Below are 44656 nucleotides of genomic sequence, written 5' to 3'. Positions count from 1 at the left end.
CCCCGCCGGACTTCGCCCAGGGCGGCGGTCCCGACGGTGACAAACTCGACGACGCACTCGACGACGCGCCGGACGTCCTCCAGCAGGTCCAGAACGCGTAGTCCGACGCATCTTCTTTCTGCGGTCCGATCCGCCCGGCAGGCCGGGTGGCGCGACATGTGTCGCCACAGTAACCTTTTTGCCGACGGATTCGAGACGGAGAAAACGAACCGCAGTACTGCCGCATCGGTTGGACGGGGCCGCCGACACCGGCGACTACGGGGGAGCGGGTATGGACACGAGGGGACTGTCGACGCACGTGCGAGCGCGGCTGACCGCCCAGCCGCCGGTGTTGTATTTCGTCGTGGCGCTCGGGGCAGCGCTGCGGCTGTACGGGCTCGGCGCCGAGAGTTTCTGGATCGACGAGTACAGTTCGCTGGCGTACGTCACCTCGCGGACGACGTTCGAAGTCGCCCGGGAAGTGCCGCTCGTCGATCCGCATCCGCCGCTGTACTACCTGCTGTTGGACATCTGGACGAGCCTCGTCGGCGTCTCCGAACCGGCGGTCCGGCTGCTCTCCGCCCTGTTCGGCATCGCGGCCATTCCGCTGCTGTACGCGCTCGGCGCCGAACTGTACGACCGGCAGGTGGGCGTCTTCGCCGCCGGCGTGCTGGCGTTCTCGCGGTTTCACGTCTCTCACTCCCAGAACGTCCGCATGTACAGCCTGCTCGTGTTCGCTACGGTCTGTTCGATGCTGTTCCTCGTCCGTCTCCGCACTGCACCGACGCGCCGTGCCGCCGTCGGCTACGTCGCGGCGTCGGTGGCCCTGTTGTACACCCACGCGTTCGGCGCGCTGGTGCTCGTCGCCCAGCACTGCTACGTCCTGGGGAGTCGGTTCGTCCGGACCGGTGGGACGTGGGCCGTCGACCCCCGCCGCTGGCTCGGCGTCCAACTCGCCGTGGCCGTCCTCGCCGTGCCGTGGGCGATCGACATGGGGCGGCAGGCGCTGGCGCTGCTCACTCCCGGCGGCGGGAGTGGAGCCGTCGCGTGGGGGTGGATACCCGAGCCGACGCCGATCCGACTCGTCTCGGCGGTCGGAGCGTACGTCACGCCCTCCTTCGAGGACGGGTTCGGCGGCTTCCTCGTGCTGGTCGTGATCGGTCTCCTCGCGCTGGGAAGTCAGCGGCGCGTCTCGCTCGACCGCGAGCGAACGCTGTTGCTGGCCTGCTGGATCGGGATCCCCGTCGTCGCGCTCTTCGTCGTCTCCTCCCTGGTCGTGCCGCTGTTCATCCCGCGATACACGATCGCGGCCATGCCCGCCGTCGCGCTCTTCGTGGCCAAGGAGATCCGGCGCGTGGGCACGGTGGAAATACGCTACATCAGCGTCGTGCTGTTGGTCGTCGCGCTCGTCGCCGGCCTCCCCGGCTACTACCAGACCTCGCAAAACACCGAGTGGGACGACGCGGCGGCCGTCGTCACCGACGGGGCCGACGGGGACGACGTCGTGCTCGTCCACCGGGGGTACTTCGCCGGGCTGGTCGCACAGTACGTCCATCGAGATCGTCCGACGGTCCCCGTCGAGCGGGTGTCGGTCGCGACGCCGGTGGAGTCAGTGCGACAGACGGTCCGCTCACACGACGGCGACGTGTGGCTCGCGATGTCGTCGTCGACCGCCAGGAACCGAACGGAGATCCGAGCCGTCCTCGCTCGCTCGGGCCGCCACGTCCGCACTGAGCGGGCGTTCGACGACGTGACCGTCACACACTACGTGACGAACGACACCGGAGGGACACAATGACGACGAGTGACATCAGTCGTGACGTTCGCACCGCCCTGTCGAACTACCCCGCGGGACTGTACGTCGCCCTGGCGGTCGGGGCGCTCCTCCGTCTGTACGGGCTCGGCGCCGAGGACTACTGGATCGACGAGTTCCGGTCGCTGCAGTACGTCGCGACCCGGTCGCCGATCGAGGTCGCCCTCGAAATCCCGTTTTTCGACCCGCACCCGCCGCTGTACTACGTCGTCCTCGACCTCTGGACGAGTCTCGTCGGCGTCTCCGAGCCGGCGGTCCGACTGCTGTCGGCGATCTTCGGGATCGCCGCCATTCCGCTCGTCTACCTCGTCGGCGCGCAGCTGTACGACCAGCGCGTCGGCGTGCTGAGCGCGGGCATTCTCGCCCTGTCGCAGTTCCACGTTCGGTTCTCCCAGACGGCGCGGATGTACAGCCTGCTCGTGTTCGCGACGCTGCTCTCGATGGACGCGCTGCTCAGACTACGGGCGAACCCGACGCGGCGGACGACTGGCTGGTATCTCCTCGCGACGGTCGTCCTGGTCTACTCGCACGTCTTCGGCGTGCTCGTCGTCGCCGCCCAGCACTGCTACGTACTGGGGAGCCGGTTCGTCCGCGCCGACGGAACGTGGGCCGTCGACCCCCGCCGCTGGCTCGCGGTCCACCTGGCGGTCGCTGCCCTCGCGATCCCGTGGGGAGTCGGCATCGGCCAGCAGGCGATGACGCTGGTCACGAGCGGTGGCAGCGGCGGGTCCGGGTTAGCCTGGATTCCCGACCCGACGCCGATGCGACTGGTTTCGGCGGTCGGCGGGTACCTCACGCCGTCCATCCAGAACGGGTTCGCCGGCCTGCTCGTGCTCATCGTCGTCGGCCTCCTCGCGCTCGGGAGCCAGAGCCGCGTGCCGCTGGACCGCGAGCGCACGCTGCTGCTGGGCTGCTGGCTCGCCGTTCCCGTCCTCGGCCTGTTCGTCGCCTCCTACCTCCTGGTCCCGCTGTTCGTCGCCCGCTACACGAGCGCGGCGCTGCCCGCGGTGGCGCTCCTCCTCGCCAAGGAGATCAGACGGATCGGCTCGGTCGAGTTCCGCTACATCGCGGTCGGACTGGTCGTCCTGTCGCTCGTTGCCGGGTTCCCCGGCTACTACCAGCAGCCCCAGTACACCGAGTGGGACGAGGCAGCCGGGACGATCGCCGGCAACGCCAGCGAGAGCGACCTCGTACTCGTCTACTACGGCCACGCCACCGAGACGTTCGGGCACTACCTCGACGGCCGGCAGTCGAATCTTACCGTCGAAGGCATCAACGGGACGGAGCTGGACGCGATCGAAACGGGTGAGACGCCGCCGGCGACCCGCGACGCGATCGCCGACCACGACGACGTCTGGGTGACGCTCACTGACGTCGGGCCCACGCGCCGCCAGCACGTCCTGGACCTGCTGGAGCGGACCGGCTACGGCGCGCGCAACTCGTACGAGTTCAACCGCGTGAGAGTCTACCACTACGTCGCAAACGGGAGCGAGGGGTGACAGCATGGGGTCGACGACACACCAGGAGACCGACGCGACCGAGAACGTCGACGGCCGTGAACGACTGACCGACTACCCGGCGTGGCTGTACGTCGTAGTGGTCCTCGGCGCTGCGCTCCGACTCGCGGGGCTCGGCGCCGAAGACTACTGGCTCGACGAGATCACCTCGCTGCAGTACGTCCTCTCGCGCTCGCTCGGCGAGGTGATCGTCGAACTCCCCCTCGTCGACCGACACCCGCCGCTGTACTACGCGCTGCTGGACGGGTGGGTCGGACTCCTCGGGACCGGAGAAGCGTCCGTCCGGTTGCTGTCGGCCGGCTTCGGCATCGCGTCACTCCCGCTGTTGTACGCTCTCGGGAAGCGCCTCTACGACGAGCAGGTCGGCGTGCTGGCCGCGGGACTGCTGGCCGTCTCCGGGATGCACCTCCAGCAGTCACAGAACGCCCGCATGTACAGTCTGCTCGTGCTGGCGGCGCTGGCCTCGATGTACTGGCTCGTCCGCCTCCGCGAGGCCCCTGACCGTCGGGCCGCCACCGGATACCTTCTCTCGACCGTCGTCCTGGGGTACACGCACGTCTTCGGGCTGTTCGTCGTCGCCGCGCAGAACGGCTATCTACTGACCTCGCGGCTCGGACCCGACCGGGACTGGCCCGTCCCGCTCCGTCGGTGGCTGGGCCTGCAGGTCGGGGTCGGCATCGCAGTGCTTCCGTACCTCGCCGTCCTCTCGCGGCAGGTGCTGGCCCTCGGCGACGGTGGCGGCGTCGCGCTCGGTTGGATTCCCGACCCGACCGTCTCGCGGCTCGTGTTCGCCATCGGCCAGTATCTCCACCCCCGGAACCCGATGCTCGGACTGGCTGCAGTCGTGCTGGTCGGCGTGTTCGCCGCTGCCGGCAGGACCCGAGCGCCGCTGCATCGCGAGAACACGGCCCTCCTCGCCTGGTGGCTCCTGGTCCCGCTGCTCGTGCCCTTCGCCCTCTCGTATCTCGTCGCCCCGCTGTTCGTCGCTCGCTACACCATCGCCGCGCTGCCCGCGCTCTTGCTCCTCGTCGCCGCGGAGATCCGCCGGCTCGGCGCCGTCGAGTTCCGCTACATCGGCGTCGCGCTGCTCGTCGGTGCGGCGGTTGCGGGACTGCCGGGTTACTACGGACAGCCACAGAACGGCGAGTGGGAGGCCGCGACGGGCCTCGTCGCGGGGAACGCCAGCCAGGACGACCTCGTGGTGGTCAGCGACCGCGCGGCCAACGACACGTTCGCGTTCTACTACGACGGGGCGGCCCCGGTCCGCGGCGTCCAGGAGGACGCCAACGACAGCACGATCAACGAAACGATACGGGGGCACGACACCGTCTGGCTGGTGTTCTCGCGGATGGACCCGACGCAGGAATCGCAGTTCACCCGACTGCTGGACCGTGAAGGGTACGACGTGCGGACGACGCGCGAGTTCAACGCCGTCGACGTCCGCCAGTACGTCCGCAACGGGACGGCGGACTGAGTCGCGAAAGCGAGGTTCTTGTCGCTGGACCCGGTAGGACGAGCCACGATGGCGACGGCGACCAACGACGGCGTGGAGTTGTACTACGACACAGCAGGCGAAGGACCGACCGTCGCGTTCGTCAACCCGGTGGGGTACGGCGCGTGGTGCTGGAGCTGGCTCGCGGACGCCCTCGCCGGCCCGGTCGAGACGCTCGTCTGGGACCTCCGCGGGACCGGGCGCTCGGACGCGCCCGCCGGACCCTACGACGTGCCGACGCTCGCCGACGATCTGGACGCCGTCTTGGCCGACAACGGCTCGCGGACCGCCCACCTCGTCGGGGCGGGGCTGGGCGGGATGGTCGCGCTCGAACACGCTCGCGAGTACGCCCGGGCGGGCACGCTGACGCTGCTCGGGACGACGGCCGACGGGAGCCGAGTCGACCGGGACGCACTGGACGCGCTCGCGGCCCCGCGCGACGATCCCGACGCACTCCGGGACTCCCTTCGCGGTGCGTTCGCGCCCGGCGTCGTCGACGACCACCCCGAGATCGTCGACCGCATCGTCGCGTGGCGAGGGGAGGACGACGCCGACCGCGACGGGTGGGACGCCCAGACCGGCGCGATGACGGGCTTCGACGCCGGCCCGCTCTACGAGGTGACGACGCCGGCGCTGGTCTGTCACGGTCGCGCGGACGGGGTGGTTCCGTTCGAGGCTGGCCAGGCGCTCGCCGACGAGCTCCCGCGCGGCGAGTTCGAGGCGATCGACGCGGGGCATCTCCTGGCGGCCGAGGAGCCGGCGGCGGTCGAGGACGCGCTGACGGCGTTCCTGGCCGACCAGCTCGACACGCCGCTGTAGCGGCAAGCCCTGCCGAACCGAGAGCCATTTGAGGCGAGAGATGCTGTACTAGAGTGATGACGCGGCCACGCATCGCTCTGCTGAACGCAGCCCACGACGGCGCAGACACCCGACGGAACTTCCGTCGCGAACTCGACGCGGACCTCGTCGAGTACCACTGTCCATCCGGCGAGGTCCCCCAGTCGTTCGCGTTCGACGGCTGTCTCGTCACGGGCTCGCGCGCCTCGGTCTACTGGGACCGCGAGTGGATCGACCAGGTCCAGTCCTGGGTCGGCGAGGCGATCGACGCCGGGCTGCCGTTCCTGGGCGTGTGTTGGGGCCACCAGTTGCTCGCCGACGTGCTCGGCGGCACGGTCGAGGACATGGGCGAGTACGAGATCGGCTATCGGACCGTCGAGCACGACGACACGGCGCCGCTCCTGGCCGGCGTCGACGACGAGTTCACCGTCTTCACGACCCACTCGGATCGAGTGGTCGAAGCCCCGCCGGGTGCGCGAGTGTTCGCCGAGAACGACTACGGGATTCACGGCTTCCGGAAAGACCACGTGTTCGGCGTCCAGTTCCACCCCGAATACGACACGGCGACCGCCGCCGACGTGACGAAGGGCAAAGACGACCAGCTCTCGGCGGACCGCATCGAACGAGTCCTGGACGGCATCACCGCAGAGAACTACACCGCCGCCTGCGAGGCCAAGCGCCTGTTCGACAACTACACCGAGTACGTCCGGCAGGTCAGCCGCGACGGCACTGCGAACGGACCACCGAGCGCCGCGGACGACTGAGGTCGGTCAGTCGCTGCCTGTTTCGTCCGGACAGCCGACCGACGCTGCCACTTCTATCAGCTGTTCTTTCGAGAGTGCCACGTCGACCGGCGCCGAGACGAAGTACTCGTCGTCGCCACAGCGCCAGCGGACGCGTCCGTGACCGTAGTGGACGTACTGGCGCTCGAACTCGGCGGGCCGGCCCGCGACGGTCGTGTTCGGGTCGACGGCGTCGTCCGTGATCTGCGGGTCGGTCCGGATGACGCCCAGCCGCGAGATGCCGTCGCTGTACACCTGTGAGACCGTCGTGCCGTTGGCCTCGTGGACGCGGAGACCGTAGCTGAACTCGAAAGAGTCGGGCACCGCCGCCGTCACCAGCGACCCGCTCGCGTTCCGGGCGAGGGCGGCCCGCGTGTGGTACCGCGTGACGTCCGGGTGCTGTTCGGTGACGATCGGGACGCCCTCGACCGGCGGCGCCGCGAACCGCTCGTCGGGCACGTCGACGCCGAGGGAGACGTTCGTCAGCCGGACGGTCCGCACGACGGTCTCGTTCCCGTGGGTCGCCGTCGTGCGGGCCCGCACGGGAAGCCGTCGCTGGGCGTCGATCCAGATGCGCGTCGACGCGTTGCCGATCTCGCTGTCGGGAGCCGTCAGCAGCGACGCCTCCTTGCCGCCGACCGCGAGCGAGATCGTCCGATCGTACTGACTGTAGGAGAGCTGGACCGTCTCGGTCCCCTCGATCGTCTCGCTGCCGTCGTACGTGACGTTCCGGTGGTCGAACAGCGACTCGGTGATCCTGACGAGGAGGTTCGTCGACCGCGACTGGTTGCGGGGCCGACGACGGACGACGTCCTCGCCGGTGTCGTAGTACCACTGAGTCGTCTGGTTGGCCAGGAATATCGGCTGCCTGCCGGCCGGCGTCTCCAGGTAGGTGAGGTTGTATCGACCCGATTCGTAAGCGAGGCGCATACGGACTCGCTGGGTCGTGTCGCCGTACGTGACGGACTGAACCATCGTGACGCGGTAGCTCTCCAGGTTCGCGACGCGGTCCGAGACCGTCTGCTGGATCGCCGTCGAGTTGTTGGGCAACTCGCTGCCGTCGTCACTGCCGAGGAAGGCGACGGCACCGGCCAGGACGAGGGCAACCACCAACACCGTGGCGAGGACCCGGCGGTCGGGCGCGGTCATTGTTTGCAGCGTACTGTGCCGAGTGGTTTGAATCATCCGCTTCGCCGACATAAGGCGCTGCCGCCCGGGACGCCCACCAGGCGGGAACGGTACCACCGGTGCGTCGCTCCCGTCCACAGACGCCGCGACGGCGCGTCCGCGGGTCACGCCCCGACGCGCGCGCCGAGCTGAACCGCCAGGAGACCGACGACCGAAAGGGCCGCAACGAACGCGAAGACCTGGCCGAGGAACAGCGGGTCCGCCCGGCGGAGGTGGATCGCGATCAGTGCCGTGGACGACAGCGAGAAGACCACGACCTTTCCGAGCTGTTTCCGCATCGGCGTGGAACCGGCGTCGCGTTCCGCCGTCGCCGCGTCCCGAGCACCAGGCGCCATGTACGCATCATGCCAGCGCCGGCAAAGATAAACCCGAGTAAGTTTGAGAACGTTGTCTACGGACGACACCGGTGTGCTATGTGGACGTACAGAGACAGCGGAACGCTCGATCGATCCGATCGAAACGAAGCAGGCAGACGGCGGACCGACGGCGGCCGTCCCAGCGGAGAGCGACCACGCTACTGGAAGCGGCCGGTCTCGGCGCCGCACTCGGCGCAGATCGTCAGGATCGCGTCGCGGTCGTCGGTGAGTTCCAGTTCCTGTTCGGTCCGGCCACCGCAGTCCGAACACGCCCGGAGCATCTCGGTCTCGCCCATCTCTGCGGGCGCGCCCATCGCGAGGGCGATCACGCGCTCGTCGTCCTCGTTGGTGCCGAGTTGCCACTCGCCCGGTTCGAAGCGAACGGCCTCGCCCTCGGTGGCGGTCACGTCGCCGTCCTCCGTCTCGAACGTGACGGTCCCCTGGGCGATGTAGAACACTTCCTCCTGGTCGGCGTGGCGGTGATAGCCGAAGCCGAAGCTGTCGCCCGGCGCGAGTTCGTAGTAGTTCAGTACCATGTCGGTCGCCCCCAGCGCGTCGGAGACGGGCCGTTTCACGTCGGCCGGCCCCATCCGGTCCTCGACGTCGTCGACGTTCGTCCGTTCCATGCCAGCGTGTTTACCTGCCCGCACCAAAAGTCACTCGGCGTAACACCTCGTCGGTGACCGACGCGGCGCCACGGCTGGCGGGTCGAAACACCACGGCGACGAATCAAAGAGAGGGCTCGCGGCGCGAGAGCGCCGGCTAGTCAGCCGGTCGGCCAGACGCGGAACTCACTCCGGACCGTCGATGTCGAGTTCCTCTTCGAGATTGGCGAGGGCGTCGCTATCCGCGAGCTGCTCCATCTGTTCGCGAAAGTGCCGCTGGCAGACACCGACTTTGACGCCGTCTTTTTCGACCGCGACTTCGGCGTTGCGGTCGCAGTAGTGACACCGCATACCCTACCGTTGAACCTCCGGTGCTTTGAACCCTACGGCGGCGTCTGACAAGTGGCTCACATCTGGCAGACGGCATGATTTCGCTTCCCTGACCCCCTGAACCAATAGCTGTCGGACGAGAACGGAAGCGGCGAACGTCACCGCGACCCGGATGGGTAAAACGGCTCTTTGAGTCTCCGTCGACTACATTTAAGTGTGGGCTGTAGCAGTGAGTGTCCCCGCACGCTTCGGCCCTCCACGACGACCCCGCTGGCGGCTCTCCGCGACCCGTGCTGTCCTGGGACGTGCGTTCGCTACTTCTTTATCTCGAACTCCTCGAAGACGGTCCCGTCGGGTTCGACCAGGCGGCCGCTGATCCGACCGTCTCGCCGTTCGAGTTCGGCGTGCGCCGGCCGGTAGCGACGCGGCTGGGCGTGGCTCCCGGGATTGAGTAGCGTCACGTCCCCCGCCTCGTGAACGCCGGGGCGGTGGGAGTGGCCGAACACGACGAGGTCGGCGGCCTCCTGACGACCGAGCATGGCCAGTGCCGTCTCGGAGTGTTCGTGACCGTGTACGACGACCAGTCGGATGCCCTCGCTCTCGACGACGCGCTGGTCGGGCAGGCGCTCCCGAACGGCGGGCGTGTCGTTGTTGCCGACGACGCCGGCGACCGTACCGGCTTCCGCGACGAAGGCGTCGAGGACGGACTCGGTCGTGAAATCGCCGGCGTGGACGACGAAGTCGGCTTCGCGGACGGCCTCCAGCGTGCGACCCTCCAGACGATGTGCGTCCTGGCTGTGCGTGTCGGAGACGACGGTGAGCATGGCAGCGGCTACGGGGCAGGAGGCAAAAGGGAGCGTGACTCGGCGTCGGCGAACTGGTCGACGAACCAATCGAACAGAACACCTTTTGGGCTGCCGGGGGAGCGGTGACGTAATGGCAGGCAACAGCAAAGGGGTCGTCATCGCGGCACTCGTCGCGAACGGCGCGATTGCGATACTGAAGTTCGTGGGGTTCCTGCTGACACAGAGTCCGTCGATGCTCTCGGAGACGTATCACTCGATCTCAGACACCGGCAACCAGGTGTTCCTGCTGATCGGCATCCGGTACGGCGCTCAGGAGGCCGACCAGCGCCACCCGTTCGGCTACGGGAAAGCGCAGTTCTTCTACAGCTTTCTCGTCTCCGTCCTGCTCTTCGGGATCGCCGGGTGGGAGTCGGCGAAACACGGCTACGAAGCGCTCACCCACCTCGGTGAGGGACACCACGCGAGCACGGCGACGCTCCCGATCCTCGACATCACGTTCGACGCCGTGTTCGTCAACTACGCCGTCCTCATTGGGGCGATCGTCTTCGAGACCTACGCGTTCGTCAAGGCGCGCAAGGAACTGAAACGCCAGATCGACGTCCACGACTGGAGCGGCTACCGCGAGGCGTTCAGCAAAACGTCCGACGTGACGACGCTGACGGCGTTCACCGAGGACTTCATCGCCCTGGCCGGTGCCGGCATCGCACTCGTTGGCATCTACCTCTCGCGGACGACTGGGAACCCCGTCTTCGACGCGGCGACGGCGCTGCTCATCGGACTGATGCTCATGGGCTTTGCCATCGCGCTCGCCTGGGAGAACAAGCGGCTCCTGCTGGGCGAGAGTCTGCCCAGCATGCGTGAGCAGAAGCTCCGTGACATCGTCACCGACAGCGAGGGCGTCAGCGACATCGTGGACTTCCGGACGGTGTACTTCGGTCCGGGGAAGATCTTCGTCGCCGCCGACGTCGCCTTCGAGAACGGCTACTCCACCGACGAGATCGACGAGCGCATCACCGCCATCGAGGACGCGCTCAAGGCCGCGGAATCGCACGTCCACAAGGTGTACATCGAACCCGAGATCTAACCCGCGTTCTGCCAGGCCTGGTAGTACGTCGGCGCGTGCAACACGACCACCACGGGGCGACCCTGGGGATGGTTGATCGTCGGGCGGATCGTCTGTTCTGGGCCGCCATCGGTCGAGTAGGTGACGTTGTACGCCCGGGTCGCCGTCGCCGTATCGGCGTCGGCGTCCACCGTCGTGTTCATCTGAACGTACGTCCCGACGGTTTCGTTGTAGAGGAACAGCGAGACGTTCCGCTCGTTCGCCCCAGCGGGGAGTTGCGACTCGTCGTACCCCACCGTGATGGTCGCGTTCGCCGACCGGTCACGGACGACGGGATCGACGACGGGAGAGACGGCAGCGTCCGCGACGAATCCCTCCGCGAGCCAGTCGTTCTCGTTTTCTCGCAGGGCGACGTGTCTGCGGTCGGTCGCGTCGGTCACCCGCAACCGGGCGTCCAGTTCGGGATGTTCGACGACGACGGTCCCGGTAGCCTCGGCCACCGGAGCATCGCGGATCAGGGACACCCAGCGGGGTGGCTCGACGGTCGTCTCGCCGACATCGGTGACGGTGAACGATTCGACGACGTCGATGCCGCGGTCCGGAGAGAACGTCCCGCTGGTGTAGTTCGTGACGAGTCCCGACTCCGTGGCGACGGCTTTGCGGTACGGGCGTGGCCCCGAGGCGTTCGTGTAGTCGATTCCCGGCGTCAGGACGTATCGCGTCTCACCCTCGACAGTCGTGGTGTTCGTCACGACGAGTCCACCGCTGGTAGCCGCGAGCAGGTCCGCCCCGGTCGAGCGGTTCAGCGTCGCTGGCCGCGCGACGTACCGGTGCGTCCCGTCCTCGGTCCGGTTGCGAAACGCCGCTTCGTCCGTCTGGAAGAACGTGTCTCTGAACGTGTCGTCGATGCGGGCGAGACCGCTCCCGTCGACGCTCGTGACCCGCGGACCGCCCCGCCGGTCGACCCTGAGCGTGTAGCTCCGGTTCTCGAGCAGTTTCGCGTGCGCACGAGCCAGCGTTTCCAGTTCGACAGTCGCACCGACGGCGAGCGTGAGACCGGACTCCTCGGAGGCGGGTGCGGTCGACGTCGGCGATTCGGGCGATGGGTGCGTCGTCTCGGCCGTCTCGGTGGTCGGTCCACCGCCGGCACACCCCGCGAGCGCCACCAGCACGGCGCAGCAAATGACAGCGAGCGGACGAGACATAGTTCGTAGACGTGACCGTTCGACGATAATTGTATCGGCTACGTATGGGGGACAGTTCGAGCCGATTCGGTTGCCAGTTCGACGCCGCATCTTTTTGTTCGAGAGCGAACAACGAGTGCGTGTGGCGACAGACGGCGCGGACTACACGCGGTTTTTCCCCTACGATGAGCCGTACGACCACCAGCGCGAGGCGATGGCCCAGATCCACGAGGCGCTCACCGACGGCGACGACGTCCTCTTCGAGGGCGCGACCGGGACCGGCAAGACGCTGGCGTCGCTCGTACCGGCGCTCGACTACGCCCGCGAGCACTCGAAGACGGTGGTCATCACGACCAACGTCCACCAGCAGATGCGCCAGTTCATCCAGGACGCCCGCGCCATCACGAAGCAGGAACCCATCCGCGCCGTCGTGTTCCGCGGGAAAGGGTCGATGTGTCACATCGACGTGGGCTACGACGAGTGTCAGGCCCTCCGCGACACCACTCGCGACCTCGTCGACACGGAACAGGACAGAGCGGAACTGAAAGAGCGCGAGCAGGCGCTCTTAGAAGACAGTCAGGCCGGCAGCGAGGAGGCGGCGGAAGCTCGCCAGTCCGTGATGAACGAACTCGACGCGGTCGAGGACGACCTCGAAGACCTTCGTGAGACCGAGAACACCTGCGAGTACTACTACCAGAACCTCACCGGGAACACCGACGAGTTCTACGAGTGGCTGTTCGCGGACGTGCGCGACCCGGACGACATCTACGAGTACGCCGAGATGGAGGGCTTTTGCGGCTACGAACTCCTCAAAGAGGGGATGGAGGGCGTCGACCTGGTGGTGTGTAACTACCACCACCTGCTCGATCCGACGATCCGCCAGCACTTCTTCCGGTGGCTCGGCCGGGACCCCGAGGACGTCATCGCCGTCTTCGACGAGGCGCACAACGTCGAGAACGCGGCCCGCGACCACGCGACGCGCACGCTCACCGAGAACACGCTCGACAGCGCGCTGGACGAACTCGCCGAACGCGACGACCTGCGGGCCGAAGCGGCCGCGAACGTCATCCGGGCGTTCCGCATCGCGCTGGCGGACACCTACGAGGACGCCCTGGAGTTCGGCGAACGCGAGAAAGTCGGCGAGAACTGGTACGACCTGTCGATCACCAACGAGACCGGCCGGGACGACCTGACGCTGGCCTTCCTCAAGCAGTACACCGGCCCGGGCATCGAGCAGGATCTGGAGGACGCCCTCACCTACGGGCGCATCCTGGACGAGGAGTACGAGGACGCCTACAAGAACGGCGACGCCAGCACGCGCCAGGAGTGCCAGACGCTCCAGGCCGCCCAGTTCATCGCGACCTGGATGGACGAGAGCGCCCAGGAGGGCCAGTACCCGGTCGTGAGCCTCCGCCGGGAGGACGGAGACGGGGAGATCTACGGCCGGGCAGAGCTGTACCGGTGTATCCCCCAGCACGTCACGCGCTCGCTGTTCGACGAACTCCACGCGAGCGTCCTGATGAGCGCGACTCTGCGCCCCTTCGAGGTGGCCGAGGACGTGCTCGGCCTGGACGAGCCTGCAACGCTGGCCTACGGCGCGCAGTTCCCCGAGGAGCGCCGTCGGACGTACACGGTGGAAGCGCCCGCACTGTTCGCCAGCAAGCGCGACGACCCCGGCGTGCAGGACACGATCGCCGGGATCCTGGAGGACGCCATTCGGTTCACGCCGGGCAACACGCTGGCTTTCTTCCCCAGTTACGGCGAGGCCGAACGCTATCACGAGCGAGTCAGGTCGAACTCGACACTCATGCTGGACAAGCCAGCGACGCGCGCCGAGGACCTCCGCGAGCGGTTCACCGACAGCGACGACGCGGCGCTGTTCACGTCGCTGTGGGGCACGCTCGCCGAGGGGGTGAGTTTCGACGACGACGACGCCAGAACGGTGGTGGTCGTCGGCGTCCCCTACCCGCACTTAGACGACCGGATGGAAGCCGTCCAGGCGGCCTACGATCAGGCGTTCGGCGACGGCGGCAACGAGTGGATGGGCACCGAGGACGCTGGCTGGGCCTATGCCGTCGAGATTCCGACGGTACGCAAAACCCGCCAGGCGCTCGGCCGCGTCGTGCGCTCGCCCGAGGACTTCGGGGCGCGCATCCTCGTCGACAAGCGCTACACCCTCGAAGGCGAGCGCGAGATGGGCAACTACACGGTCAGGGAGACGTTCCCGGCCGAGCAGCGCCGAGAGATGATCGACATCGCCCCCGAGAAGCTCAAGTTCGCGATGCTGAACTTCTACACCGACATGGACGCCTGGGACGGCGACCCGCCGAAACCCTAGCGTCGCGGTCAGTTGCCCCACGGTTGCGAGGAAATAGCGGAGACGTCTCGCTTACATACCAGATCCGAGTAGGCAAGCGACGACACTGTCCGACGACCGCAAGGGCGAGATGTTCGGGAAAGGCCACGACAGCGATGGGACCGGTATCGGACTGTCCCTCGTCTACCGGTTAGTCGACCAGTACGGCGGGTCGGTGTGGGGAGACGGCGCAGTGGCGCGGGGAGCGATCGTCGGCATCGAACTTGAAACCCAGCTACCAGATGATCGAGTGACATAAGCGGGAAGTGAGACGGTGACAAGCGAGGTATGTATATGGCCGGAGTCAAATTTGAGAGCGAGCAGAATGTCAACTGACGGGGCACCAAGGGAGATTCGCGTGCTGGCAGTCACTGCTGACGACGAGTACGCGACGCAGATCGAAGCGCGGCTTCCTGCTGACGGTGACATCGAAGTCACGACCGTTGCGACCGTCGAGGAGGCACTGGACCGCCTCGCCGACGGCACGAGAATCGACTGTATCGTCAGCGATCACGACCTCCCGGACACCGACGGGGTCGCGTTCCTGGAAGCCGTCCGCGCCCAGACGCCCAACCGTCCCTTTATTTTGTTCACCAGCAAGGGGAGCGAATCGCTGGCCAGTCAGGCGATCTCGGCCGACGTGACCGACTACCTCGTCAAGGAGCGCCACGGCGACCAGTGGGAGCGGTTGGCCGACCTCGTCCGTGACGCCGTCTCCTACTCGCGGTCACACGGCGACCTCATCGAGCCCCACGAACGGGCGAAAGACGTTCTCAACGCGGCACACGATACGATCGCGATCGTCCGCGACGGACGCTACGAGTTCGTCAACGACGCCGGTCTCGAACTGCTGGGTGCCTCGACCAGGGCAGCTCTCATCGGAACGCCCGTGGCAGCCACCATCGCAGGCGACGAGCATCCGTTCTCGGTCGACAACATGGCGGAGATTCAGCGCAGAGACCGGAGCGTCAACCGGAGTGAAGCACGGCTCCTCGGCCTGGACGGGACGGAGACGCCGGTCGATATCACCGGCACCGGCATCGAGTGGGCGGGAGACCCGGCGATCATTCTGGTCGTCCGGGACATCTCGGAGCTCAAAGAACGCAAACAGGAACTCGCGCTGAAAGACCGGGTGATGGACGACGCCCCGGTCGGCATCACGATCGCCGACGCCACGCAGGACGATCATCCCCTGCTGTACGCCAACGAGCGGTTTCAAGAACTGACGGGCTACAGTGAGGGCGAGCTACTCGGGCGGAACCCGCGCTTTCTCCAGGGCGAGAAGACGAAGCCGGAGCCGGTCGCGGCGCTGCGGCAGGCGATCGACGACGACGAGTCCGTCACGGCCGAACTCACGAACTACCGGAAAGACGGGTCCGAGTTCTGGAATCGCGTCACCGTCGCGCCGGTCGAAAACCGCGACGGGGACGTGACACAGTACGTCGGGTTCCAGGAGGACATCACCGAGCGTCGGGAGTCCGAACGGAGCCTCCGCCAGTTCCGGCGCGCCGTCGAAGCCGCCGGGAACGTCATCCTCATCACCGACACCGACGGCACGATCGAGTACGTCAATCCCGCCTTCGAGTCGGTCACGGGCTACAGCAGCGAGGAAGCCCTCGGCGAGACGCCGCGCCTGTTTAGCTCCGGCAAGATGTCGGACGAGTACTACGAGAACCTCTGGGAAACCGTCCTCGCGGGCGACGTCTGGAAAGACGAAATCGTCAACCGCCGCAAGTCGGGTGAGCTGTACCACGCCCGCGAGACGATCGCGCCACTGACCGACGACGACGGGGACGTCACGGCCTTCGTCGCCATCCAGACCGACATCACCGAGCAGAAAGAGCGCGAAGGCCAGCTCCAGCAGTACGAACGGGCCATCGAAGGCGCGAACGACCTCATCTGCGCGACGGACACGAACCACAACTACCTGTTCGCCAATCGGGGCTACCGGGAGTACCACGACATCGAGCAGGACGACATCAGCGACCTGACGCCCGAGGAGGTGCTGGGATCGGACGTCTGGGAGACGGTCGAACCGCACATCGACCGGACGCTCGCCGGCAACTCCGTCCACTACCGGATGGAACGGTCGCGCCCGAACCGCTCCGATCGGACCTTCGACGTCCGGTACTATCCGCTCGAAGACGGCGAAACCGGCGAGGTCGAGGGCGTCGTCGCAACCCTGCGGGACGTCACGCCACAGAAAGACCGGGAACGCCAACTCCACGTGCTCGACCGCGTGTTGCGACACAACCTCCGGAACGCGATGAGCGTCATCACCGGGAACGCGGAACTGATCGCCGCCGAAACGGAGACCGAGATGCAGGGACTCGCCGAGAACATCATCGAGACCGCCGACCAGTTGCTCGGGGTGACGGAACGCGAACGCAAGATCGTCGAGGTGCTCTCGGAGGCGCGGCTCGTCCACCCGCTCGAAATCTCGGCGCACATCAGGCGGCCAGTCGCGGATCTCCGCCAGCGCCACCCGAACGCGACGATCGACCTGACGATGCCCGAGGAGGTCCACGCCGCCACGATCCCCCAGATCGAGCAGGCGATCAGTGAACTCCTCGATAACGCCGTCGAGCACAGCGACCGCGACGAACCAGCGGTCTCGGTGACTGTCGAGTCTCATCCCGAAACGGTCGAGGTCCACATCGCGGACGACGGCCCGGGCATCCCCGAACAGGAGCAGACGATCCTGACCGGCGAGGACGAGATCGACCCCCTGTATCACGGCAGCGGCCTGGGGCTCTGGCTGGTCAACTGGATCGTCACGCACTCCGACGGAACGCTCGGCTTCGAGGAGAACGACCCCCGGGGCAGCGTCGTCCAGCTCACGCTGCCGAAAACCCACACGGACCAGCCGATCGCAGTCGCCGGCCGACCGACAGAGACGTCCGGCGAGTGATCACAGCGGCAGCGAGACGCGACTCGCTGGCTGTTCGCGCGTGGCGTCCCAGAAGACGAGTTCGTCGACGACCCACTCGATCGGGTCGATCTCCGTCTCGGCGAGGCGACGTGCAGCCGCGGCCTGGCCCCCACGGGCGACGGTGACGTGTGGAACGTACGCCGCTCCCTCGATTTCGGAGACTGGATCGAACGTTTCGCAGAGTCGGTCGTGCAGGGCCTCGAGCCCTGGGCTCTCGACCCGGAGGTAGACGACCGGCGCTGGACCGGACGGCACCGTCTCGAAGAGTTCGACGTCGGCGACGCGGGCTTCACAGGCGGGCGTACCGGCCAGGGCGTCGCGAGCGCGGGCCTCCAGATGGGCGTAGCCGAGATCGTCGTCGGTCAGGCGCTTGACGACGAGCGTGTGCGACCCGCGAACGCGGGACTGGGCGTCGAGGAGGTCACGCGCCAGGTCGTCGGCGAGGGCTGCGACGGCGGACGGGACGGGCGCGTTCAGGCTGTACACGATAGGCACTGCTGGGAGCGGGACGACCGAAAAGGGTGCTGGTCCCGGTCAGAACGTCGCGATGAAGATCAGCCCGGCCGAGACGAACCCGAGCAGAATGAACTGCAAGGGGAACAGCGGGATCGTGATGCTGTAGTAGTGCGCCAGTCCCTCCAGGATCACCATGATCTGCAGCAGTCCCAACCCCAAGAAAGTGAAGAGGTTTCTGACCTTCGCCGCCGTAACTTCCCCCATTGCTACCGATAAATTCGACTGGTTTCAGTATAAAACCAAGGGTCTCGACAGAACTACCGGCCGAGCCTCGTATTCTTGGTAGGTTGTACTTGAAGGGTCGGGGTCCCGGCGGGGACGGCGAGTGGCTAGATGCGGTCGGTCAGATAGAGGGCGATGAGGACGACCATGAGAAGGCCAAAGAGCGGGCGGAAGGGGCCGAACACGACGCTGATGAACTCGGAGATGATTTCCAGGAGAATCCAGACGATAGCGAGCACGAGGAGGATCTTCAGGAGGTCCTCGACGTCGACCGCTGCGCGGGGCGTCATTGGCGGATGTCGTCGCGACGGAGGGATAGGCGTTGTGGCCGACGGCGAGCAAGAAAGGATTTCAGGACGCCACGAATACGGGGCAGCGATGACACGCGCCGGCACGGTCGTCCTCATGCTGGTACTCGGGATGGTGAGCCTCGGAGCGGTCGGGGTGACCGTCGCAGCAGCGGACGCGTCGACGCACACCCACGCCGTGACGCCCGAGGCAGTGACGGGAACCCAGACGGACGTCGATCCGGACAGGGTCCTGTTACGGGCCGCCGTTCAGACTGACGGCACGGCCACGTGGACCATCGAGTACCGGGTGCGGCTCGACGACGAGAACGCCACCGACGCCTTCGAGTCCGTCGCCGCGGAGATCCGGAACGACTCCTCGCCGTACACCGAGCGGTTCACCGACCGCATGCAGGGGACGGTCTCGGGCGCGGCGGACGCGACCGGGCGCGAGATGGCGCTCCGGAACGTCAGCGTCGAAACCGACCGGCAGAACATCGGCCAGCCCTACGGGATCATCCGGTATCGGTTCACCTGGACCGGGTTCGCCGTGACCAACGAGACGCACATCGAGGCAGGCGACGCCCTCGCCGGGTTCTACCTCGACGGCGAGTCCCAGTTACGCGTCGACTGGCCCAGCGAGTACCGGACCGTCTCCGTCTCGCCGAACGCGACCGAACGCCTCGACAACGGCGTCGTCTGGGATGGCCGTCGCGACTTCGGCAGCGACGGCCCGCGCGTCGTGGTCACCACCGAGCCAGCGCCCAGTTCCGGGAGCGGCGTCAGCGGGACCACGCTCGTCGGTGCCGCCGTCGTCGCCGTGCTCCTCGGGGCCGGCGGCTACCTCTGGGCGCGCCGCCGGGGCCTGATCGGCGGCCAGGACCGCGGCCGACCCGCCGAAGCCGGGACCACCGCTGGAACGCAGTCGACGGAGCCAGCCAGCGAACAGTCGGCCGACGGTCAGGACGACGACCCGGCCGAGGAACTCCTGAGCAACGAGGAGCGAGTACTCAAGCTCGTAGAGGAGGAGGGCGGCCGCATCAAACAACAGCAGGTCGCCCAGCGGCTCGACTGGACGGACGCGAAGACCAGCCAGGTCGTCACGAAGCTCCGGGAGAACGACGAGATCGAGGTGTTCCGCCTCGGCCGCGAGAACGTCCTCACGCACCCGGACGACGACAGTATTTAATCCTGGCGACGGTTCAGCGGACCGTTCACGATATCGGCTCCGAAAACCACCCGACTACAGCAGGTTTGAATCTGGCTTAATCCGGCTTAAGCGTCGTTGATTCGGGACAGCGATCGACCATTTATATGCTCGTAGAGTGCCAAGCAGGAGACACAATGCGACGCACACTGTCCCTCCTCGCGGCTGTGCTCGTCGTCGTCGGCACGCTGGGTGCCGGGACGGCACTGGGTGCAGTCCACTCGCCACTCAGCGAGACGAACGACCCGGCGGCCGTCGCCGCGAACGAATCGAACGCGACCGTCGCGCCCGGCGAACGCCTGGCAGGCGTCGTCGGCGCCCAGGAAGCCGAACTGGACGGCGAGATCGACTCCCGGAGCTTCGGGCTGGCGGTCGCCGGTGCGTCCAGCGACGAGGCCAAGGCCGCGCTGATCGCCGAGAAGGTCAACGAGACCCAACGGGAACTCGGGAACCTCACGCAGCAGCGCGAGCAGTTGCGCGAGGCCCGCCAGAACGGTAGTATCAGCCAGGGCGAGTACCGCGCTCGCATCACAGAACTCGCTTCCCGAACGGAGAACGTCGAACGCGCGGCGAACGACACCGCCAACGCCTCGCAGGGACTCCCGGCTGACCTGCTCGAATCCAAGGGCGTCAACGTGACGGCGATCCAGACGCTCGGCGACCAGGCGAAGAACCTGAGCGGCGGCGAAGTCGCCGACATCGCACGGTCCATCGCCGGGCCGCAGGCGGCTGACAGGGGTCAGCCCGACGACCGCGGGGCCGACAAGCGGCCGGACGAGCGCGAGCGGGGCAACGCCAGTGATAGCGGCCAGGCCGGACAGTCGGGCGGACCGAACGCCCCGACGGCGTCGGGCCAGAACGGTGCGGGACAGCCCGACGGCACTGCCACCGACCAGAGCGAGCCGAGGGCCACGGCGACCGACGACAGCGGGTCGAGCGATCGCGACCGCGGTGGCAACGCCGGTGGGTCGAGTGGCAGCAGCGACAGCGCAGGGGCCCGCTAACCGCACTGGCCACGGTTTTTATCACTTCGCCGATGAATGTTCCTGACATGAACCGCAGCTACGTCGTCACGATGGCGGTCGTCGCACTCACGGTTTTCAGCGCAGTGACGCCGGCGGCCGGAGCGACGGCCGCGGAGTCCCCCGAGCGGTCGTTCGTCGTGGACGTCCACGAGGACGGTTCGGCGACGGTGACGATGACGACGACGTTCGATCTGGCGAGCCAGAACGAGAGCGACGCCTTCGAGCAACTCAAAAACGACCAGCAGGCGCGCGAGCGCTTCCGCGTTCGGTTCCGCGACCGGATGCAACGCGTCGCCGCGGACGCGGCCAACGCGACGGGGCGCGAGATGTCGATCACCGACGCGACCGTCGACCTGCGAACGGTCGGAGCGACCGGCGTCGTCGAACTCTCGGTAACCTGGGACGGCCTGGCTGCCGTCGAGGGCGATACGCTCACGATCACAGAGCCGTTCGCCAGCGGCTTCACGCCGGACCGACCGCTCAAACTGATCGTCCCCGACGAGTACGCCGTGACGAGCATGGCCCCAGCCGCGGATAGCAGTCTCGACGGAACCGCCACCTGGAAGGCGGGATCGCCCCTCGACGGGTTCGCGGTGACGGTCGAACCGATCGACGCCGGCGAGTCGGGGACGACGGCAGCAAGCGGGACGGAGACGTCCAGCGGAGACGGCCCCGGGTTCGGGACGGGGCTCGCAATTACCGCGATCCTTGGTACCGGATACCTCGCTCTGCGACGCTTCTAGCGGGCGATTTCCATCTCGGAACTTTTTAATACGCGTCTGTGAATAGATTCGAGTACATGACACGGACCCGCCGGAATGGCTCGCAAGCGGTTGCGAGTGGCGAGTCCGTCCGCCTTTTCCGACGACGACGACCGGGCCGTTAGGCCCACCTCTACTCCACTTCATTCCACGGTTGTTCTCACTCACCGCACACCGGCTGGTTCCGGAGCGGTCTTGAACCACTGATACATCACCCACACCACACACATGCCAGAACCAAACGACACCGAAGGAACGGTCGCGCTCGCCTTCTCCGGCGGGCTCGACACCACAGTCTGCGTCCCGCTGCTGAAAGAAGAGTACGGCTACGACGACGTCATCGGCGTCACCGTCGACGTCGGTCAGCCCGAAGAAGAGTTCGAGGAAGCCGAAGAGACCGCCGAGGCGCTCGGCCTCGACAACTACGTGGTCGACGCCAAAGACGAGTTCGCGGACCTCTGTCTCGACGCCGTCAAGGCCAACGCCACCTACCAGGGCTATCCGCTGGGGACCGCGCTCGCGCGCCCGGTCATCGCCGAGGCCATCCTCGAAGTCGCCGAAGAGCAGGGCTGTACCGCCCTCGCCCACGGCTGTACGGGGAAAGGCAACGACCAGCTCCGCTTCGAGACGGTCTGGCGCGACTCCGAGCTGAACGTTCACGCGCCCGTCCGCGAACTCGGGCTCACGCGCGAGTGGGAACAGGAGTACGCCGACGAGAAGGACCTGCCCGTCGAGGGCGGCGACGGCGGCCGCTGGAGCATCGACACGAACCTCTGGAGCCGCTCGGTCGAAGGGTCGGAGCTGGAAGACCCCGCACACGTTCCCGGTGAGGAGATTTACGACTGGACCGAGACGCCCGGCGGCAAGGACGCCGAACTCGTCGAGATCGAGTTCGAGCAGGGCGAGGCCGTGGCCGTCGACGGCGAGGAGATGGACGCCGTGTCCCTCATCGGTCACCTCAACGACCTCGCTGGCGCCCACGGCGTCGGCCGCACGGACACGATGGAAGACCGCATGCTCGGGCTCAAGGTACGCGAGAACTACGAGCACCCGGCAGCGACGGTCCTGCTGGCCGCCCACGAGGCGCTCGAAGGGCTCGTCCTCACGAAGGAGGAGCGCAGCTTCAAGCAGGGCATCGACCAGGAGTGGGCCGAGAAGGGCTACCAGGGCCTCGTCAACGCCCCGCTGTTCCGCGCGCTCGAAGGGTTCATCGACGAGACCCAGACGCGCGTGACCGGCACCGTGACCGTGAAACTGCAGGGCGGCCAGGCTCGCCCGGTCGGTCGCGAGAGCCCGTACGCCTGCTACGCCGAGGGCCACGCCTCGTTCAACACCGAGGACGTCACAGACGACATCGAACAGGGCGACGCGACGGGCGTCGCGAAGTACCACGGCTTCCAGGAGCGCCTGGCGAACAAGGTCAGCGAGGCCGCCGACGCCGAGACAGCGAACAAAGCAGTTTCAGACGACGACTAAATCCATGAGCGAGGAACCCACAGACGATAGCAGCACGGATGCCAGTGGTGACGTGGTCCGCCGGGACCGCTTCAGCGGCGGCCCCGCGCGTGGGTTCCTCTCGTCGCTCGCCGCCGACGAACGCATCTTCGAGGCTGACCTCGCCGTGGACCGCGCCCACGTCGTGATGCTCGCCGAGCAGGGGATCGTCGACGAGGACGACGCCGGGGCCATTTTCGACGCGCTCGACGAGATCGAGGACGCCGGCCACGGCGACCTCCCCGACGGCGAGGACGTCCACGCCGCCATCGAGACCGCAGTGATCCAGCGCGTCGGACAGAAGGGCGGCCGGATGCACACCGCCCGCTCGCGCAACGACGAGGTGGCGACCTGCATCCGCTATCGCCTGCGCGCGGACCTGCTCGACGCAGTGGAAACGGTGGTCGGCGCACGCGAGCAACTGCTGGAGACGGCTCGCGAGCACACCGAGACGGTGATGCCCGGCTTCACGCACCTCCAGTACGCCCAGCCGACGACGGTGGCGCACTACCTGCTCTCCTACGAGCGGGCGCTGGCCCGTGATACGGAGCGTCTCGTGGACGCCTACGACCGGACGAACCGCTCGCCCCTGGGCGGCGCGGCCTTCGCGGGCACGCCGTTCGACGTCGACCGCGAGCGCACCGCCGAGTTGCTCGGCTTCGATTCGGTACTGGTGAACTCGATGGACGCCTCTTCGGCGCGCGATTTCCTGCTGGAGGCGACGACGGCGCTGGCCAACCTGGCGACGACGCTGTCGGGGCTCGCCGAGGACGTCGTGATCTTCGCCAACGACGGGTACGTCGACCTCTCGGACGACTACTCCTCGACGTCGTCGATCATGCCCCAGAAGAAAAATCCCGACACGCTCGAACTCGTCCGGTCGCGGGCGGGCGACGCCCACGCGGCCGTGTCGGGACTGCTGACCACGCTGAAAGGGCTACCCCGTGCGTACAACCGCGACCTCCAGCGAGCGACAGGGCACGGCTGGGAAGCCGTCGACGCCGTGATCGACGCCACGGAGGTCGCCGCCGGCGCTGTGGCCACTGCCGAGTGGAACGAGGACGTGCTCGCCGCGGAGGCGGGCGATGGGTTCTCGACGGCGACGGGCGTCGCCGACCTGCTGGCGATGTCCGGCGTTCCCTTCCGGACGGCCCACGAGATGGTCGCGCTGGCGGCCGAGCAGTCGGCCGATCCCGACTACGAGACGCTCGAATCGGCGGCCCAGGAGGTCCTGGGCGAGTCGCTGTCGGCACACGTCGACCGCGACGCCGTCGAAGCGGCGCTCGATCCCGCCGAGAGCGTGGCGAGTCGTGACTCGGCCGGCGGCCCGGCTCCCACGGCAGTCGAGGGACAGCTCGACGCTGCCGAGGACGACCTGGCAGCCGACGAGGCGGCGCTGGCCGACGAGCGCGAAGCGCTGTCGGGTGCCGAGAACATGCTCCGCGAGGAGGTGGCCGAGTATGTCTGAGAGCCTCGTCCGCTGCCGACACCCGCGACGACCGACCTTCCCATCCCCGCGAGGGGATAATATACCAAATTCATGATACTGAAATCGTGAAACACCGTATTGCCCGCTTTTGCACCGTTAGACGGTAGTTTGTGACTTTCATTTTCGCCGACAAGTCCGAAGGGTTTAAGTACATCCGAAGGGGAGATAGAGGTACCAATGACGGAATGCATCGAGTGCGGGGCGGAAGTGTCCCTGCACGACGACCTGGAAGTTGGAGAGATCGTTGACTGCTCGACCTGCGGTGCGGAACTGGAGGTCGTGGACACGGATCCCGTCGAGCTCGACTCGGCGCCCGAGCTCGAAGAGGACTGGGGTGAATAAGCGGTGACAGCGGTCGGAGCGGCTTCCACAACGACCACCCTCGCGTTCGTGCGCGCGGGCGCTGAGACCTCGGCCGGAGAGGGAGCGCTCCGTCCCGCCTGCACGACCCAGTGGAGGTAACAATGAATGTAGGAATTCTCTACTCGCGCATCCGCAAAGACGAGAAGCTCTTGCTCTCGGAACTGCGCGATCGCGACCACGACGTCACGAAGATCGACGTACGCAAACAGCAGTTCGGACTCACGGAGGCGCCGGCGGACTTCGAGGACGTCGACGTCGTCGTCGACCGGTGTCTGGCGACCAGTCGGAGCGTCTACGCCACTCGCTTCATCGAGTCCTACGACATCCCGGTCGTCAACCACCCCGACACCGCCGAGGTCTGCGCCGACAAGGCGAAAAACAGCCTCGCGCTGGTCGAAGGCGAAGTGCCGACGCCCGAAACGACGGTGGCGTTCACGAAGGACGCGGCCATGGAGGCCATCGAGGACTTTGGCTACCCCTGCGTCATCAAGCCCGTCGTGGGCTCGTGGGGTCGGCTGATGGCGAAGATCGACAGTCGGACCGCTGCCGAAGCCATCCTCGAACACAAGGCGACCCTGGGCCACTACGAGCACAAGGTGTTCTACGTCCAGGAGTACGTCGAGAAGGGCGGCGAGGACATCCGCGTGCTGGCGACCGACGGCGAACCCGTCGCCGCGATGGTCCGCTCGTCGGACCACTGGATCACGAACGCCGCCAAAGGCGCCGACACCGACGAGTTCGGCCTCGACGACGAAGCGCTCGATCTCGTCGAACGCGCCTCCGAAGCGGTCGGCGGCGGTCTGCTCGGGATCGACCTCATGGGCACCGAGAACGGCTACACCGTCCACGAGGTCAACCACAACGTCGAGTTCAAAGCGCTGAACGACACGACCGACGTCGACGTGCCCGCCAAGGTCGTCGACTGGCTCGAAACCAAAGTCGAGCAGGAGGTGACCGCCTGATGTCCGCGAACGGCGAACCGTCACTGACGGCCTCGGTCGTCGGCGGCTCCGGCTTTACTGGTGGGGAGCTCCTGCGGTTGCTGTACCAGCACCCCGAGTTCGAGGTGACCCAGGCGACGAGTCGCTCGTACGCGAACAAGACCGTCGGCCACCAGCACCCCAACCTCCGCGGGATGGACCTGCGTTTCTCCAGCCCCGAGGACCTCGAATCGGTGGACGTGCTGTTCGCCGCGACGCCCCACGGCGTCTCGATGGAACACATCGACGAGTTCCAGGACGCCGCCGGAACAGTGGTAGACCTCTCGGCTGACTTCCGCCTCGACACGGAAGAGCAGTACGACGAGTGGTACGACGGCCACGACCGCCCCGAACTGCTCGAAAAGAGCGAGTACGCTCTGCCCGAACTGAACCGGGAGAACCTGGAGGGCGCGGACCTCATCGCGTCGGGCGGCTGTAACGCCACGGCGACCATCATGGGGCTGCTCCCCCTGTTCGAGCAGGACGTGCTCTCGGGCGACGAGCAGATCGTCGTCGACGTGAAGGTCGGTTCCTCCGAGGGCGGCGCTGGCGGCGGCGAAGCCTCCAGCCACCCCGAGCGCTCGGGCGTCGTCCGCCCGTACGCGCCCACGGGCCACCGTCACGAGGCCGAGATCCAGCAGTTCCTCGGCGTCGACGTCTCCTTTACCGTTCACGCGGTGGAGATGACGCGCGGTGCCTCGGCGACGTGTCACGTCTTCCCCAACGGCCCCGTCTCGAAGGGCGACCTCTGGGGCGCGTATCGGGGAGCGTACGAGGACGAACCGTTCGTCGAGCTCGTCGCGGGCGGCGGCGGGGTGTATCGCTACCCCGAACCCAAGGCCGTCGCCGGGACGAACAAGGCAGAAGTCGGCTTCGAACTCGACCCCGCGAACAAGCGCGTCGTCGTGTTCTCGGCCATCGACAACATGATGAAAGGCTCGGCCGGCCAGGCCGTCCACGCGGCCAACGTCGCGCTCGGCTTAGAGGAGACTGCTGGCTTGGACTTCGCGGGCCTGCATCCCGTCGGCTCCCCATAGCCAGAGGTGATTTTTATATGACAATCGTAATCAAAGTCGGAGGTGCCCGTGCCGTTGACCCGGCGGGTGCCCTTTCGGACGTCGCATCGCTTTACGAAGACGGCGAGTCGGTTGCCGTGGTTCACGGCGGCTCGACCGCCGTCGACGACACGCTGGAACGCCTCGGGATGGAGCCGGAGTACGTCGAGACGCCGTCGGGCGTCGTCGGTCGCTTCACCGACGAAGACACGATGGAAGTGTTCGAGATGGTGTTCGGCCACCTCAACACGCAGCTCGTCGCTGGCCTCCAGAGCCTCGACGTGGACGCCGTCGGTCTCAACGGCGTCGACGGGAAGCTGCTGCACGGCCCGCGGAAGTCGGCCGTGCGCGTCAAAGAGGACGGCAAGAAGAAGATCAAGCGGGGCGACCACTCCGGGACCATCAAGGAGGTCAACACTGACCTGCTGGAGTCGCTACTAGACGGGAGCTACGTCCCCGTCGCCAGTCCGCCCATGGCGGGTGCCGACGACGGCGAGATCACCCCCGTGAACACGGACGCCGACCGCTCGGCCGCCGCCATCGCCGGCGCGCTCGACGGCACGCTCGTCCTGCTGACGGACGTCGAGGGCGTCTACGAGGACCCCGACGATCCCTCGACGCTCATCGAGTCCGTCGAGACCGCCGAGGAGTGGGCGGAACTGGAAGCAGCAGCCGAGGGCTTCATGAGCCGCAAGATCATGGCCGCAGAGGAAGCGCTGGACAACGGCGCCGAAGAAGTCGTCATCGCCGACGCCAACGCCGAGGACCCCATCCTCTCGGCGCTCGACGGCAGCGGGACGCACCTGTATCAGGAAGCTTTGGAGGACACACAATGAGTTCTGAAATACGCAAGGCGCATTTCAACGTCACAGGTCTCACCGGAGGTGAGACGCTGTGACCGGATTCGTCTTCAACGAGAAACCCATTCAGATCGAGTCCGGCGACGGACCGTATCTGTACGACGACAGCGGCACCGAGTACCTGGACATGGGCGCGAGCTACGCCTGCGTCCCGCTCGGCCACAGCCACGAGGCCGTCGACGAGGCCGTCCGGGACCAGCTCGACGACCTGACCTACGTCCAAGCCTCGTACCCCAACGCGGCCCGGACCGAATTGTACGAGAAACTGGCCGCCACCGCCCCGGACCCCATCGACAAGACGTGGCTCTGTAACTCCGGGACCGAGGCCAACGAGGCCGCGCTGAAGTTCGCCCGGAGCGCCACGGGCAACTCGAAGCTCATCGCGACGATGCAGGGGTTCCACGGCCGGACGATGGGCGCGCTCGCCACCACGTGGAAGAACAAGTACAAGAAGATGTACGAGCCGCTCATCGGCGACGTGGAGTTCGTCCCCTACGACGACCCCGAGGAACTCGCCGCGGCCGTCGACGACGAGACCGCGGGCGTCATCGTCGAACCCGTCCAGGGCGAGGGTGGCATCAACCCCGCCTCCACCGAGTTCCTCGAAACCGCCCGCGAGGCGACCGCGGACGTCGGTGCGGCGCTCATCTTCGACGAGGTCCAGACTGGGATGGGTCGGACGGGATCGCTGTGGGCCTGCGAGCAGGCTGGCGTCGTCCCGGACATGATCACGAGCGCGAAGGGGCTGGGCAACGGCTTCCCCGTCGGCGCGACGCTGTGTCGCGACTGGATCGCCGAGAACTACGGCTCGCACGCCTCGACGTTCTCCGGCGGCCCGGTCGTGTCGGCGGCCGCCAACGCCACCGTCTCGACCATCGTCGAGGAGGACCTGCCCGGCCACGCCGCCGAGATGGGCGACTACATCCTGACGGAACTGGAGTCGGCCATCGGTGACGACGTGCGCGAGATCCGCGGCGAGGGCCTGATGATCGGCGTCGAGGTCGGTCGCGGCGCCAACAAGGCGCTGAAGGAACTGGCGCTGAACCACGGCGTGCTGGCGCTGCCTGCCGGCCGAACCGTGGTGCGGCTGCTCCCGCCGCTAACCATCGAACAGGAGCAGGCTGACGCCGTGGTCGCGGCCCTGACCGACGTGCTGGCGGAGGACGACGACGCATGAGCGAGACGCAGTTCACCAGTACGAGCACGATCGACGTGGAAGGCGAGGCGCGGCAACTGCTGGTCGACCTCGTCGACACGCCGTCGGTCACCCGCGAGGAGCGAGAGTGTGCGGACGTCCTCAAGTCCTTCTTCGAGAGCCACGACCGCGAGGTGTGGATCGACGACGTCGGCAACGTCCGCGCCCCCGCCGACGACGGCTGCCTGCTGACCTCCCACATCGACACCGTTCCCGGGAACATCCCGGTCGAGATCAGAGAGGCCGAGGACAGCGACGAGCCGGCGCTCTGGGGTCGCGGCTCCGTCGACGCGAAAGGCCCCCTGGCGGCGATGGCCGTCGCCGCCGTGCGGACGGGTGCCTCGTTCGTCGGCGTCGTCGGCGAGGAAGTCGACTCGAAGGGCGGTCGCTACCTGGTCGAGGACCGCGAGAACGCGCCCGACGCCGTCGTCAACGGCGAGCCCTCCGGCTGGGAGGGCATCACGCTGGGCTACCGCGGCCTGGTCGCCGGGACGTACGTCGCGACGAGCGAGTCCGGCCACAGCTCTCGCCCGGAGAACAACGCCATCCAGGACGCCATCGCCTGGTGGTCGGCCGTCGAAGAGGAGTTCACCAACGACGAGTGGGAGGCCGTCTTCGAGCGCGTCACGCCCAAACCGACCATGATCGAGGGCGGACTGACGGAGGACGGCCTCTCGGTCGAGGCGACGATGGAAGTCCAACTGCGCGTCCCGCCCAGCATGAACACGGAGGAAGTCATCGAGATCACCGAGGGCCACCTCGACGTGGCCGACCGCGTCCACTGGAAAGACAGGGTCGAGCCCGTCATGCAGAGCCCCCGCACTGACGTGGCGCGAGCCTTCCGCGTCGCCATCCGCCAGGAAGGCGGCGACCCCCGACTGCTCCGGAAGACGGGGACGAGCGACATGAACGTCTACGCGCAGGAGTGGGACTGTCCCATGGTGACGTACGGACCCGGCGATTCGGACCTCGACCACGCGCCCAACGAACACCTTCCCCTCTCGGAGTACGACCGCTCGGTCGCCGTGCTGGAGGAGGTCGCGACGCGGCTGCTGGAGGCCTAACATGCCACGGTCACTACTGGACATCGACGACCTGACGACCGACGAACTCGACACCGTGCTCTCTCGTGCGGCCGACCTGAAAGCCCACGGCGACGGCGAACCCCTGCACAACCAGACGCTGGGAATGGTCTTCGAGAAACCCTCGACGCGCACCCGCGTCTCCTTCGAGACCGGGATGACACAGCTCGGTGGCCACGCCGTCTTCCTCGGCCCCGACGACATCCACCTCGGGCACGGGGAACCGGTCAAGGACACCGCCCGCGCGGTCGCCCGCTACGTGGATTTCATCATGGCGCGCGTGTTCGACCACGCCGACGTGGAGGAACTCGCCGAGTACGCCACCGTCCCGGTCATCAACGGGCTCACCGACGACGCACACCCCTGCCAGACGCTGGCGGATCTGCTGACGATCCGCGAGCAGTTCGGCGGGTTCGACGACGTCTCCGTGGCGTGGGTCGGCGACGGCAACAACGTCTGCCAGTCGTTCGTCATCGGCGCGGCCATGGCCGGGATCGACCTGACCGTCGCCACGCCCGAAGGCTACGGGATCGACGACGACGTGCGCGAACGCGCCGCCGACCTCGGCAACGAACCGGAGACGACCAACGATCCGGAGGCGGCCGTCGAGGACGCGGACGTCATCTACACGGACGTCTGGGTCAGCATGGGCCAGGAAGACCAGCGCGAGCAGAAACTCGCCGACTTCGAGGGCTTCCAGGTCGATTCTGCCCTCGTGGGAGATCGGACGGTGATGCACTGTCTGCCCGCCCACCGCGGCGAGGAGATCACCGACGAGGTCTTAGAGAGCGACAACGCCATCGTCTGGGACCAGGCCGAGAACCGGATGCACGCCCAGAACGGGCTGTTGACCTGGCTGGCTGAGCAGGAGTAGTCTCCGGCGAGCGACGTGAGCTGCTTTTTGGTCCAGATTTTTCAAGGACAGGGGCGCGACCGCAGGGAGCGACCCCGACGCAGAAAAAGGTGGCTTGGAACGGGCTGTCGACGTGGCTGGCTGAGTAGGCGTAAGGACCGAGCGCGAACGGAGTTCGACTTCACACGGACTGTTGCCCAGGCTATCCGAGCAAGCGTAGTGATTAGTCGATTGTCATAGAACGAAGGTAGAGAGTGAACAGACTCCGGGCACAGAGCAGGAAGCCGACGAGGCCGGCGATACCCACGAACGGCGTCAAGAAGACGCCACTGAGTCCGGGAGTGCGCTTGTTCGTGGCGAGCAAGTAGTTCCGTCCGTCGTGTCGGACGACGTACCAGCCAGACCCGAGGTTGTTGTAATCCGTCGGATACATGAACGCAGACACCGTCTGGTCTTCGGTCTCGACGACGTGCTTCCCACGATCTATCGTGTGGTCGACGACCTGCTGGCCGCGGGTAGAGAGGTTCGTGTAGCGGACGTGACCTTCGTGTGAAGCGTTGAACGTCCCCTCCTCTTCCGATTCTAATCTGTGGACGTAATCCGTGTTCAAGGTAGTCTGACCGGTCCAGATTGAACCGATCAGCAAAACTCCGCCAACAATAAGATAGAACCAGTTCCTGTCAGCCCACATTACTGTCGGATCTTCAGTCAGCTATTAAGTGTCTTCTGTTCAGCAAGTAAGCGACGGAGTTGGAATAGCGGTGTGGATGCAGCCAGCACCTGCATCCGCGCGAGCGAATGCGAGCGCGGTTCACGGGAGCGAGCGGAGCGAGGTCCCGACTTTTTCGCCCACGTTTTTCGAGGAGCGGGTCGCGAGCGACTGAGAGCGACCCCGACGAACAAAAAGGTGGAGTTGCATCACCGAAAGAGGACGCCGAGGATACAGAGAAGGAGCCCGACCAATCCGAAGGCGGACAGGAATGGGATGACGAGAATACTAACGAGCCCTGAGACCTCGTAAAGCCCCCACGTGGAACCAACCAACAGGAGGGTCCCGAGCAGCAGAAAGACCTGGCTCTTGTCGAGGTCCATTACGGTCCGGTCCTCGCGCCGGCACAAAGTGTTTTCTGGGCGTCACATGAGAGAATAGTGCTTATCGAGCCGTGAGCAGTCCGTCGTTCACCTTGCATCCGCGCGCCTGTGGCGCGCGGTTCACTGCCGGTGAATCGCGTAGCGACGAACCGGCAGCCTTTTTTGGTCCAGATTTTTTGGCCGGGGTCGAGCGCAGCGAGGCCCCGGTGAAAAAAGGTGGGGTTATTGGGAAAGGTGACTGGTGATGTCGGTCGAGGAGACCATCCCGATGTAGTCGTCCTCGACGACCGGCAGGTGGCTGATGCCGAAGGTGGTCATCATCTGGGCGGCTTCGTTGATCGGGAGGCCCGGCGGGACGGTCTCGACGGATTCGGTCATCACGTCGGTGACGTCGAGTTCCGACGTGTCCTTCCCCTCGGCGACGGCGTCGAGAATGTCCGTGCTGGTGATGATCGACGGCGGGGCAGAGGTGACGAGGAGCGCGCTCATTCCTTTCTCTCGCATTTCGGTCGCGGCCTGGACGAGGGTCACGTCCTCGGAAATCGTCTCGATCGGCGTCGTCATGAGATCTTCGACGCGGATCTGTTCGGTTGAGTTCATATGTCACATACCAACGGCCGGGGTTAATGGTCTTTCCAATACCGATGAGAGCACGGCCCGTGGCTGTTGGTAGCAATCCAGGAGGTCGTTCGACGCGACAGACTGTCAAGAGCGGGCGTCAGAGCTCCGGTGAACGAGTTGTGACGGTCGTCGCGGCGAGCTGGCAGGCGTTCGGTGGCGGGGCGGTAGGGAGCATCACCAACGACCGCGGATTCGCCGGGACCGCCGCCCTGAAACCAGTGGTCATCGTTAGTGAGACTACATGAGCGAGACCCCGTCGAGTCAGGCGGCGAGTGAGTCGCGCTGGCTCCCGGTGCGGCTCTGGGCCGACTACTGGCGCTACGTCGCCCTCTCCGGTGCGCTGTTCGCCGTCGGCATCGTCGTCGGTGCCCTCCTCGTGGATCTGGTCAGCTTGAGCGTGCTGTTCGGTGGCCGGGAACTCGAAGGCGCGTTTCCGGAGCCGACCGTCGGGCTCCTGGTCGTCAACAACGCCATCGTCATCCTGTTGCTCGTCGCCAGCAGCCTGACGCTCGGGCTCGTCACCGCCGCGGTTCTGCTGTACAACGGCGTCATCGTCGGATACGTCGCGACGGAGGTCGCCCGCGAAGGCGGACTCGCGGTGGTCCTGGTCGGCCTGTTGCCCCACGGCGTCCTCGAGATTCCCGCCTTCCTCTTTGCGAGTGCCGTCGCGTTCCGGTTCACGCATCAGGTGCTCGGGGCCGCTCTGGGTCGACGCGAGGACGTGATGACCCAGCGCGAACTCCGGGAAGCCGCCGTGATGGTCGTCGTCGCACTGGTGCTCATCCCCATCGCAGCGTTCGTCGAAGCCGAGATCACGACGGCGCTGCTCGATGGCATGCGAACCGGATAACGGGCAGCCACCGGCGCTTTTCTTTCGCGCTAGCGTACAGCGCGTATGCTCGAACTCGACGGGTCTGACGCGGGCGGACAGTTCCTCCGGCGGGCGCTGGCGCTGTCGATCCTGACCGACACGCCGGTGACCGTCGAGCACGTCCGGGGCTCGCGACCCGAACCGGGACTGAAGCCACAGCACCTCGCCGCCGTCCAGGCCGCAGCGGACGCCTGCGACGGCACCGTCGAGGGCGCACGACTGGGCGCCGAGACCGTCAGTCTCGATCCCGGCCGGCTGTCCGGCGGCACCGTAACTGCCGACATCCAGACGGCAGGCAGCGTCACACTGGTGTTCGATACGCTGCTCCCGCTCGCGCTCCGCATCGACGACCCGCTGACAGTGCGGGCGACGGGGGGCACCGACGTGGCGTGGTCACCGCCGATGACCTGGTACCGCCACGTGAAGCTCCCACTGCTCCGGGACCTGGGCGTCGAGGTCGCCGTCGACGTCGACCGGACCGGCTTCTATCCGGTCGGTGGCGGTGCGGCGACGCTCTCCCTCAACCCCTCCGATCCGGCACCCCTGGCACTGAGCGACCGCGGTTCCCTCGAAGGCATCCGCGTCTACTCGAAAGCCGCAAACGGCCTGGCCGACGCCGAAGTTGCCGAACGCCAGGCCGAGGCAGTGCTCGAACAGTTCGACGACGACGTCACCGTCCTCGAACGAACGATAAGTTACGTCGACACCGACTCCCCCGGGACGGCGTGCTGTGTCCGGGCCGACTACGAGAACGGCGTGGCCGGCGCCAGCGCGCTGGGCGAAAAAGGGAAGCCGGCGGAAGAAGTCGGCCGCGAGGCAGCGAGCGACGTTCATTCCTTTGAGGGCACAAACGCGGCAGTGGACCGCTACCTGGCCGATCAGCTGCTCGTCGTCCTCGTTGCCGCCGGTGGCGAGCTGACGATTCCGACGATGACCAATCACGTCGAGACGAGTCTGGCGTTGTTCGAGGCGTTCGGCGAGTCGGTCGACGTCAGTGAGAAAGACGAGAGAGTCGTCCTCCGGGCCGGCTAAGTACCGGGAAACACCCAGCACACGGGGTGAGCCTGCGGTAACGGCCCCCTTTATCCGGTTCGCACCGTTACCAGAAGCTATGGCAGAGGTCGATCCACAGCCTGATCGGTTCCGGGACCTCATGGTAGACGACGAGCCGGGGTTCGAGGAGGTGCTAACCTGTGTGTTCGGCGTCCAGCGCCACGAAGCCCGAACGTATCTGACGCTGCTGGACCAGCCGGGCAGCACCGTCGCCGAACTGGCAACGACGCTCGACCGCGACCGCAGCAACGTCAACCGATCACTCTCCACGCTCCGCGAGAAAGGACTCGCCACTCGCGAGCGACGCCTCCTCGACGGCGGGGGCCACGTCTACCAGTACACCGCGACGCCGCTCGACGACGCCCGCGAGTTGATGCACAACACGCTCGACGAGTGGGCCGCCTACGTCCACGAACGGATCGACGAGTTCGGTCTCGATCCCTAGGGGCTCTCAGTCCGACCCACCGACGGCACCGTTTTCCACCAGTGTGTGGTACGACCCCACATGCCACTCACGCTCGGCCTGACCGGCGACGTCATGCTCGGTCGAAAGGTAGACGAGTTCCAGCAGCGTCGGGCGGTCGACGCGGTGTGGGGCGAGGTGCTGGGGCACCTGCAGGCGCTCGACGGGCTGCTCATCAACCTGGAGTGTTGTCTCTCGACGCGCGGCCAGCCCTGGCGACGGACGTATCGACCGTTTCACTTCCGGGCCGATCCGGACTGGGCGCTACCGGCGCTCCAGGCCGCCGGCGTCAACTACGCCAGCCTGGCGAACAACCACCTGCTGGATTTCGAGGTGCCGGCGCTCCTCGACACCGTGGACGCGCTCACGGAAACCGGGATCGCTCACGCCGGCGCCGGGCGGACTGTCGAGGCCGCCCGTGAGCCAGCCATCGTCTCGTTCGACGGGCTCGACGTGGCGGTCGTCTCGCTGACCGACAACACGCCGGAATTCGCGGCAGGCCCCACCGAACCCGGCGTCGCCCACGTCCCGATGGAACTGGACCGAGAAGAGCGCGAGACGGTGCGGACGATCCTCGCCCGTGCCCGCCGACACGACCCAGACCTGCTCGTCGCGTCGCTGCACTGGGGACCGAACATGGTCGCAGAGCCGGCTGCCAACTATCGGGAGTTCGGCCACTTTCTCGTCGACGAGGGCGTCGATCTGATCCACGGGCACAGCGCCCACGTCTTCCAGGGGATCGAGGTGTACGAGGGCGTCCCCATCCTGTACGACTGCGGGGACTTCGTCGACGACTACCGCATTAACCGGGACCTCCGCAACGACCGGAGCTTCCTGTTCGAGGTAACGGTCGAGGACGGACGGGTGACCCGTCTGCGACTCCGACCGACCGAGATCGCGGACTATGCCGTTCACTGGGCCGACGGCGACGTGGCCCGGTGGTGTCGCGAGCGAATGCGCGAGCGGTCCAGTCCATTCGGGACGGCCGACGCGTTCGAACGGCTCGGACGAGGGCTGGAACTGACGGTCGCGTGAAAACCGCCCTCTTTTTGCGGCGTGCGGCCCTCGACACGCGCAATGACAGATCTCGGACTCTCCGGTCTGAAAGGAGACACCGTGCCCGACGTCGCCGACGACGGCGTCTGGCTCACCTGTATCGAGTGCGGACACGTTCACCCGCCGTTCGACGACGTCATCTACACCTGCGAGGAGTGCGACGGCCTGCTCGAAGCACGCTACGCAGACGCGCCGACGTTCGACGACTTCGAGGGCCGCGGCGTCTGGCGTCACAGTTCCGCGCTCCCCTTTGAGGAGGGCGTCACGCTTCCCGAGGGCGACACGCCGCTGCACTACGTTCCTCGACTGGAGGAAGACGTCGGCGTCCGGAACCTCCGGATCAAACACGAGGGGATGAATCCCACCGGCTCGTTCAAGGACCGTGGCATGACCGTCGGCGTCCGCGTCGCCGAGGAGGTCGGCGTCGACCGTCTCGCCTGCGCGTCGACCGGGAACACGAGCGCTGCACTCGCAGCCTACGGCGCTCGCGCCGGCCTCGAAACGCTCGTCTTGCTCCCCGCCGGGAAGGTCGCAGCCGGAAAGGTCGCCCAGGCCAGCCTCCACGGCGCGCGCATCCTCGAGGTCGACGGCAACTTCGACTCCTGTCTCGACATCGTCCAGGACCTCGCCGACCGCGGCGAGGCCTACCTGCTCAACTCGCTCAACCCCTTCCGCCTCGAAGGCCAGAAGACCATCGGCTTCGAGATCCTCGAACGCTTCCACGACGACGAGGGTCGCTTCCCCGACCGCATCGTCCTCCCCGTCGGCAACGCCGGCAACACCTCCGCGCTGTACAAGGCGTTCCGCGAACTCGTCGCCAGCGGCGAACTCGACGAAGATCAGGTACCCAAACTGACCGGCGTCCAGGCCGAGGGTGCGGCCCCGATGGTCGAAGCCATCGAGCACGGGTGGGACGACACCGAACGCTGGGACGAGGTCGAAACTCGCGCGACCGCCATCCGCATCGGCAACCCGGTCAACGCCCCGAAGGCGCTCCCCGGCATCCGGAACACCGACGGCACCGCCGTCGCCGTCTCCGACGAGCAGATCACCGCCGCCCAGCGCGACCTCGCGGAAGAGGGTATCGGCGTCGAACCGGCCTCCGCCGCCTCCGTCGCCGGCCTCCGCAAACTCCGCGACCAGGGCGAGATTGGCGCGGACGAAGACGTGGTCTGTCTCACCACCGGCCACCTCCTCAAGGACCCCGACGCGGCCGCCGAGGCCGGCGCTGACCCCGAACCAGTCCCCAACGACACGGACGAAGTCCTCGCTCACCTGCAGGACTGACGATACCCTCGACGGAACTTTTTGCGAGTCGCGACTGAACAGCAATTGAGACGGTCGTCTCGGTCGCTGGCGATGCGGCGAGGTCGACGAGGGTACCCGGACCCCCTGGCGCCACCATACCACCTGTTCCCCACTTCGCGTCGACTACAAAAATTCAGCTACCAGGTAGAAATATATACGTACAGTTTGAATAAAATACAGTGCAAATCACCTACCAGAAACATCCCAGAGAGGCGCGGAAACCGCCAGACTGCAGGGCGTCGGCCGGGCGTGTGACCCCTGTCTGACGGAACTTTTTGAGACTGTGGCACATATTGGTACTCCCGCGACGATGGTACCCGAAACCACCCACAGCCAGCCCGGGGGGGCACCCGAAACGCAGGTCGACACGGCACCAGGCGTGCCACTCGATGCGACTGCGGTCGAGACCGAGGCGAACTCGCTGGCCGCTGAGACACGGCCGGTCTCTGCGGCGACGCGTCTCAGACTCGACAGGATGGAACGAACGATTCTCCACACGCGGATCGCCGCCCTCGAGCGAGCGCTCGAAGCCAAGGATCGACAGCGAACCGCGATCGTCGACCGGTACGAGACGATCGTCGCCGACCTCGAACGGCGAACCGACGACGACGCAGTGGCGATCGAGTTCGACGGCGACGCGACGGCCAGCCAGGACGGCCTCCTAGGGAGTCTCCACTCGCTTCTCGAACGCCGCTAGTCCCCCGACTCAGGACCGTTTTCCCGGAATGCCGATCGTCTGTGCGTCACCAGCCGACGCCGTGTCGGCCGCAACCGTCGCCCGGCGCTGTTCGGCCGCGGCGCGGAAGAACTGCGAGAGATACCAGACGGTCTCCGTCGAGTACGTCTCGAACGACGGCGGCGACGAGCCGTCGGTCGTCGCGTCGTTCGACCCGAAACGTACGAGCAGCGCCGTGACGACCGCGGCGAGCGACCGCCACAGCCGAGACAGTCCAGCCCCGACTGTCGGCGACTGGTCGACGGCTGCTCCCCGGGTTCGATCCTCGACTCGCTTTCGCCGTGCGACCAGTCCTTCGAGTCGTGCGGCGATCGTCATCAGCGCCTGCAGGTCGAGCGGGCCGGTCGGATCGACGCCGGCTACATCTGAAATCAGGTCCCGGTAGGGTTCCACTGACAGCCGCCACACGTCGCCATCTCGTTCGAGTCCGGGGACCGGTGGCTCCCGGTGAACGGTCGGCGGACACGGCGTGACAAGTTCGTCGACACTCATTCGGACGTTCGGATTGAAATGAGCGAGTGTGTATTAAATACACTCATCTCTTGAACGCCATACGCTATATTTTTCCATCGGTTCTATATACTCGTGTGAGATTCTGCCATTCGTCGGTGGATTCGGATACACAGCGCAGCCGCTGACCGGCGCACCGAAAGCAGAAAAATCAGCGACCGGGTGAGCGGTCAGTCGTCGCTCGTGTCGGCGTCGACGGTACCGTTCAGCGAGATGTGACTGACGTTGATGATCCGCTCGTCTTCGAGGATGCTCTCGAGGACCTCCTCGGATGGCGCTTCGTCGAGGTTGTACACCGAGAGCGCTTCGCCGCCGATGGTCTCGCGGGCGTTGAACATGGCCGCGATGTTGACGTCGTGGTCGCCGAGCGTCGAGCCGATGAAGCCGATGACGCCGGGGACGTCCTCGTTGCGCGCGACCAGCATGTGGCCGTGCGGGATGGCGTCGACGCGGTAGCCGTCGATGCGGACGATGCGCGGGTCCTCGCCGGCGAACTGGGTGCCGCAGACGCTGACCTCTTCGTCGCCGTTCTTGACGGTGACCGTCACGAGGCTCTGGAAGTCCTCGGAGGAACGGCTCTTCGATTCGACGACGTCGATGCCGCGCTCTTCGGCGATGCGCGGGGCGTTGACGGCGTTGACCTGCCACTCCAGGGGCTCGAAGACGCCCTTGAGCGCGCTCGCGGTGACGAGATCGAGGTCTTCCTCGGCGATGTCGCCGGCGTAGGAGACGTCGACCTCCTCGACGCGATCGTCGAACAGCTGGACGGCGATCTTGCCGGCCGTCTCCGCGAGGTCGATGTACGGGCGCACGCGGGGGAACGCCGACTCGTCCATCGACGGGGCGTTCAGCGCGTTCATGACCGGCTCGCCGCGGAACGCGGCCATGACCTGGTCGGCGGCGCTCGTCGCGACGTTCTCCTGTGCTGCGGAGGTGCTCGCGCCGAGGTGCGGCGTCACGATGACGTCCTCGACGTCGAGCAGCGGGTTGTCCGGGTCGACGGGCTCTTCGGCGAACACGTCGATCGCCGCGCCGGCGAGCTGGTCGTTCTCGACGGCCTCCGCCAGGGCCGGCTCGTCGATGATGCCACCGCGGGCGCAGTTGACGACGTAGCCGCCGTCGAGCTTGGCAAGTTCCTCTTCGCCGATCATGTTCTCGGTCTCGGGCGTCAGCGGCGTGTGGATCGTGATGAAGTCCGCTTCCTCGAGACATGCGTCGAGGTCGTCAGCCAACTCCGCACCGAGCTGCTCGGCGCGTTCCTCCGAGATGTACGGGTCGAACGCGACGAGGTTCATGCCGAGCGAACCCAGGCGCTTGGCGACCTCCTGCCCGACGCGGCCGAGGCCGACGATGCCCAGCGTCTTCCCGTTGAGTTCCGTCCCGAGGAAGTCGCTTTTCGCCCACTCGCCGTTCTGGAGGCGCTCGTGGGCCTGTGGGATCGAACGCGCCGTCGCGAACGCCATCGCGACCGTGTGCTCGGCGGCCGCCCGGACGTTGCCCTCCGGAGCGTTGGCGACGATGACGCCGTGTTCGGTGGCCGCCTCGATGTCGATGTTGTCGACGCCGATGCCGGCCCGGCCGACGATGACCAGATCGTCGGCAGCGTCGAGCACCTCGTCGGTGACTTCCGTGCCCGAGCGGACGATGAGTCCGTTGGCGTCCTTGACTGCGTCGAGCAATTCCTCGCCCTCGATGTCGTAGGCCGTCTCCACGTCGTGGCCCGCCGCGCGGAGTCGTTGAATGCCCGCGTCAGCGATAGGGTCCGTGACGAGTACCTTCATGCGCGAACCATTCCAGTCGGCAGCCATAACCCTTTCTTCATCGACCCGCGCAGCCGTGATGGAGACGGCGGTAACCGGGAGCTTTGAAACCCCTGCCTGCGAACGGGGGAACATGACACTCGTAGCCTTCGACTTCGACGGGACGCTCTCTGACTCGGAGATGACAGTGTTGCTCGGCGAGCAGTGCGGCGTCGCGGGCGACATGGAGACGATCACCGAACGGGCGATGAACGACGAGATCGAGTACGCCGAAAGCCTCCGCCAGCGCTGTGGCCTGCTGGAAGGGCTCTCCCAGGAGAAAGCGGAAGCCGCCTTCGACCAGGTCGTCCTCCGTGAGGACGCGAACACGGTCATCGACGAGCTCAACGAGGCCGGCGTCCACACCGCCATCCTCACCGGCGGCTTCGAGCGCGGCGTCGAGCGCGCCCTGGAGAAAGCCGGCGTCTCCGTCGACTCCATCGTCGCCAACCGGCTCCCGATGGAAGACGGCGAGCTCACCGGCGAGGTCGAGGGACCGCTCATCGAGGGGACGAAAGACGACGCCCTCGAAGACCTGGCCGGGACGGTCGGCGTCGACATGGACGACACCGTCGCGGTCGGCGACGGCGCGAACGACCTGCCGATGCTGGAAGTCGCCGGCCTCTCGGTCGGGTTCGACCCGAAACCGGCCGTCGAACCGTCCTGTGACACCGTCGTCCTCTCGATGTCGGAACTCCAGGGCGTGCTGGAAGCGGAGAGCGTCCTGCAGCCCTGAGCCACCGACGCGGGCGTATCAGCCACCGAACGTTTCGTTTTGCCGGCGATTCGGGCAACCGTTATTCACCGGAACGTGGTAACGAGGGTCATGAAGACCACGGACGGATACGAGCGACTGCTGGTGCCAGTCGACGGGAGCGACGCGGCCATGGTGGCGCTGGACGAGACGCTGACGCTGGCCGACCGGCTCAACGCGTCGATCCACAGCCTCTACGCCGTCGATCCCAGCCACGCCCACGGGTTCACGACCGAGGACCTCGTCCTCGCGGCGCTCGAAGACGAGGGGGAGGCGACCCTGGCCGACGTTCGCGAGCGCTGTCAGGCCCACGACGTCCCCGTCGAGACGACGATCGAGCGCGGCCACCCGAGCGACGCCATCCTCGACTACGCGACCGACAACGGGATGGACCTGATCGTGATGGCGACCCACGGCCGCCGGGGCCTGGACCGGTTCCTCCTCGGCAGCGTCACCGAACACGTCATTCGTCACGCGGACGTGCCGGTGTTGACGGTCCGGGCACCGGCCGAGTGAGCACCACGCGAAGGCGTCCGACTCCCGAGCCGAACGTAGCCCACTGTACGGCATATAGCGCTATTGTCAACATTTATAAACACTTTATCTGCAGGCCCCCCTCCACGGGAGTGAGCGAGAGATGATAGCTCCAGCAATAGTTGGCTCGTTGATATCGTATGTGAGCCAGTGGACCAGCCGAGGGCACGGCGGTGGAGCTACTGGGAGCGACACCCAGAAAACAGATCAGTGTTCGAATACGATGAGGGAGGACCGGGGCGGGCGGCGGGACCGTCTGTCGCTCACCCGCGGCGTCGAGGGGTCCCGCGGATGAGCGACTTCGACAAACCGCTGGTGAAGTTGACCGACGCGCGGGTCCTCCGGCGGACGGTCGAACAGGCGGGCCACGCGATCATGTTGGTGGATACGGACGGTACGATCGAATACGTCAATCCGGCGTTCGAGCGGATCACGGGCTACACCGCGGCGGAAGCGATCGGCGAGAACCCGCGACTCCTGAACTCCGGCGAGCACGACAAGTCGTTCTTCGCGGACCTCTGGGGCACGATTCTTTCGGGCGAGGTCTGGGAGAGCGAACTCGTCAACAGGCGCAAGGACGGGTCGCTCATGCACGTCGATCACACCATCGCACCCGTGACCGACTACGACGGAACCATCGAGAAGTTCGTCGCCGTGTTCACGGACGTCACGGAACAGAAACTGGAGCGACAGCAGCTCCAGGTCCTCTATCGACTGCTCAGGCACAACCTCCGGAACGAACTCAACGTCGTGATGGGGTACGGTGACGCCATCCGCACGGAGACGACCGACGAGCGGGTCGCCGACTACGCACGGGCGATCGAAGACGCCTGTGCCCGTCTGACGCGGGTCAGCGAGAAGGCCAACACCGTCCACTCGACTGTCAACGACGTCGGGAGCGGGACGGGCTGCGTGGACGTCGTCTCGACGGTCGCCGAGCAGATCGACGCGCTGCGCGACGCCTGCGAGCACGCGACCATCTCGCTGACGGCCCCCGACGGGCGCGCCCCCGTCAAAGTGCCCGTCGTGATCGCGATCGAGGAGTTACTGGAGAACGCGATCGATCACAACGACGCCGAGACGCCGGTCGTCGACCTCACCATCGAACGGAACGAGCGGCGCGACGGGAATCCCTTCGGCCCGGAGTCCTGGGTCGCGATCACAGTCAGCGACAACGGGCCCGGCATCCCGGCGCAGGAGCGAGCGACGGTCCGAGCCGGCAAGGAAACCCCGCTCCAGCACGGCAGCGGCCTGGGACTGTGGCTGGTGAGCTGGATCACGCGCCAGGTGGGTGGAAAAATCGACATCGAGACGCACGACCCGCGCGGGACGACCGTCTCGGTGTTCGTGCCCGAAAGTTCGTCTGCCGACGCGTCCGGGGGGAAGTCCGGGCGACGCATCGGCGTCTCGGACTGACACGCCGCCCGCCACACGGTCGAGACCCGTCCGCAGTGCCGCTTACGTCGCCTGGTCGATCGCCTGATCGAGGTCCGCTTTGATGTCCTCGACGCCTTCGAGCCCGACCGAGAGGCGCACGAGGTCGTCGGTGACGCCCGCGGCTTCCTTCTCTTCTGCGGTGAGTTGCTGGTGGGTCGTCGAGGCGGGGTGGATGACGAGCGTCTTCGCGTCGCCGACGTTGGCCAGCAGGCTGGCGATCTCCGTGGATTCGACGGTGCCGCGAGCCGCCTCGTAGCCGTCCTCTAGACCGAAGGTGAGCATGCCACCGTAGCCGCCCTCTAGGTACTTCGAGGCGTTGTCGTGGGTCTCGTGGTCTTCCAGGCCGGGGTACGTGACCCAGGAGACTTCGGGGTGGTCCTGGAGGAACTCCGCGACGGCCAGCGCGTTCTCGGAGTGAGCGCGCATGCGATGAGGCAGCGTCTCCAGTCCCTGGAGCGTCTGCCAGGCGTCGAAGGGCGACTGCTGGTTGCCCAGGTCGCGCAGGCCGCGGGCGATGGCGGTGTAGGTGAAGGCCTGCTCGCCCATCGCCTCGGCGAAGTTGACGCCGTGGTACGCGGGGTTGTCCTGGGCGATCTCCGGGTAGTCCTCGGCGTGGGCGCTCCAGTCGAAGTTGCCCCCGTCGACGACGACGCCGCCGACAGTGGTGCCGTGGCCGTGAATCCACTTCGTCGTGGAGTTCCACACCAGGTTCGCGCCGTGCTCGATGGGGTTACAGAGCGCGGGCGTCGCGAAGGTGTTGTCCATGAGCAGCGGGATGCCGTGGTCCTCCGCGATACCGGCAAGCCGCTCGATGTCCGGCGTCACCAGCGCGGGGTTGCCGATCGTCTCGCAGTGGATGTACTTCGTGTTCTCGTCGATTGCCTCCTCGTATGCATTGTAGTCAAGCGTATCCACGAACCGCGCCTCGACGCCCTGGCGGGGGAGCGTGTGGGAGTAGTAGGTGTACGTCCCGCCGTAGAGCGAGGACGCAGTGACGATGTTGTCGCCCGGGCCGGCCAGCACGAAGTCGGTGAGGTTGAGCGCGGCCATCCCGGAGGCGGTGGCGACGGCGCCGACGCCGCCCTCCAGCGCGGCGATGCGCTCCTGGAGCGTCTCGACGGTCGGGTTCATCAGCCGCGAGTAGATGTAGCCCGGTTTCTCCAGTGCGAACTGGGAAGCGGCGTCCTCGGCGTCCTCGAAGACGTAGGACGTGGTCTGATAGATCGGCGGTGCGCGCGCGCCCGTCGCCGCGTCGGGCTCTTCCTGCCCGACGTGCAGGGACTTCGTCTCGATGGACTCGTCGTCGTCAGTCATGTTTGAACAGTGAGAGGGAGGGGGCGACATTATACCTGTCCCAATGTGCATTATCCGCCCGTATCTCTGACGCGGCCCGGGAGTGTGAACACTACGTTCCAGATACGTTGACACGACAGGACGACTAGAAAGGTACCGCTATACGAGCGGGGTGGCAACCACCTGGCAATGTGTGGACGACTGGGAGGGAACCGGCGCGGCGTCCTCGAACGAATCAGCGACCACCCGTGGCGGGCGGCGGGTGCCATCGCTGCCCTGGGAGCGACGGCAGTCATCGTCCAGGGAGCAGTGAGCGCGGCCGGCACGTCGGTCGCGACCGTCCAAGGGGCGAGAATTGCGCTCTCGGCGGCCGTGACGGTCTCGCTGGAGCGGCCCGCGTACCCGGTCGCGGTGCTGGCGGGGCTCGCGGTGCTGTTGCGTCGGTCGTAGAGACAAGCATCCGCGCGCCCTGTGGCGCGCGGTTCACGCGAGCGACACGG

47 protein-coding genes are annotated in these 44656 nt (G+C 66.7%); 32 read left to right on the top strand and 15 right to left on the bottom strand.

Translation table 11 applies throughout. From position 1 onward, the window contains the following. From ACFR9U_RS06735 to ACFR9U_RS06710, 6 genes are all read left to right on the top strand, one after another. The coding region (locus tag ACFR9U_RS06735; protein ID WP_379814041.1) for a hypothetical protein at positions 1-101 on the top strand (101 nt) is incomplete at its 5' end. A gap of 170 nt (positions 102-271) precedes the next feature. Next, complete coding sequence (locus ACFR9U_RS06730; protein ID WP_247379220.1) at positions 272-1777, top strand: glycosyltransferase family 39 protein; 1506 nt, start codon at positions 272-274, stop codon at positions 1775-1777. Next, a complete protein-coding gene (locus ACFR9U_RS06725; protein WP_247379222.1) occupies positions 1774-3291 on the top strand; it encodes a glycosyltransferase family 39 protein in 1518 nt (505 codons plus the stop codon). The genes ACFR9U_RS06730 and ACFR9U_RS06725 overlap by 4 nt, the downstream gene beginning before the upstream one ends. Before the next feature lie 4 nt (positions 3292-3295). Next, positions 3296-4783 (top strand): glycosyltransferase family 39 protein, encoded by a 1488-nt coding sequence (locus ACFR9U_RS06720; RefSeq protein WP_247379224.1) that lies wholly within the window; start codon positions 3296-3298, stop codon positions 4781-4783. Positions 4784-4831: 48 nt separating this feature from the next. Beyond that, complete coding sequence (locus tag ACFR9U_RS06715; RefSeq protein WP_247379227.1) at positions 4832-5620, top strand: alpha/beta fold hydrolase; 789 nt, start codon at positions 4832-4834, stop codon at positions 5618-5620. A 56-nt stretch (positions 5621-5676) separates the two neighbouring features. Continuing rightward, a complete protein-coding gene (locus ACFR9U_RS06710; protein WP_247379231.1) occupies positions 5677-6402 on the top strand; it encodes a type 1 glutamine amidotransferase in 726 nt (241 codons plus the stop codon). 6 nt (positions 6403-6408) lie between these two features. On the opposite strand, the gene ACFR9U_RS06705 is transcribed toward ACFR9U_RS06710, so the two are convergent. The 5 genes from ACFR9U_RS06705 to ACFR9U_RS06685 form a co-directional block, all read right to left on the bottom strand. Further along, positions 6409-7569: a LolA family protein gene (locus ACFR9U_RS06705; RefSeq protein WP_247379233.1), complete on the bottom strand. Its 1161-nt coding sequence runs from the start codon at positions 7567-7569 to the stop codon at positions 6409-6411. Between the two features lie 143 nt (positions 7570-7712). Next, positions 7713-7943, bottom strand: a complete 231-nt coding sequence (locus ACFR9U_RS06700) for a hypothetical protein (RefSeq protein WP_247379235.1) — start codon at positions 7941-7943, stop codon at positions 7713-7715. Between the two features lie 179 nt (positions 7944-8122). After that, positions 8123-8590 (bottom strand): cupin domain-containing protein, encoded by a 468-nt coding sequence (locus ACFR9U_RS06695; RefSeq protein WP_247379237.1) that lies wholly within the window; start codon positions 8588-8590, stop codon positions 8123-8125. Positions 8591-8755: 165 nt separating this feature from the next. Then, positions 8756-8920 (bottom strand): DUF6757 family protein, encoded by a 165-nt coding sequence (locus ACFR9U_RS06690; protein ID WP_169302421.1) that lies wholly within the window; start codon positions 8918-8920, stop codon positions 8756-8758. Positions 8921-9213: 293 nt separating this feature from the next. Then, positions 9214-9723 carry a metallophosphoesterase gene (locus tag ACFR9U_RS06685; RefSeq protein ID WP_247379239.1) on the bottom strand — a complete coding sequence of 170 codons (510 nt, stop codon included), beginning with the start codon at positions 9721-9723 and terminating at the stop codon, positions 9214-9216. Positions 9724-9835: 112 nt separating this feature from the next. On the opposite strand from ACFR9U_RS06685, the gene ACFR9U_RS06680 reads away from it, so the two are divergent. Further along, the gene (locus ACFR9U_RS06680; protein WP_247379241.1) at positions 9836-10789 is read left to right on the top strand and encodes a cation diffusion facilitator family transporter; all 954 of its coding nucleotides are present in this window, start codon (positions 9836-9838) and stop codon (positions 10787-10789) included. Here ACFR9U_RS06680 and ACFR9U_RS06675 read toward each other — a convergent pair. Then, a complete protein-coding gene (locus ACFR9U_RS06675) occupies positions 10786-11973 on the bottom strand; it encodes a hypothetical protein (protein WP_247379243.1) in 1188 nt (395 codons plus the stop codon). The genes ACFR9U_RS06680 and ACFR9U_RS06675 overlap by 4 nt on opposite strands. A 121-nt stretch (positions 11974-12094) precedes the next feature. On the opposite strand from ACFR9U_RS06675, the gene ACFR9U_RS06670 reads away from it, so the two are divergent. From ACFR9U_RS06670 to ACFR9U_RS06660, 3 genes are all read left to right on the top strand, one after another. Further along, on the top strand, positions 12095-14290 hold the full coding sequence (locus tag ACFR9U_RS06670; RefSeq protein WP_345893386.1) for an ATP-dependent DNA helicase: 2196 nt from the start codon (positions 12095-12097) through the stop codon (positions 14288-14290). A 109-nt stretch (positions 14291-14399) separates the two neighbouring features. Further along, positions 14400-14567: a hypothetical protein gene (locus tag ACFR9U_RS06665; RefSeq protein WP_247379245.1), complete on the top strand. Its 168-nt coding sequence runs from the start codon at positions 14400-14402 to the stop codon at positions 14565-14567. Between the two features lie 66 nt (positions 14568-14633). After that, positions 14634-17219, top strand: coding sequence for a PAS domain S-box protein (locus tag ACFR9U_RS06660; protein WP_247379248.1), 2586 nt, complete (start codon positions 14634-14636; stop codon positions 17217-17219). Here ACFR9U_RS06660 and ACFR9U_RS06655 read toward each other — a convergent pair whose 3' ends face one another. From ACFR9U_RS06655 to ACFR9U_RS06645, 3 genes are all read right to left on the bottom strand, one after another. Continuing rightward, positions 17220-17726 carry a 2'-5' RNA ligase family protein gene (locus ACFR9U_RS06655; RefSeq protein ID WP_247379250.1) on the bottom strand — a complete coding sequence of 169 codons (507 nt, stop codon included), beginning with the start codon at positions 17724-17726 and terminating at the stop codon, positions 17220-17222. A 48-nt stretch (positions 17727-17774) separates the two neighbouring features. Continuing rightward, on the bottom strand, positions 17775-17960 hold the full coding sequence (locus ACFR9U_RS06650; RefSeq protein WP_247379252.1) for a hypothetical protein: 186 nt from the start codon (positions 17958-17960) through the stop codon (positions 17775-17777). Positions 17961-18085: 125 nt separating this feature from the next. Then, entirely contained in the window at positions 18086-18268 is a 183-nt protein-coding gene (locus ACFR9U_RS06645) for a DUF7554 family protein (RefSeq protein WP_247379255.1), read from the bottom strand. 88 nt (positions 18269-18356) lie between these two features. On the opposite strand from ACFR9U_RS06645, the gene ACFR9U_RS06640 reads away from it, so the two are divergent. The 12 genes from ACFR9U_RS06640 (at position 18357) to argF (ending at position 30650) form a co-directional block, all read left to right on the top strand. Next, positions 18357-19454, top strand: coding sequence for a helix-turn-helix transcriptional regulator (locus tag ACFR9U_RS06640; protein WP_247379257.1), 1098 nt, complete (start codon positions 18357-18359; stop codon positions 19452-19454). 155 nt (positions 19455-19609) lie between these two features. Beyond that, positions 19610-20476, top strand: a complete 867-nt coding sequence (locus ACFR9U_RS06635) for a hypothetical protein (protein WP_247379259.1) — start codon at positions 19610-19612, stop codon at positions 20474-20476. Positions 20477-20523: 47 nt separating this feature from the next. Continuing rightward, complete coding sequence (locus ACFR9U_RS06630) at positions 20524-21240, top strand: DUF7345 domain-containing protein (protein WP_247379261.1); 717 nt, start codon at positions 20524-20526, stop codon at positions 21238-21240. A gap of 246 nt (positions 21241-21486) precedes the next feature. Further along, entirely contained in the window at positions 21487-22734 is a 1248-nt protein-coding gene (locus ACFR9U_RS06625; RefSeq protein WP_247379264.1) for an argininosuccinate synthase, read from the top strand. Positions 22735-22738: 4 nt separating this feature from the next. Next, entirely contained in the window at positions 22739-24220 is a 1482-nt protein-coding gene (argH, locus tag ACFR9U_RS06620) for an argininosuccinate lyase (RefSeq protein WP_247379266.1), read from the top strand. 198 nt (positions 24221-24418) lie between these two features. Continuing rightward, on the top strand, positions 24419-24583 hold the full coding sequence (lysW, locus tag ACFR9U_RS06615; protein WP_247379269.1) for a lysine biosynthesis protein LysW: 165 nt from the start codon (positions 24419-24421) through the stop codon (positions 24581-24583). A 122-nt stretch (positions 24584-24705) separates the two neighbouring features. Continuing rightward, a complete protein-coding gene (gene lysX / locus ACFR9U_RS06610; protein WP_247379271.1) occupies positions 24706-25566 on the top strand; it encodes a lysine biosynthesis protein LysX in 861 nt (286 codons plus the stop codon). Beyond that, a complete protein-coding gene (gene argC, locus ACFR9U_RS06605; RefSeq protein ID WP_247379273.1) occupies positions 25566-26621 on the top strand; it encodes an N-acetyl-gamma-glutamyl-phosphate reductase in 1056 nt (351 codons plus the stop codon). Before lysX ends, argC begins: the two co-directional genes overlap by 1 nt. A 17-nt stretch (positions 26622-26638) precedes the next feature. Further along, positions 26639-27475: an acetylglutamate/acetylaminoadipate kinase gene (locus ACFR9U_RS06600; protein WP_247379275.1), complete on the top strand. Its 837-nt coding sequence runs from the start codon at positions 26639-26641 to the stop codon at positions 27473-27475. 58 nt (positions 27476-27533) lie between these two features. After that, positions 27534-28676, top strand: a complete 1143-nt coding sequence (locus ACFR9U_RS06595; RefSeq protein WP_247379277.1) for an aspartate aminotransferase family protein — start codon at positions 27534-27536, stop codon at positions 28674-28676. Then, complete coding sequence (locus ACFR9U_RS06590) at positions 28673-29758, top strand: [LysW]-lysine hydrolase (RefSeq protein WP_247379279.1); 1086 nt, start codon at positions 28673-28675, stop codon at positions 29756-29758. Before ACFR9U_RS06595 ends, ACFR9U_RS06590 begins: the two co-directional genes overlap by 4 nt. Position 29759: 1 nt before the next feature. Beyond that, a complete protein-coding gene (argF, locus tag ACFR9U_RS06585) occupies positions 29760-30650 on the top strand; it encodes an ornithine carbamoyltransferase (RefSeq protein WP_247379281.1) in 891 nt (296 codons plus the stop codon). A 202-nt stretch (positions 30651-30852) separates the two neighbouring features. On the opposite strand, the gene ACFR9U_RS06580 is transcribed toward argF, so the two are convergent. The 3 genes from ACFR9U_RS06580 to ACFR9U_RS06570 all read right to left on the bottom strand — a co-directional run bounded on the left by ACFR9U_RS06580 (position 30853) and on the right by ACFR9U_RS06570 (position 32321). Next, positions 30853-31239, bottom strand: a complete 387-nt coding sequence (locus ACFR9U_RS06580; protein ID WP_247379283.1) for a DUF7979 domain-containing protein — start codon at positions 31237-31239, stop codon at positions 30853-30855. 308 nt (positions 31240-31547) lie between these two features. After that, entirely contained in the window at positions 31548-31721 is a 174-nt protein-coding gene (locus ACFR9U_RS06575) for a hypothetical protein (RefSeq protein WP_247379285.1), read from the bottom strand. Positions 31722-31943: 222 nt separating this feature from the next. After that, on the bottom strand, positions 31944-32321 hold the full coding sequence (locus tag ACFR9U_RS06570) for a CBS domain-containing protein (RefSeq protein WP_247379287.1): 378 nt from the start codon (positions 32319-32321) through the stop codon (positions 31944-31946). A gap of 262 nt (positions 32322-32583) precedes the next feature. Here ACFR9U_RS06570 and ACFR9U_RS06565 point away from each other — a divergent pair, with 262 nt between their 5' ends. From ACFR9U_RS06565 to ACFR9U_RS06540, 6 genes are all read left to right on the top strand, one after another. Beyond that, positions 32584-33192, top strand: coding sequence for a stage II sporulation protein M (locus ACFR9U_RS06565; protein ID WP_247379290.1), 609 nt, complete (start codon positions 32584-32586; stop codon positions 33190-33192). Between the two features lie 45 nt (positions 33193-33237). Further along, a complete protein-coding gene (gene rtcA, locus ACFR9U_RS06560; protein ID WP_247379292.1) occupies positions 33238-34245 on the top strand; it encodes an RNA 3'-terminal phosphate cyclase in 1008 nt (335 codons plus the stop codon). A 79-nt stretch (positions 34246-34324) separates the two neighbouring features. Then, the gene (locus ACFR9U_RS06555) at positions 34325-34711 is read left to right on the top strand and encodes a helix-turn-helix domain-containing protein (RefSeq protein WP_247379294.1); all 387 of its coding nucleotides are present in this window, start codon (positions 34325-34327) and stop codon (positions 34709-34711) included. Positions 34712-34771: 60 nt separating this feature from the next. Further along, the gene (locus ACFR9U_RS06550; protein ID WP_247379296.1) at positions 34772-35764 is read left to right on the top strand and encodes a CapA family protein; all 993 of its coding nucleotides are present in this window, start codon (positions 34772-34774) and stop codon (positions 35762-35764) included. A 42-nt stretch (positions 35765-35806) separates the two neighbouring features. Continuing rightward, a complete protein-coding gene (gene thrC, locus ACFR9U_RS06545) occupies positions 35807-37072 on the top strand; it encodes a threonine synthase (protein ID WP_247379298.1) in 1266 nt (421 codons plus the stop codon). A gap of 331 nt (positions 37073-37403) precedes the next feature. Then, positions 37404-37790: a hypothetical protein gene (locus ACFR9U_RS06540; RefSeq protein WP_247379300.1), complete on the top strand. Its 387-nt coding sequence runs from the start codon at positions 37404-37406 to the stop codon at positions 37788-37790. A 9-nt stretch (positions 37791-37799) separates the two neighbouring features. Here the strand turns inward: ACFR9U_RS06540 and ACFR9U_RS06535 are convergent, their stop codons facing one another. Together ACFR9U_RS06535 and serA are read right to left on the bottom strand one after the other, a co-directional pair. Beyond that, positions 37800-38321 (bottom strand): hypothetical protein, encoded by a 522-nt coding sequence (locus ACFR9U_RS06535; RefSeq protein ID WP_247379302.1) that lies wholly within the window; start codon positions 38319-38321, stop codon positions 37800-37802. Between the two features lie 188 nt (positions 38322-38509). Then, positions 38510-40120 carry a phosphoglycerate dehydrogenase gene (gene serA / locus ACFR9U_RS06530; protein WP_247379305.1) on the bottom strand — a complete coding sequence of 537 codons (1611 nt, stop codon included), beginning with the start codon at positions 40118-40120 and terminating at the stop codon, positions 38510-38512. A gap of 112 nt (positions 40121-40232) precedes the next feature. Here serA and serB point away from each other — a divergent pair, with 112 nt between their 5' ends. The 3 genes from serB to ACFR9U_RS06515 all read left to right on the top strand — a co-directional run bounded on the left by serB (position 40233) and on the right by ACFR9U_RS06515 (position 42842). Next, entirely contained in the window at positions 40233-40874 is a 642-nt protein-coding gene (gene serB / locus ACFR9U_RS06525; protein WP_247379307.1) for a phosphoserine phosphatase SerB, read from the top strand. 90 nt (positions 40875-40964) lie between these two features. After that, positions 40965-41408 (top strand): universal stress protein, encoded by a 444-nt coding sequence (locus tag ACFR9U_RS06520; RefSeq protein WP_247379310.1) that lies wholly within the window; start codon positions 40965-40967, stop codon positions 41406-41408. A 309-nt stretch (positions 41409-41717) separates the two neighbouring features. Further along, positions 41718-42842, top strand: coding sequence for a PAS domain S-box protein (locus tag ACFR9U_RS06515; protein ID WP_247379312.1), 1125 nt, complete (start codon positions 41718-41720; stop codon positions 42840-42842). 42 nt (positions 42843-42884) lie between these two features. Here the strand turns inward: ACFR9U_RS06515 and ACFR9U_RS06510 are convergent, their stop codons facing one another. After that, the gene (locus ACFR9U_RS06510) at positions 42885-44177 is read right to left on the bottom strand and encodes an O-acetylhomoserine aminocarboxypropyltransferase/cysteine synthase family protein (RefSeq protein WP_247379314.1); all 1293 of its coding nucleotides are present in this window, start codon (positions 44175-44177) and stop codon (positions 42885-42887) included. 168 nt (positions 44178-44345) lie between these two features. Between ACFR9U_RS06510 and ACFR9U_RS06505 the strand changes: the two genes are divergently transcribed. Next, a complete protein-coding gene (locus ACFR9U_RS06505) occupies positions 44346-44606 on the top strand; it encodes a hypothetical protein (protein WP_247379316.1) in 261 nt (86 codons plus the stop codon). Positions 44607-44656 lie beyond the last annotated feature (50 nt).

It is taken from the genome of Halorientalis brevis, assembly GCF_042678165.1.
Taxonomy (GTDB): Archaea; Halobacteriota; Halobacteria; order Halobacteriales; family Haloarculaceae; genus Halorientalis; species Halorientalis brevis.
Note: the sequence above shows the minus strand (reverse complement) of the source record. Positions and strands in the feature narration are given on the sequence as shown.

Excerpts from the sequence above, each read along its gene's own strand:
- ACFR9U_RS06650 (WP_247379252.1), bottom strand. The coding sequence starts at position 17,960 with ATGGGGGAAGTTACGGCGGCGAAGGTCAGAAACCTCTTCACTTTCTTG.
- ACFR9U_RS06520 (WP_247379310.1), top strand. The coding sequence starts at position 40,965 with ATGAAGACCACGGACGGATACGAGCGACTGCTGGTGCCAGTCGACGGG.
- ACFR9U_RS06680 (WP_247379241.1), top strand. The coding sequence starts at position 9,836 with ATGGCAGGCAACAGCAAAGGGGTCGTCATCGCGGCACTCGTCGCGAAC.
- ACFR9U_RS06630 (WP_247379261.1), top strand. The coding sequence starts at position 20,524 with ATGAACCGCAGCTACGTCGTCACGATGGCGGTCGTCGCACTCACGGTT.
- ACFR9U_RS06590 (WP_247379279.1), top strand. The coding sequence starts at position 28,673 with ATGAGCGAGACGCAGTTCACCAGTACGAGCACGATCGACGTGGAAGGC.
- ACFR9U_RS06665 (WP_247379245.1), top strand. The coding sequence starts at position 14,400 with ATGTTCGGGAAAGGCCACGACAGCGATGGGACCGGTATCGGACTGTCC.
- thrC (WP_247379298.1), top strand. The coding sequence starts at position 35,807 with ATGACAGATCTCGGACTCTCCGGTCTGAAAGGAGACACCGTGCCCGAC.
- rtcA (WP_247379292.1), top strand. The coding sequence starts at position 33,238 with ATGCTCGAACTCGACGGGTCTGACGCGGGCGGACAGTTCCTCCGGCGG.
- ACFR9U_RS06575 (WP_247379285.1), bottom strand. The coding sequence starts at position 31,721 with ATGGACCTCGACAAGAGCCAGGTCTTTCTGCTGCTCGGGACCCTCCTG.
- ACFR9U_RS06715 (WP_247379227.1), top strand. The coding sequence starts at position 4,832 with ATGGCGACGGCGACCAACGACGGCGTGGAGTTGTACTACGACACAGCA.
- ACFR9U_RS06685 (WP_247379239.1), bottom strand. The coding sequence starts at position 9,723 with ATGCTCACCGTCGTCTCCGACACGCACAGCCAGGACGCACATCGTCTG.
- ACFR9U_RS06625 (WP_247379264.1), top strand. The coding sequence starts at position 21,487 with ATGCCAGAACCAAACGACACCGAAGGAACGGTCGCGCTCGCCTTCTCC.
- ACFR9U_RS06515 (WP_247379312.1), top strand. The coding sequence starts at position 41,718 with ATGAGCGACTTCGACAAACCGCTGGTGAAGTTGACCGACGCGCGGGTC.
- argH (WP_247379266.1), top strand. The coding sequence starts at position 22,739 with ATGAGCGAGGAACCCACAGACGATAGCAGCACGGATGCCAGTGGTGAC.
- ACFR9U_RS06570 (WP_247379287.1), bottom strand. The coding sequence starts at position 32,321 with ATGAACTCAACCGAACAGATCCGCGTCGAAGATCTCATGACGACGCCG.
- ACFR9U_RS06645 (WP_247379255.1), bottom strand. The coding sequence starts at position 18,268 with ATGACGCCCCGCGCAGCGGTCGACGTCGAGGACCTCCTGAAGATCCTC.
- ACFR9U_RS06690 (WP_169302421.1), bottom strand. The coding sequence starts at position 8,920 with ATGCGGTGTCACTACTGCGACCGCAACGCCGAAGTCGCGGTCGAAAAA.
- ACFR9U_RS06675 (WP_247379243.1), bottom strand. The coding sequence starts at position 11,973 with ATGTCTCGTCCGCTCGCTGTCATTTGCTGCGCCGTGCTGGTGGCGCTC.
- ACFR9U_RS06730 (WP_247379220.1), top strand. The coding sequence starts at position 272 with ATGGACACGAGGGGACTGTCGACGCACGTGCGAGCGCGGCTGACCGCC.
- ACFR9U_RS06550 (WP_247379296.1), top strand. The coding sequence starts at position 34,772 with ATGCCACTCACGCTCGGCCTGACCGGCGACGTCATGCTCGGTCGAAAG.
- lysX (WP_247379271.1), top strand. The coding sequence starts at position 24,706 with ATGAATGTAGGAATTCTCTACTCGCGCATCCGCAAAGACGAGAAGCTC.
- ACFR9U_RS06720 (WP_247379224.1), top strand. The coding sequence starts at position 3,296 with ATGGGGTCGACGACACACCAGGAGACCGACGCGACCGAGAACGTCGAC.
- ACFR9U_RS06600 (WP_247379275.1), top strand. The coding sequence starts at position 26,639 with ATGACAATCGTAATCAAAGTCGGAGGTGCCCGTGCCGTTGACCCGGCG.
- ACFR9U_RS06705 (WP_247379233.1), bottom strand. The coding sequence starts at position 7,569 with ATGACCGCGCCCGACCGCCGGGTCCTCGCCACGGTGTTGGTGGTTGCC.
- ACFR9U_RS06510 (WP_247379314.1), bottom strand. The coding sequence starts at position 44,177 with ATGACTGACGACGACGAGTCCATCGAGACGAAGTCCCTGCACGTCGGG.
- serA (WP_247379305.1), bottom strand. The coding sequence starts at position 40,120 with ATGAAGGTACTCGTCACGGACCCTATCGCTGACGCGGGCATTCAACGA.
- ACFR9U_RS06540 (WP_247379300.1), top strand. The coding sequence starts at position 37,404 with ATGGTACCCGAAACCACCCACAGCCAGCCCGGGGGGGCACCCGAAACG.
- ACFR9U_RS06535 (WP_247379302.1), bottom strand. The coding sequence starts at position 38,321 with ATGAGTGTCGACGAACTTGTCACGCCGTGTCCGCCGACCGTTCACCGG.
- ACFR9U_RS06660 (WP_247379248.1), top strand. The coding sequence starts at position 14,634 with ATGTCAACTGACGGGGCACCAAGGGAGATTCGCGTGCTGGCAGTCACT.
- lysW (WP_247379269.1), top strand. The coding sequence starts at position 24,419 with ATGACGGAATGCATCGAGTGCGGGGCGGAAGTGTCCCTGCACGACGAC.
- serB (WP_247379307.1), top strand. The coding sequence starts at position 40,233 with ATGACACTCGTAGCCTTCGACTTCGACGGGACGCTCTCTGACTCGGAG.
- ACFR9U_RS06725 (WP_247379222.1), top strand. The coding sequence starts at position 1,774 with ATGACGACGAGTGACATCAGTCGTGACGTTCGCACCGCCCTGTCGAAC.
- ACFR9U_RS06635 (WP_247379259.1), top strand. The coding sequence starts at position 19,610 with ATGCGACGCACACTGTCCCTCCTCGCGGCTGTGCTCGTCGTCGTCGGC.
- argF (WP_247379281.1), top strand. The coding sequence starts at position 29,760 with ATGCCACGGTCACTACTGGACATCGACGACCTGACGACCGACGAACTC.
- ACFR9U_RS06555 (WP_247379294.1), top strand. The coding sequence starts at position 34,325 with ATGGCAGAGGTCGATCCACAGCCTGATCGGTTCCGGGACCTCATGGTA.
- ACFR9U_RS06640 (WP_247379257.1), top strand. The coding sequence starts at position 18,357 with ATGACACGCGCCGGCACGGTCGTCCTCATGCTGGTACTCGGGATGGTG.
- ACFR9U_RS06700 (WP_247379235.1), bottom strand. The coding sequence starts at position 7,943 with ATGGCGCCTGGTGCTCGGGACGCGGCGACGGCGGAACGCGACGCCGGT.
- ACFR9U_RS06695 (WP_247379237.1), bottom strand. The coding sequence starts at position 8,590 with ATGGAACGGACGAACGTCGACGACGTCGAGGACCGGATGGGGCCGGCC.
- ACFR9U_RS06710 (WP_247379231.1), top strand. The coding sequence starts at position 5,677 with ATGACGCGGCCACGCATCGCTCTGCTGAACGCAGCCCACGACGGCGCA.
- ACFR9U_RS06505 (WP_247379316.1), top strand. The coding sequence starts at position 44,346 with ATGTGTGGACGACTGGGAGGGAACCGGCGCGGCGTCCTCGAACGAATC.
- ACFR9U_RS06565 (WP_247379290.1), top strand. The coding sequence starts at position 32,584 with ATGAGCGAGACCCCGTCGAGTCAGGCGGCGAGTGAGTCGCGCTGGCTC.
- argC (WP_247379273.1), top strand. The coding sequence starts at position 25,566 with ATGTCCGCGAACGGCGAACCGTCACTGACGGCCTCGGTCGTCGGCGGC.